General features: G+C 60.4%; 53 protein-coding genes and 2 pseudogenes (2 of these 55 running past the window's edge). 28 read left to right on the forward strand and 27 right to left on the reverse strand.

The genetic code is table 11. From position 1 onward, the window contains the following. Positions 1–1,076, reverse strand: partial view of a hypothetical protein gene (locus tag ACSQ9D_RS08145; protein ID WP_436281809.1) — the start only. The gene continues 2,317 nt to the left of window position 1, outside the view; 1,076 of the gene's 3,393 nt are visible here — the first part of the coding sequence; it begins with the start codon at positions 1,074–1,076; its stop codon lies off the left edge, out of view. Positions 1,077–1,195: 119 nt separating this feature from the next. Here ACSQ9D_RS08145 and ACSQ9D_RS08150 point away from each other — a divergent pair, with 119 nt between their 5' ends. The 5 genes from ACSQ9D_RS08150 (at position 1,196) to ACSQ9D_RS08170 (ending at position 5,963) form a co-directional block, all read left to right on the forward strand. Then, on the forward strand, positions 1,196–1,669 hold the full coding sequence (locus tag ACSQ9D_RS08150; RefSeq protein WP_436281810.1) for a peroxiredoxin: 474 nt from the start codon (positions 1,196–1,198) through the stop codon (positions 1,667–1,669). Continuing rightward, a complete protein-coding gene (locus ACSQ9D_RS08155) occupies positions 1,666–2,493 on the forward strand; it encodes a ferritin-like domain-containing protein (protein WP_436281811.1) in 828 nt (275 codons plus the stop codon). The genes ACSQ9D_RS08150 and ACSQ9D_RS08155 overlap by 4 nt, the downstream gene beginning before the upstream one ends. Positions 2,494–2,590: 97 nt before the next feature. Next, the gene (locus ACSQ9D_RS08160; RefSeq protein ID WP_436281812.1) at positions 2,591–3,889 is read left to right on the forward strand and encodes a peptidoglycan DD-metalloendopeptidase family protein; all 1,299 of its coding nucleotides are present in this window, start codon (positions 2,591–2,593) and stop codon (positions 3,887–3,889) included. A gap of 157 nt (positions 3,890–4,046) precedes the next feature. Then, on the forward strand, positions 4,047–5,534 hold the full coding sequence (locus ACSQ9D_RS08165) for a DEAD/DEAH box helicase (protein WP_436281813.1): 1,488 nt from the start codon (positions 4,047–4,049) through the stop codon (positions 5,532–5,534). A 6-nt stretch (positions 5,535–5,540) separates the two neighbouring features. Continuing rightward, positions 5,541–5,963, forward strand: coding sequence for an NUDIX domain-containing protein (locus tag ACSQ9D_RS08170; RefSeq protein WP_436281814.1), 423 nt, complete (start codon positions 5,541–5,543; stop codon positions 5,961–5,963). Between the two features lie 3 nt (positions 5,964–5,966). On the opposite strand, the gene ACSQ9D_RS08175 is transcribed toward ACSQ9D_RS08170, so the two are convergent. From ACSQ9D_RS08175 to ACSQ9D_RS08205, 7 genes are read right to left on the reverse strand one after another with little or no spacing between them, the layout of a single operon-like run. Next, positions 5,967–6,284: a TfoX/Sxy family protein gene (locus ACSQ9D_RS08175; protein ID WP_037119211.1), complete on the reverse strand. Its 318-nt coding sequence runs from the start codon at positions 6,282–6,284 to the stop codon at positions 5,967–5,969. Positions 6,285–6,289: 5 nt separating this feature from the next. Next, positions 6,290–7,924 (reverse strand): NTP transferase domain-containing protein, encoded by a 1,635-nt coding sequence (locus tag ACSQ9D_RS08180; protein WP_436281815.1) that lies wholly within the window; start codon positions 7,922–7,924, stop codon positions 6,290–6,292. Next, a complete protein-coding gene (locus ACSQ9D_RS08185) occupies positions 7,921–8,625 on the reverse strand; it encodes an XdhC family protein (protein WP_436281816.1) in 705 nt (234 codons plus the stop codon). Before ACSQ9D_RS08185 ends, ACSQ9D_RS08180 begins: the two co-directional genes overlap by 4 nt. Next, a complete protein-coding gene (locus tag ACSQ9D_RS08190) occupies positions 8,625–8,954 on the reverse strand; it encodes an XdhC family protein (RefSeq protein ID WP_072376128.1) in 330 nt (109 codons plus the stop codon). Before ACSQ9D_RS08190 ends, ACSQ9D_RS08185 begins: the two co-directional genes overlap by 1 nt. Beyond that, complete coding sequence (locus ACSQ9D_RS08195; RefSeq protein WP_436281817.1) at positions 8,951–10,213, reverse strand: vWA domain-containing protein; 1,263 nt, start codon at positions 10,211–10,213, stop codon at positions 8,951–8,953. Before ACSQ9D_RS08195 ends, ACSQ9D_RS08190 begins: the two co-directional genes overlap by 4 nt. 3 nt (positions 10,214–10,216) lie before the next feature. Further along, positions 10,217–11,146: an AAA family ATPase gene (locus ACSQ9D_RS08200; RefSeq protein WP_436281818.1), complete on the reverse strand. Its 930-nt coding sequence runs from the start codon at positions 11,144–11,146 to the stop codon at positions 10,217–10,219. 22 nt (positions 11,147–11,168) lie between these two features. After that, entirely contained in the window at positions 11,169–11,663 is a 495-nt protein-coding gene (locus ACSQ9D_RS08205; RefSeq protein WP_436281819.1) for a flavin reductase, read from the reverse strand. Positions 11,664–11,832: 169 nt separating this feature from the next. On the opposite strand from ACSQ9D_RS08205, the gene ACSQ9D_RS08210 reads away from it, so the two are divergent. The 4 genes from ACSQ9D_RS08210 (at position 11,833) to purB (ending at position 15,514) form a co-directional block, all read left to right on the forward strand. After that, entirely contained in the window at positions 11,833–12,915 is a 1,083-nt protein-coding gene (locus ACSQ9D_RS08210) for a branched-chain amino acid ABC transporter substrate-binding protein (protein WP_436281820.1), read from the forward strand. A gap of 39 nt (positions 12,916–12,954) precedes the next feature. Beyond that, positions 12,955–13,635 carry a ribulose-phosphate 3-epimerase gene (rpe, locus tag ACSQ9D_RS08215; protein WP_436281821.1) on the forward strand — a complete coding sequence of 227 codons (681 nt, stop codon included), beginning with the start codon at positions 12,955–12,957 and terminating at the stop codon, positions 13,633–13,635. Between the two features lie 16 nt (positions 13,636–13,651). Then, positions 13,652–14,143, forward strand: coding sequence for a hypothetical protein (locus ACSQ9D_RS08220; RefSeq protein ID WP_436281822.1), 492 nt, complete (start codon positions 13,652–13,654; stop codon positions 14,141–14,143). Between the two features lie 63 nt (positions 14,144–14,206). Further along, complete coding sequence (gene purB, locus ACSQ9D_RS08225; RefSeq protein WP_436281823.1) at positions 14,207–15,514, forward strand: adenylosuccinate lyase; 1,308 nt, start codon at positions 14,207–14,209, stop codon at positions 15,512–15,514. A 6-nt stretch (positions 15,515–15,520) separates the two neighbouring features. Here purB and ACSQ9D_RS08230 read toward each other — a convergent pair whose 3' ends face one another. Both ACSQ9D_RS08230 and ACSQ9D_RS08235 read right to left on the reverse strand, forming a co-directional pair. Further along, entirely contained in the window at positions 15,521–16,009 is a 489-nt protein-coding gene (locus ACSQ9D_RS08230; protein ID WP_436281824.1) for a low affinity iron permease family protein, read from the reverse strand. Between the two features lie 70 nt (positions 16,010–16,079). Next, positions 16,080–16,883 carry a DUF2189 domain-containing protein gene (locus ACSQ9D_RS08235; RefSeq protein ID WP_436281825.1) on the reverse strand — a complete coding sequence of 268 codons (804 nt, stop codon included), beginning with the start codon at positions 16,881–16,883 and terminating at the stop codon, positions 16,080–16,082. A 157-nt stretch (positions 16,884–17,040) separates the two neighbouring features. Here ACSQ9D_RS08235 and ACSQ9D_RS08240 point away from each other — a divergent pair, with 157 nt between their 5' ends. The 7 genes from ACSQ9D_RS08240 to ACSQ9D_RS08270 all read left to right on the forward strand — a co-directional run bounded on the left by ACSQ9D_RS08240 (position 17,041) and on the right by ACSQ9D_RS08270 (position 23,023). Beyond that, positions 17,041–17,595 carry an RBBP9/YdeN family alpha/beta hydrolase gene (locus ACSQ9D_RS08240; protein WP_436281826.1) on the forward strand — a complete coding sequence of 185 codons (555 nt, stop codon included), beginning with the start codon at positions 17,041–17,043 and terminating at the stop codon, positions 17,593–17,595. Between the two features lie 468 nt (positions 17,596–18,063). Next, the gene (locus ACSQ9D_RS08245; protein WP_436281827.1) at positions 18,064–20,358 is read left to right on the forward strand and encodes a putative bifunctional diguanylate cyclase/phosphodiesterase; all 2,295 of its coding nucleotides are present in this window, start codon (positions 18,064–18,066) and stop codon (positions 20,356–20,358) included. A 230-nt stretch (positions 20,359–20,588) separates the two neighbouring features. Continuing rightward, positions 20,589–21,353, forward strand: coding sequence for a phosphoribosylaminoimidazolesuccinocarboxamide synthase (purC, locus tag ACSQ9D_RS08250; RefSeq protein WP_007532892.1), 765 nt, complete (start codon positions 20,589–20,591; stop codon positions 21,351–21,353). A gap of 33 nt (positions 21,354–21,386) precedes the next feature. Continuing rightward, entirely contained in the window at positions 21,387–21,629 is a 243-nt protein-coding gene (purS, locus tag ACSQ9D_RS08255; RefSeq protein WP_007789552.1) for a phosphoribosylformylglycinamidine synthase subunit PurS, read from the forward strand. A gap of 21 nt (positions 21,630–21,650) precedes the next feature. Then, positions 21,651–21,896, forward strand: coding sequence for a hypothetical protein (locus tag ACSQ9D_RS08260; RefSeq protein ID WP_072376108.1), 246 nt, complete (start codon positions 21,651–21,653; stop codon positions 21,894–21,896). 8 nt (positions 21,897–21,904) lie between these two features. Next, positions 21,905–22,576 carry a phosphoribosylformylglycinamidine synthase subunit PurQ gene (purQ, locus tag ACSQ9D_RS08265; RefSeq protein WP_037119229.1) on the forward strand — a complete coding sequence of 224 codons (672 nt, stop codon included), beginning with the start codon at positions 21,905–21,907 and terminating at the stop codon, positions 22,574–22,576. Between the two features lie 48 nt (positions 22,577–22,624). Further along, positions 22,625–23,023 carry a hypothetical protein gene (locus ACSQ9D_RS08270; RefSeq protein WP_436281828.1) on the forward strand — a complete coding sequence of 133 codons (399 nt, stop codon included), beginning with the start codon at positions 22,625–22,627 and terminating at the stop codon, positions 23,021–23,023. On the opposite strand, the gene ACSQ9D_RS08275 is transcribed toward ACSQ9D_RS08270, so the two are convergent. Continuing rightward, on the reverse strand, positions 23,024–23,290 hold the full coding sequence (locus ACSQ9D_RS08275) for a DUF1127 domain-containing protein (RefSeq protein WP_436281829.1): 267 nt from the start codon (positions 23,288–23,290) through the stop codon (positions 23,024–23,026). An 80-nt stretch (positions 23,291–23,370) separates the two neighbouring features. On the opposite strand from ACSQ9D_RS08275, the gene ACSQ9D_RS08280 reads away from it, so the two are divergent. From ACSQ9D_RS08280 to ACSQ9D_RS08295, 4 genes and pseudogenes are all read left to right on the forward strand, one after another. Beyond that, the gene (locus ACSQ9D_RS08280; RefSeq protein ID WP_436281830.1) at positions 23,371–24,789 is read left to right on the forward strand and encodes a PLP-dependent aminotransferase family protein; all 1,419 of its coding nucleotides are present in this window, start codon (positions 23,371–23,373) and stop codon (positions 24,787–24,789) included. Between the two features lie 225 nt (positions 24,790–25,014). After that, positions 25,015–25,287 (forward strand): annotated as a pseudogene (locus ACSQ9D_RS08285) (acyloxyacyl hydrolase); the annotation flags it as partial. Positions 25,288–25,409: 122 nt separating this feature from the next. Next, entirely contained in the window at positions 25,410–27,644 is a 2,235-nt protein-coding gene (gene purL / locus ACSQ9D_RS08290; RefSeq protein WP_436281831.1) for a phosphoribosylformylglycinamidine synthase subunit PurL, read from the forward strand. Between the two features lie 19 nt (positions 27,645–27,663). Next, on the forward strand, positions 27,664–27,897 hold the full coding sequence (locus ACSQ9D_RS08295) for a BolA/IbaG family iron-sulfur metabolism protein (RefSeq protein WP_024312746.1): 234 nt from the start codon (positions 27,664–27,666) through the stop codon (positions 27,895–27,897). Between the two features lie 21 nt (positions 27,898–27,918). Here ACSQ9D_RS08295 and ACSQ9D_RS08300 read toward each other — a convergent pair whose 3' ends face one another. Beyond that, the gene (locus tag ACSQ9D_RS08300) at positions 27,919–29,070 is read right to left on the reverse strand and encodes a hypothetical protein (protein WP_436281832.1); all 1,152 of its coding nucleotides are present in this window, start codon (positions 29,068–29,070) and stop codon (positions 27,919–27,921) included. 283 nt (positions 29,071–29,353) lie between these two features. Between ACSQ9D_RS08300 and grxD the strand changes: the two genes are divergently transcribed. From grxD to ACSQ9D_RS08315, 3 genes are all read left to right on the forward strand, one after another. Further along, on the forward strand, positions 29,354–29,689 hold the full coding sequence (grxD, locus tag ACSQ9D_RS08305; protein WP_016554134.1) for a Grx4 family monothiol glutaredoxin: 336 nt from the start codon (positions 29,354–29,356) through the stop codon (positions 29,687–29,689). A gap of 143 nt (positions 29,690–29,832) precedes the next feature. After that, on the forward strand, positions 29,833–31,038 hold the full coding sequence (locus ACSQ9D_RS08310; RefSeq protein ID WP_436283792.1) for a multidrug effflux MFS transporter: 1,206 nt from the start codon (positions 29,833–29,835) through the stop codon (positions 31,036–31,038). A gap of 36 nt (positions 31,039–31,074) precedes the next feature. Beyond that, a complete protein-coding gene (locus ACSQ9D_RS08315; RefSeq protein WP_436281833.1) occupies positions 31,075–32,355 on the forward strand; it encodes a multidrug effflux MFS transporter in 1,281 nt (426 codons plus the stop codon). A gap of 90 nt (positions 32,356–32,445) precedes the next feature. Here ACSQ9D_RS08315 and ACSQ9D_RS08320 read toward each other — a convergent pair whose 3' ends face one another. The 11 genes from ACSQ9D_RS08320 to ACSQ9D_RS08370 form a co-directional block, all read right to left on the reverse strand. Continuing rightward, a complete protein-coding gene (locus ACSQ9D_RS08320) occupies positions 32,446–33,042 on the reverse strand; it encodes a LysE family translocator (protein ID WP_436281834.1) in 597 nt (198 codons plus the stop codon). A gap of 200 nt (positions 33,043–33,242) precedes the next feature. Beyond that, on the reverse strand, positions 33,243–34,067 hold the full coding sequence (locus tag ACSQ9D_RS08325; RefSeq protein WP_436281835.1) for an inositol monophosphatase family protein: 825 nt from the start codon (positions 34,065–34,067) through the stop codon (positions 33,243–33,245). Between the two features lie 28 nt (positions 34,068–34,095). Continuing rightward, positions 34,096–34,980: a tRNA 2-thiocytidine(32) synthetase TtcA gene (gene ttcA / locus ACSQ9D_RS08330; RefSeq protein ID WP_436281836.1), complete on the reverse strand. Its 885-nt coding sequence runs from the start codon at positions 34,978–34,980 to the stop codon at positions 34,096–34,098. Between the two features lie 58 nt (positions 34,981–35,038). Beyond that, positions 35,039–35,968, reverse strand: coding sequence for a glutaminase (locus tag ACSQ9D_RS08335; RefSeq protein WP_436281837.1), 930 nt, complete (start codon positions 35,966–35,968; stop codon positions 35,039–35,041). A 75-nt stretch (positions 35,969–36,043) separates the two neighbouring features. Next, positions 36,044–36,661: a 30S ribosomal protein S4 gene (rpsD, locus tag ACSQ9D_RS08340; protein ID WP_024312755.1), complete on the reverse strand. Its 618-nt coding sequence runs from the start codon at positions 36,659–36,661 to the stop codon at positions 36,044–36,046. Between the two features lie 273 nt (positions 36,662–36,934). Beyond that, on the reverse strand, positions 36,935–38,449 hold the full coding sequence (locus ACSQ9D_RS08345) for a helicase HerA domain-containing protein (protein ID WP_436281838.1): 1,515 nt from the start codon (positions 38,447–38,449) through the stop codon (positions 36,935–36,937). Between the two features lie 91 nt (positions 38,450–38,540). Beyond that, entirely contained in the window at positions 38,541–39,668 is a 1,128-nt protein-coding gene (locus ACSQ9D_RS08350; protein WP_436281839.1) for an MFS transporter, read from the reverse strand. A 114-nt stretch (positions 39,669–39,782) separates the two neighbouring features. Beyond that, positions 39,783–40,583: a glutamate racemase gene (murI, locus tag ACSQ9D_RS08355; RefSeq protein WP_436281840.1), complete on the reverse strand. Its 801-nt coding sequence runs from the start codon at positions 40,581–40,583 to the stop codon at positions 39,783–39,785. Continuing rightward, positions 40,564–41,394 carry an RNA methyltransferase gene (locus tag ACSQ9D_RS08360; RefSeq protein ID WP_436281841.1) on the reverse strand — a complete coding sequence of 277 codons (831 nt, stop codon included), beginning with the start codon at positions 41,392–41,394 and terminating at the stop codon, positions 40,564–40,566. The genes murI and ACSQ9D_RS08360 overlap by 20 nt, the downstream gene beginning before the upstream one ends. A 57-nt stretch (positions 41,395–41,451) precedes the next feature. Beyond that, positions 41,452–43,437, reverse strand: a complete 1,986-nt coding sequence (locus tag ACSQ9D_RS08365; protein ID WP_436281842.1) for an FUSC family protein — start codon at positions 43,435–43,437, stop codon at positions 41,452–41,454. A gap of 149 nt (positions 43,438–43,586) precedes the next feature. Continuing rightward, a complete protein-coding gene (locus ACSQ9D_RS08370; RefSeq protein WP_436281843.1) occupies positions 43,587–44,117 on the reverse strand; it encodes a hypothetical protein in 531 nt (176 codons plus the stop codon). Between the two features lie 185 nt (positions 44,118–44,302). Between ACSQ9D_RS08370 and ACSQ9D_RS08375 the strand changes: the two genes are divergently transcribed. The 3 genes from ACSQ9D_RS08375 to ACSQ9D_RS08385 all read left to right on the forward strand — a co-directional run bounded on the left by ACSQ9D_RS08375 (position 44,303) and on the right by ACSQ9D_RS08385 (position 46,770). Then, complete coding sequence (locus ACSQ9D_RS08375; RefSeq protein WP_436281844.1) at positions 44,303–45,514, forward strand: NADP-dependent isocitrate dehydrogenase; 1,212 nt, start codon at positions 44,303–44,305, stop codon at positions 45,512–45,514. 80 nt (positions 45,515–45,594) lie between these two features. Continuing rightward, on the forward strand, positions 45,595–46,041 hold the full coding sequence (locus ACSQ9D_RS08380; RefSeq protein WP_436281845.1) for an N-acetyltransferase family protein: 447 nt from the start codon (positions 45,595–45,597) through the stop codon (positions 46,039–46,041). A 108-nt stretch (positions 46,042–46,149) separates the two neighbouring features. Then, positions 46,150–46,770: a glutathione S-transferase family protein gene (locus ACSQ9D_RS08385; RefSeq protein WP_436281846.1), complete on the forward strand. Its 621-nt coding sequence runs from the start codon at positions 46,150–46,152 to the stop codon at positions 46,768–46,770. Between the two features lie 11 nt (positions 46,771–46,781). On the opposite strand, the pseudogene ACSQ9D_RS08390 reads toward ACSQ9D_RS08385, so the two are convergent. The 3 genes and pseudogenes from ACSQ9D_RS08390 to recA all read right to left on the reverse strand — a co-directional run bounded on the left by ACSQ9D_RS08390 (position 46,782) and on the right by recA (position 51,672). Then, positions 46,782–47,632: pseudogene (locus tag ACSQ9D_RS08390) on the reverse strand (AraC family transcriptional regulator). 140 nt (positions 47,633–47,772) lie between these two features. After that, positions 47,773–50,433: an alanine--tRNA ligase gene (alaS, locus tag ACSQ9D_RS08395; RefSeq protein ID WP_436281847.1), complete on the reverse strand. Its 2,661-nt coding sequence runs from the start codon at positions 50,431–50,433 to the stop codon at positions 47,773–47,775. A gap of 153 nt (positions 50,434–50,586) precedes the next feature. Next, on the reverse strand, positions 50,587–51,672 hold the full coding sequence (gene recA, locus ACSQ9D_RS08400) for a recombinase RecA (protein ID WP_024312766.1): 1,086 nt from the start codon (positions 51,670–51,672) through the stop codon (positions 50,587–50,589). A 241-nt stretch (positions 51,673–51,913) separates the two neighbouring features. Between recA and ACSQ9D_RS08405 the strand changes: the two genes are divergently transcribed. Both ACSQ9D_RS08405 and ACSQ9D_RS08410 read left to right on the forward strand, forming a co-directional pair. Then, positions 51,914–52,858, forward strand: coding sequence for a carbohydrate kinase family protein (locus ACSQ9D_RS08405; RefSeq protein WP_436281848.1), 945 nt, complete (start codon positions 51,914–51,916; stop codon positions 52,856–52,858). Between the two features lie 28 nt (positions 52,859–52,886). Then, positions 52,887–53,813, forward strand: a complete 927-nt coding sequence (locus ACSQ9D_RS08410) for a pseudouridine-5'-phosphate glycosidase (RefSeq protein ID WP_208250316.1) — start codon at positions 52,887–52,889, stop codon at positions 53,811–53,813. A gap of 28 nt (positions 53,814–53,841) precedes the next feature. Here the strand turns inward: ACSQ9D_RS08410 and cckA are convergent, their stop codons facing one another. After that, on the reverse strand, positions 53,842–56,403 hold the 3' portion of the coding sequence (gene cckA, locus ACSQ9D_RS08415) for a cell cycle histidine kinase CckA (RefSeq protein WP_436281849.1). 39 nt of this gene lie beyond the right edge of the window; 2,562 of the gene's 2,601 nt are visible here — the last part of the coding sequence; the start codon falls outside the window, past its right edge; its stop codon occupies positions 53,842–53,844.

The following is a 56,403-nucleotide window of genomic DNA, read 5'->3' on the forward strand; positions in this document are numbered from 1 at the left end:
ACGCGTGAATTGGCGATCTCGAGCGTTTGCTTGGAGAAATCATAGGCAAGGTTGATGCTGCCGCCACTCAACTCCTGCTGGTCGCCGTCCATATAGAAGTGCCCCGGCTTCAGCTCGATCGCGGCATCGAGCGCAGGCGAAGCTTGATCGCCGGTACGAACCGCAGAGATCGTCAAGTCTCCAGAGCCATCGATGCCTTGCCGGATTTGACCTTCGACGTTTCGCTTGAGCGTGAACGGGCCCAGATCGACGCCAGCCACCTGCCCTGTCAACTTCGAAGTACGCCCGCTGGCCATTTCTGTGACGACGCTGAGTGTTGCCGGTTTGCCGTTGATCGCGACCTCGCCATCCAACGCCAGCGCGCCCTGGCGTGTCCTCGAGAAGGCCAGGCTGTCGATTACGATCGAGAGCGGGCCGTTTGCCGTATCGGCAAGCTTGATGTCGATGCCCGAGAGCTTGACCGACCGCGTTCCGCTGCGCTCCACGAAGCTGTCGATCATGTCGAGTTGAGCAAATGCCGCTTCCATGGCGGCCGGGATTTCGTCGATCCTGACATCATCGAGCTTGAGCGGTTTTCCTGACGGCAGCAACGCTGTATCGAGTGCTATATCTTCCGCCTCGATCTGCGCAATCGCTATTCGACCGCGGAAAAGTTGCAGCGGGTCGAGTGCCATGCGCATGGCATGCGTCGTCGACAGGTGCTGGCCGCTTTTCTCATCGATCATGTTGACGTCGCGCGCCTCGAGCGCAAGGCGCAGGTTCGATGTAAAGCGGATGACCGTCGAGCCGACCTCGGCCCGATAACGCGGCCCGATAGCCGAGTTGAGGGCAGCCTGCGCCTGCCGCGAAAGCGGCGCGTCGAATATGCCGCTTTCCACCGTGAAGACAATCGCCGCGAGCACGAACAGAATGACGGCAATGCAGCCACCCGTGGCGCCAGCCGTTCTGCGCATGCGCGAACGCGTTGGCGGGCAGCTGACGATGATGGGATCTTCGGCCTGCGCCGAGGGAAGCTCATGCAGTGCGACGATATCTTTCTTGCGGAATGTAATTTTCTCACCGCGGATCGCCGACATGCGTCTCGCCTAACTCCTTAATTTGTGGTCTGGACCAGACTGGCTGGACGATTGTTCGTCCAATATATATCTGGCAAATCACCTGTTATCCACAAACTCGGCAAAAGAAAGGTTTCTCCATGGCGGATATCAGCATCGGCACCGCGGCGCCCGACTTTGATCTCCCGCGTGATGGCGGAGGCCGCGTCTCGCTTGGTCATTTCCGCGGCAAACCACTGGTACTTTTCTTCTATCCTAAGGATGACACGACGGGGTGTACGGCGGAATCGCTCGCCTTCACCGCGCTTGCTGGCGAATTTGAGAAAGCTGGCGCCGGCGTTATCGGAATGTCTCCCGACTCCGTGAAGTGCCATGACCGATTCATCAAGAAGCACGGCCTTGCGGTCGTCTTGGCGTCTGATGAAGAGAAGACGACGCTGGAAGCCTATGGTGTGTGGAAGCAGAAGACCATGTATGGACGCAATTTCATGGGTGTGGAGCGCACGACTTTCCTCATCCGCGAGGATGGGACGATCGGAACGATCTGGCAGAAGGTGAAGGTGCCCGGCCACGCCGAAATCGTGCTTGCCGCCGTGCAGAACCTGTCGCGATGACGTCTCGGTCCAGCATCGCATCCCTGCGCGGCGGTGCGATCGACGCCATCCGCGCAACCGATCTCGACGAGAAGACCACGCTCGCCCAGGAAACTGCTACACGTTGGTTCAGTCGCAAGCTGTCACTGCGTTCGCCGCTTGACGCGCCGCTGCCCGAGAGGCCGGGCCGTCCGGACAAGCCAGAGCTGATCCCGCCGACGCAGGTCGAAAAGCGTTCCTTGCATACGGTCAAGGGGCGCATCGCGCTGCTGCATGCCATCGCCCATATCGAACTCAACGCTGTCGACCTGGCGCTTGATATCGTTGCCCGGTTCGCCACCGAGCTGGTGCCGAACTCCTTCTTCGACGGGTGGATGCAGGTAGCCTTCGAGGAGGCGAAACATTTCCGCATGGTGCGCGCCCGCCTGAGAGACCTCGACGCAGACTATGGTGACCTGCCCGCGCACGACGGCCTGTGGCAGGCGGCGCACTCGACGAGAAACAACCTGACGGCGCGGCTTGCGGTCGTCCCGCTCATCCTTGAGGCCCGCGGTCTCGACGTCACGCCGTCGCTGCAGGCCAAAATGCGCGAAACCGGCGATCTGGAGAGCGCAGCCGTACTTGATGTCATTTATAACGACGAGAAAGGCCACGTTGCGATCGGCGCCAAATGGTTCCGCTTCCTCTGCTCCAGGGAAAAACGGGATCCCGCACGGACATTCCACGAATTGGTGCGTGCCAATTTCCGCGGTCCGTTGAAGCCTCCCTTCAACGACGTCGCGCGGGCCGAAGCGGGCCTGACGCCGTCCTTTTACCGGTCGCTGACATCGACGAGCAACGCCTGATCCGATAGCGACAGCCATGCTGACCTAAGTAAATATTAACCATAATGGTGCGTAATCGTGGCAATTGAGGCATCGGCCGTCAATTGGGAGATTCTCCGTGACGCATGCACAGCATAGCCGCGTATTCGGTCAGCGAAAACAACAGCATATACTGATCCTGGCGAGCGGCGACCGGGTCCGTCACCTGACCGTCACGCCGTGGATGGCAGCACTCGGTTTCTGCTTCGTCGGCGTCTTTGCGATCGGCTATCTGCTGGCCACGTCCTATCTCGTGCTGCGTGACGACCTGATCGGCGCGGCGATGGCCAGGCAGGCGCGCATGCAGCATGACTATGAAGACCGCATCGCAGCTTTGCGCGCCCAGGTGGACCGGGTTACGTCGCGTCAATTGCTCGATCAGCAAGTGGTCGAAGACAAGGTCGACAAGCTGATGGAGCAGCAACTGGCGCTTACCTCGCGCCACGGTAAGCTCGGTTCGCTTCTTGACCGCGCGGAGAATTCCGGACTGGGCGGCAAGGGGGCGACACCGCTGCAGTCCTACGCTCCCGAATCAAAAGACAAGCACGCCTCGCTTTCCGGTGCAGTTCAGGCAATCGAAAATCAGCTCGCGGGGGCTGACGAACCGGCCGACGTGTCCTCCGACAACACCACGCTCGCTGACGTGCCGGCACCTGAAACCGTTGGCGACCGCGCCGACCGTGTTTTCTCCAAGGTGACGCTGTCGTTGAAGGACATCGAGCAGAAGCAGCGCAATCGCATCGCGCAATTGACGAGCGACGCGGGCGGCACCGCCAATGCCATATCGAAGGTCCTGACACGTTTCCGCATTTCGGTGCCGGCCGAGCGCGTGAAACAGGATGACACCGCAGTCGGCGGACCGTATGTCGAGCCTGAAAGCGCGGATGATTTCGATACCTCGCTTTCGCAGCTTGACGATGCCCTCACCCGCCTGGAGTCGGTGCGGAGCACGGCGGAATCGTTACCGTTCCAGAACCCGGCCATTGGCAAGGAGATCACCAGCTCGTTCGGGAACCGGCGCGATCCGTTCCTCGGGCGCCTGGCACTGCACTCCGGCATCGATTTCCGTTTTGCGCCCGGCGAGAAGGTTCGCGCGACAGCGCCCGGCAAGGTGATCGCAGCAGGCTGGACCGGCGGCTACGGCAACATGGTCGAGGTGGATCATGGCAACGGTATTTCTACGCGCTACGGCCATATGTCGGAAATTCGCGTGAAAGTCGGCGACAAGGTAGACCGCACTGACGTCATTGGCCTTGCGGGCAGCACGGGCCGATCCACCGGCACGCATCTACACTACGAGGTCCGCCAGGATGGTCGTGCCGTTGACCCCATTTATTTCATGAACGCGGGCTTGAAGCTTGCCAGTTACATGAAGTAATTACGGGTACTAACCACCTCTTTACCTCTGCATTGGTCGCAAAGCCTGTATTCCTTGACTTAAGGACAGTTTCGGCTTATGTCGCGCTGCATTGCGGCATGCAATCACGCCGACTCAATCAGAGTACGGCCGAACCGGAACGGAAACAGTTTTCCCTTTGACGACATTTGCTGATCTTGGCTTGAGCCAAAAAGTGCTTTCCGCTGTCACCGACGCGGGCTACACGGTGCCAACCCCTATCCAGGCTGGCGCCATTCCCTTTGCGCTGGAACGCCGCGATATTTGTGGCATTGCGCAAACGGGAACGGGCAAGACGGCGTCCTTCGTCTTGCCGATGCTGTCGCTGCTGGAAAAGGGCCGTGCCCGCGCCCGCATGCCGCGCACGCTGATCCTCGAGCCGACCCGCGAGTTGGCTGCGCAGGTTGCGGAAAACTTCGAAAAGTACGGCAAAAATCACCGGTTGAATGTCGCGCTGCTAATCGGCGGCGTCTCCTTCGAAGATCAGGATCGCAAGCTTGAGCGCGGTGCCGATGTTCTGATCTGCACGCCCGGCCGCCTGCTCGACCACTTCGAGCGCGGCAAGCTCTTGATGAGCGGCGTTGAGATTCTCGTCATCGATGAAGCCGACCGCATGCTCGACATGGGTTTCATTCCCGATATCGAGCGTATCGCCAAGCTCATTCCTTTCACCCGCCAGACGCTGTTCTTCTCGGCAACCATGCCGACTGAGATTCAGAAGCTCGCCGATCGCTTCCTGCAGAATCCGGAACGCATCGAAGTCGCCAAGCCGGCATCGACGGCAAAGACGGTAACGCAGCGCTTCGTCGCCTCGCATGGCAAGGATTACGAGAAGCGCGCCGTTTTGCGCGACCTCGTCAAAGCGCAGACCGATCTCAAGAACGCGATCATCTTCTGCAACCGCAAGAAGGACGTTTCCGAGCTCTTCCGTTCTCTGGACCGTCACGGCTTTTCTGCCGGCGCTCTGCATGGTGACATGGATCAGCGCTCGCGCATGGCCATGCTGCAGAACTTCAAGGATGGTAACCTCCAGCTTCTCGTGGCTTCCGATGTCGCCGCTCGCGGTCTCGACATTCCTGACGTCAGCCACGTCTTCAACTTCGATGTTCCGATCCATTCCGAGGATTATGTGCATCGCATTGGCCGCACCGGCCGCGCAGGCCGTTCCGGCGCTGCATTCACCATCGTCACCCGCCACGACCAGAAACATGCCGACGCGATCGAAAAGCTGATCGGCGAGAAAGTTGAGTGGTTGAGCGGCGACCTATCCGCCTTGCCCCCTCCCGAACCCAGCCGCGACGACGATCGCTCGCGCCGCAAGGGTCGAGACAAGGACCGCGGTCGCGGCAAGGGCCGTGGAGGTCATAAAACTGATATCGCCGTCGCAGATAATGACGTCGAGACGATGGAAACAGCAGCACCAGCAAAGGTCGAAAGCGTGAAGCAAGAGCGCAAAGCAGAACAACACAAGCCGCAACACAACACGCGCGCCGCTCGTCCTTATCCGGCAAACGATGACAATCGCGATCGCCGCCGCTACCGGGACCACGACGACGGCCCGACGCCTGTCGGCTTTGGCGATGAGATTCCAGCCTTCATGCTGATCACGGCCAACGCCAAGATCTGACGAACCATGGGTACGCCGGGCATCGATTTTCCGGGCCTTGGCGTTGGCCTGGTGATTTTGCGTGACCGCAAGATCCTGCTCTACAAGCGCATGCGCGCCCCTGAGGCCGGCCACTGGAGCATTGTGGGCGGCAAGGTGGATCATATGGAGCCAGCCGAGCAGGCGGCGCGACGCGAAGCGGAAGAGGAAACCGGCCTATCGATCGGCCGCGTCAATCTTCTCGGCCCTGCCGAACTTATCAGCAAGGCGGACGAACAGCACTGGATCTCCCTGCTCTATATAGCGGCCGAGTTTGACGGTGAACCGAAGCTCACCGAGCCGGACAAACTCTCGGACTTCGGCTGGTTCAGCCGTTCCGAACTCCCGCGGCCGCTTTCCGCCTTTGCGGCGGCAGCGATGGAGCGGCTGAAGGCCGACGAACTACTCTAAGCATCATTCCGCCCGCAGCGCAGCCTCATAGGCAAGCCGCACCCATCGTGCCATGACATCAGGGTCATCATAGGCATCGTCCGGGATCGACCAGTACGGCATTTTCACCGGACTTCCCTTCTTGCCTTCATAGGCCCATTGCGTCGCCCCAGCCGCGGCGAATTCGGATGCACTCCGCTCGTCGGCCTTCAGCAACATCTCGCCGCGCACTTCGACCGCCACGATCCGGCCCATGTGGTAGATGCCCTTGCCACCAAACATGCGCTTGATGGTGACGGGACCAAGGCCTTGAAACATTTCTTCGATCGCCGCCGCATCCATTGCCCTTATCCCTTCAAAACGCCGCCTGCCGCGATGACGGCCTCCCGCGTATCCACGTCCAAATGTGCCGAATCGCCAATATCGATGTCTACCACAGGCACGCCCGATGTCTCGATGATATGCCGCGCGCCGACGTCGCCCTCCAGCCTCATAACCTCATCGAACAGCGATTTCGGCATGACCACGGGATTGCCGCGCTTGCCGCGCGACACCGCACGGATGATCGACTGGCCGTTCGATCGCCGGAACGCTGCGATCAGTCGATCGAGATCGCCGCTGGAAACGCCCGGCATATCGGCCAACACGACCAGAATACCATCCGCATCCCGCGCTTGCTCGACGGAAAATCCTGTCGAGAGCGACGAGGCCATGCCCGAGGCGTAGTCCGGATTGTAAACTGTCATTGCATTCAGCCCGGACAGCGCCGCTTCGATGTCGTTTTTGCGGTGCCCCGTCACGACGACGACCGACGACGATCGACTACCGATCGCCGTCATCACCGATCGCCGGACGAGCGGCACACCGTCAAACTCCGCAAGCAGCTTATGTGGACCGCCCTCACCCATCCGGCTGGCTTTGCCGGCGGCAAGAACGACGGTCACGACGTTATCCGCGGGGGCCAATCGCGCCTCCGGTTCGCGAAGGCTTGGCCGCGCTTGGATTTCCATGAGAAGACCTCCGACACCCATGCCGCTGATCTCGAGTGCACTTGGCTCTTCGCCCACCAGGATTCGATCGAGCACCCAGTCGAAGCCATTCTCCTTGGGGCTGCGCGCACATCCCGGTGCCCCAATCACCGGGATATTGCCGATGCGGCCGAGAACGAGCAAGTTACCGGGATCGACAGGCATACCGACCTGCACGACCTCGCCCCCAGCCTGCCGAATGGCCTCGGGAATCACGTCCTCCGCATCGATCACGGCAGACGCACCGAAAACGATAATCATTTTCGGTCCCTTGTCGGGCTGCCGAGATGCGTCTCTGAGCGCCTCTGCAACCGGGTCCGCATGGTGAGCAACCCTTGCCTCCCTGACGAGTTGGCTGCCGGATGCGATGAGCCGGCGAGAAAGCACGCGCGCCGTCTTGTCCATCACCGCAGGCTTCAGCGACGGCAGCTGCGTCGCAATCAATGACACTGACCGGCTGGCGAAAGGTTTGACCTCGAAAGCGGACGTCGCCCGCAGCACTTCGCATGCCCTGTCCAGTTTCTCGCCCGAAACCGCGAGCGGAATGATCTTGAATGTTGCGACCATGTCGCCGTTCCGGACAGGCACATGGTCGTTGAGGCAGGCGAGCGTTATGCCGGGATCGACCCTGTTCAGGCGATCGACGGCACTTCGGCTTGCGACGAACAGCCCGTGGACCGTCGAATACACATTCACGCGCCCCGTGGACGCCTCCGAGAAGCGCAGGTGGTCGGGAGCGACGGCCTGCGCAAGTCGTCCCGCCGCGTCATCCTCACCCACGTCCCCGGGCTCGATGCGCGCTGCAATGACATGCTCTATACCCTCGCCGCGCAGTCTGTCGATGTCACCGGCGTCGATCCTGTGCCCTTTGGGCAGGCTGCCGCCTGCAAGCTTCACCGCATGCGCGAGGACCACGCCTTCGGCGACGTCGATGGAAAACGACCCGAATTTCATTTCCTGTCACCTGTGGGTGATATCTCGCGGGTCCGCAAGGTCTGGACGATCTCCGCGAGAATGGCGACCGCGATCTCTGCCGGGCTCGCCGCACCGATATTGACCCCGATGGGTGCACTGATCCTGGCAAGCGCGGCTTCGTCCACACCGTCGGCGCGCAAGCGCTCCAGGCGCGTCGCGTGCGTCTTGCGGCTGCCGAGCGCACCGACGTAGAAACAACCGATCCGCAACGCTTCCGTGATCGGGAAATCGTCGATCTTCGGGTCATGCGTAACCGCGACGAGCGCAGTATAGGCATCCAGCGGACGATCATTGAACACGTCCACCGGCCACTCCGCCGTCAGATCGATGCCGAGGAATCGTTCGGGCGTGGCGAAAGCCGTGCGCGGATCGATGATGCGGACATCGAAGCCCACAAGAGATGCCATCTGCGCCAGGACTTGGCTGATGTGAACGGCACCGATGATCACGATATGGGCCGGCGGCAGATGCACATTCAGAAAGTACCGATGCCCATCGACCTCGATCGACGTCGATTTGCCCGAGCGAAAAGCAGCTTCAACGGCACGCACCAACCAAGGCTGCACGGAATCTCCCTCGAGGACGACGCTATCGCTGCCGTTCTCAAGATCGGTCAGCAATATGGTTCCCGTGCGAGCCCGGCGAGCATCATTGAGCCGCGCAAGATTTGCGGCATCCATCAATCGAGCCTTTCGACATAGACGCGAATTCGGCCACCACAGGAAAGGCCGACGCGCCATGCGGTTTCATCCGCAACGCCGAACTCGAGCATCTTCGCCTGGCCGTCGGCGATCACGTCCAGAGCCTCGGCTATAACAGCCCCTTCGACGCAGCCTCCCGAGACGGACCCTTCGAAATTGCCATCACGATCGATCACCAGATGGCTCCCTGCCGGTCGCGGCGCCGAGCCCCACGTCTCGATCACCGTAGCGATGGCAACGTCTCGCCCGCCTTTCCGCCAGGCTTCCGCCGTCATCAACGGATCAAGGTCAAAAAATGTCCCTGTCATGCGATGCCTTTCAATGTTCCGAGGTACCGGCGCGGGTCGTATGTGGTCGACCTGGTTGCGCCGAGTGCTTCTGCGAGATCGCTCAAGGATGATAGATTGTGAACCGGTCGGAATTCGTCAACATGGGGCAGCATTGTGCGCACACCACGTGCTCGCGGCTCGAAGCCATCGAAGCGCAGCAGCGGATTGAGCCAGATCAGTCGCCGGCAAGAGCGGTGCAGGCGGTCCATCTCGTCCGCGAGCAGCTCCGTTCCCTCGCGTTCCAGGCCGTCGGTGATAAGCAGCACCACCGCACCCTGGCCCAGCACGCGCCGGGCCCACAGGCGATTGAATTCCTTTAGCGTTTCACCGATCCGCGTTCCTCCCGACCAATCCTTTACGGCCGCGGCGCATTCATCCATCGCCTCGTCCGGGTCCTTGTGGCGCATCTGCCTGGTGACATTCGTGAGGCGCGTCCCGAATAGGAAGGTATGCACCCGCCGGCGCTTCTCCGTCAGCACATGCAGAAAATGCAGAAAGATGCGCGTGTACTGGCTCATCGAGCCGGAGATATCGGCGAGAACCACCAAGGGCGGCTGGACCTCGCGGATCTCCCGGTAACGCGGAAGAATGAGGCCCGCCCCGTTGCGCAATGCCGCCCGCATGGTGGCGCGCGGATCGACGTGCGAATGAACATGCGACGGCCGGAAGCGCCGAGTGCGCACCTTGTCCAGAGGCAACTGCAGTTTCGCGAGTGCCTTCTTGGCCATGGCGATCTCCATCGCTGACATTTGCGCAAAGTCCATCCGCCGGAAGACCTCGTTGCCCGACATGGTGAGGCGCGCATCGATCTCGATGTCGGGTTCATCCCGCGGCGGCTTGCTGTCCTTTTGTTCGCCAAGCAAAGCGTCCGCGGCGCGGCTCTCGCCTGGCTTCGCCTTCTGCCTTTCGCGCGTGTCCGGCGCCCGCGGTGACATTATCGCGATCATCTTTTCGACAAGGTCTCGCGAGCGCCAGAAAAGACGGAAGGCCTCGTCGAAGACCGGCTTGTCTTCATGTCGCTTGACGAAGACGGACGAGAGTGCGGCGTGAAATTCCTCGCGCGACCCCATTCCGATTGCCTCGACCGCCTCGATGGCATCAACGATCGCCGCCGGCCCGATCTTCATGCCGGCCTTCCGCAGTGCCCTGGCAAAGAAGACGATATTGTCTGCAAATCGACCGGCACCGACCGGAAGTGGCGGAACGACGATCCCATCTTGTCCGCTTGGCGGGTCCATGCGCTATCCTGCCGCTTGCAGCTCGCTCTTGACGTCTTCCAGCACCCTTGCACCGTCGCTGCCTTGAATGCGCGCAATATCGTCCTGGTATTTCAGCAGCGTTCCGATCGTATCGGAGATCGTTTCCGGATCGAGCGCCAGCCGGTCGAGTTCCGTCAGTGCTGTCGCCCAATCGATCGTCTCGGCAACGCCCGGGTTCTTGAAAAGGTCTAGTGTCCGAAGCCGCTGCACATAGGCCACGATCTGTGCCGACAGCGCGGCATTGCAGCCCGGTACCTTGCGGCGAATGATTTCGAGCTCTTGCATGGCATCGGGATAATCGACCCAATGGTAGAGGCAGCGTCGTTTCAGGGCGTCGTGGACTTCGCGCGTCCGGTTTGTGGTGATGATGACGATCGGTGGTTCGGCGGCCCGGATGGTGCCGAGCTCGGGGATCGTCACCTGAAAGTCGGAAAGAACCTCCAAAAGGAAGGCCTCGAATGCCTCGTCGGTACGGTCTAGCTCATCGATGAGGAAGACCGGCGCGCGACCATCTGCGCTGGATAAAGCCTGCAGAACGGGTCGGCGGATGAGGTAGCGCTCCGAGAAGATGTCCGACTCGATTCTGTCCCGGTCGGTAAGTCCGGACGCTTCCGCGAGGCGGATTTCCAGCATCTGCGCCGGATAGTTCCATTCGTAGACGGCCGAGGCGATATCCAGCCCTTCGTAGCATTGCAGGCGGATCAGCGGCCGCCCCAGAGCTTTTGATAGGACCTTGGCGATCTCCGTCTTCCCGACGCCGGCCTCCCCCTCCAGGAAGAGAGGACGCTTCATCTTCAGGGCAAGAAAAAGCACCGTGCCAAGCGCCCGCCCTGCCAGATAGTCCTGATTGCCCAACATCGAAATCGTCTCGTCGATCGACGACGGCAGCGGCGGATGCGCTTGATCCGGCATGTCTTCTCCCTTTTTCAGGAAGTTATAGCGTGTGATAGTCCCGGTTCATATAGAGAAGCGCGGGTTTGGCCTCGTTGTAGCGGACCGCCACGACATCACCGAAAATGATGTGGTGTGTCGACATTTCCTTGATCTCGCTCACGCGGCAATCGAAGGAGGCAAGCGCGTCGTGAAGAACGGGCGCCCCTGTCACCAGCTTGTCGAACCGGCCCGTCGCGAAACGTTCGTCGTTGCTGAGCTGGGTGCGGCCAGAAAACGCATCGGCAAGTGCCTGATGGTGCGCGCCCAGAGTATTCAAAGCAAAGATACCGCTCCGGAAGAAGATGTCGTTCTTCGGATTGCTGTTGTTCAGGCACACCAGAACGGTTGCAGGGTCATCAGATACGGAGCAAGCGGCGGTGATCGTCACGCCACGGCGCTCCTTGCCGATTGCCGTCGTCACGAGCTGCACATGGCCTCCAAAGCGGCTCATCGCATCTCGGTAGAGGCGCGGATCGATCGGTTGCTTGTTCAACAAAGGCATTCTCCGTCCGGCGTCACCGGCTTGCTGTTTCCTGTAATATGAAGGTGATCGGTTACCTTTTCTACAAAAGCCAGGCGAAAAGCTTCCCGATTGTGCGTTTTTCTTTGACGATCGATGCCGGACGGATAAAAGAGCAGGACAACGACAGGGACCTGCAGCTTTTATGAATACTTTGCGTGGCCTAGCACTTCTGCCGATGCTGCTTCTTGCGGCCGCAGAATGCCATGCCGCGGGTCTGATAATCGGTGTCGTAGCGCCACAGAGTGGCAATCTCGCGCCAATTGGTGCGCAGATCATCGCTGGTGCCACTGCCAAGGTCCAGCAGGATGGTAGCACGATCGTCACGGTCGGAGAGACTTGCGAGGAAAACAGTGGTGCGGCAATCGCTGACGCATTGATCAATGCTAAGGTCCAGGTGGCCGTCGGCTTTCTCTGCAGCGAGACGCTCGAAGGCGCGCTGCCGAAGCTCAAGGACGCAAATATCCCGGCGATCACCGTCTCTGTGCGTTCACGCATTCTCATGGAAGACGCGCTGAAAAATGGCTGGCCGCTCTACCGAATGGCGCCGGCCGATGGCGCCGAAGCGGAAAAGATCATCGAGGCGATCGTGGGCGAGTGGGCAGCCTCGCCGATTGCGCTGATCGAGGATGGCACCATCCATGGTCGGGAGCTTACGGAAGCGATCCGAAACGCACTCGAGGAAAAAGGCCTCAAGCCCGTCTTCACCGACACGTATCGACCGGGTCAGGAGCAGCAAGTCGCTCTCGTGCGACGGTTGAGGAAAGCCGGGGCAACAAAAGTCTTCGTCGGTGGAGACCGTAGCGACGTTGCCGTCATCGCACGCGATGCCGCAGCGGAAAAGATTCACCTCGATATTCTCGGTGGCGACGCCATGCGCGCCGCCGACCAGCCGCTCGGGCTTGCGGATGGCGTTCTCGCCGTCGCCCTGCCCGACTATGCCGCACGCCCTGAGGCAAAGCCTGTAGTCGACGCGTTCCGTGCGAGCGGCGTCGAGCCCGAGGGCTATGTGCTGCCCGCCTATGCGGCGGTGGAAATCGCGACGAAGGCAGCCCAGGATGCCGCTGCGGACGACCGGCCCATCGCACAGCACATCGGCGGGACCTCCTTTGAGACGGTCATCGGAAAAATCGCTTTCAACGTCGGCCACGAACTGGCCGATAACCCCTATCGCATGCTGCAGTGGCATGCCGGTTCGTTCGTACCGCCAAGCACACCGATCGAATAGGATCTGACGCCGCGGCATGAGTTTTACGGAGAGACTTCAATGACTACGCCCATTCGCATCGCGCCATCCGTCCTTGCTGCCGACTTCGCCAAACTCGGCCAGGAAGTGCGCGACGTAACGGCGGCCGGCGCCGATTGGATCCACCTCGACGTCATGGACGGTCACTTCGTTCCCAACATTTCCTTCGGCCCTGACGTGATCAAGTCGTTGCGTTCCTACACGGATGCGGTTTTCGATTGCCATCTGATGATTGCGCCGGTCGATCCGTATCTTGAGGCCTTCGCGAAGGCCGGCTGCGACCGCATTACCGTCCATGCTGAAGCCGGGCCGCATCTCCACCGTTCGCTTCAGACTGTGCGCGGGCTCGGCAAGAAGGTCGGCGTCACGATCAATCCTGCCACGTCGCTTTCTGCGATCGAGAACGTGCTCGACGACATCGACCTGATCCTCATCATGTCGGTGAACCCTGGCTTCGGCGGGCAGAAATTCATTCCAGCGATGGCGGACAAGATCGCCGCAGCGCGGTCACTTATCGGTAACAGGCCGATCGACCTTGAAGTTGACGGTGGAGTGACGATCGAAACCGCACCGATTATCGGCAAATCGGGCGGCAATGTTCTGGTTGCCGGTTCGGCAATTTTCAAGGGCGGCTCGCTCGAGACCTACAAGACGGCGATCAGCGCCCTGCGCAGCGCCGCCGAAGGCAAATCCAAGTCGTGACGAAAGCAGGTCGTCCTTGATCTCCGAGCGGCTCAAGGCGGCCCGCCCGCCCCTCTCCGAGCTTTTTGTGGGCGCCATCCTCTGGGGCATCCAGATGTTGGCTTCGGCAATGGCCGGTCTCTATCTCAGAAACGGGATGGAGACCGCACATGTCCGTGACCTCGCAATGCTCTATTTTGCGGGCGGTTTGCTGGCTTGGCCGTTCATGTTGCCTTTGGGTCGGTTCTTTGCGCATCGACGATCCCTGGAGACACGCTTTGCAGCATTCGTCGTTGCACTTGCCGCCGGGACCATCCTGATGACGGCCTTTCTCTTCGCCATGGACTACCGGGTCTTCTACTCCGCTTGGCACGCCTCTTTCGGATCCCTCACATGGGTGTTCCAATTCGTCTTTACCGGAGCCAGCGCAGTCTATCAGTTTGCCGTGCTCGGAATTCGCCTGTTTCTTCCACTCGGCATTCTCTGCCTTTTCGGTACGAGTATAGCGCTTGCCAAACGCATGCGTTGAGATTGCCGCCTGTCTTTGCTACAGGGGCGCCAGCATTCCTTTTATGAACGAAAGCAGGAAGCCATGATCCCGCGCTACTCCCGGCCAGAGATGGTCGCCATCTGGTCGCCCGAGACCAAATTCCGCATCTGGTTCGAGATCGAGGCTCACGCCTGCGATGCGCTCGCTGAACTGGGTGTCATCCCGAAATCCGCTGCAAAGACAATTTGGGAGCGAGGCGGCGCTGCGACGTTCGACGTTGCGCGCATCGATGAAATCGAGTCCGTCACCAAGCACGATGTCATCGCCTTCCTGACGCACCTTTCAGAAATCGTAGGCCCGGATGCCCGTTTCGTCCACCAGGGCATGACCTCTTCGGACGTTCTCGACACCACGCTGAACATCCAGCTGGTCCGTGCAGCCGACATTCTGCTTGCCGACATGGACCGACTGCTTGCGGCCCTGAAGGCACGTGCCTTCGAACACAAGGATACGATCCGCATCGGCCGCAGCCACGGCATTCACGCCGAGCCGACGACGATGGGACTGACGCTGGCGCGCTTCTACGCCGAGATGAGCCGCAACCGCGCGCGCCTCGTGGCTGCGCGTGTCGAGATCGCCACCGGTGCGGTTTCAGGCGCCGTCGGCACTTTTGCCAATATCGACCCTCGCGTCGAAGAACACGTCTGCGCCAAGCTCGGCCTGGTCCCGGAGCCTGTCTCGACGCAGGTCATTCCGCGTGACCGTCACGCGATGTTCTTCGCCACGCTCGGCGTTATCGGGTCTTCCATCGAAAACGTCGCGATCGAGATCCGCCATATGCAGCGCACGGAAGTGCTGGAAGCCGAGGAATACTTCTCGCCCGGCCAGAAGGGTTCTTCTGCGATGCCGCACAAGCGCAATCCGGTTCTGACCGAGAACCTGACAGGTCTTGCCCGCCTGGTTCGTATGTCGGTGGTCCCGGCTATGGAGAATGTTGCCCTGTGGCATGAGCGCGACATCAGCCATTCGAGTGTCGAGCGCGGCATCGGGCCCGACACAACGATCACGCTCGACTTCGCCCTCAACAGGCTGGCCGGCGTCATCGAGAAGCTCGTCGTCTATCCCGACAACATGATGAAAAATCTCGACAAGTTCCGTGGCCTCGTGCATTCGCAGCGCGTGCTTCTGGCGCTGACCCAGGCAGGCGTTTCGCGCGAGGATGCCTACCGGCTCGTCCAGCGCAACGCCATGAAGGTGTGGGAACAGGGCAAGGATTTCCTGGAGGAACTGCTTGCCGACGCGGAGGTGCGTGCCGCGCTATCCGAAGAAGAAATCCGCGAGAAGTTCGATCTCGGCTACCATACCAAACACGTGGATACCATTTTCCGGCGCGTCTTCGGCGCTACCTGAGTTTGACTACCGGGACGGCGCCTTCGAGGGCGCCGTTTTCCGTTTCGGCTTCCGGGGCTTTGCCGATGTCCTTTTTTCGTTCGCCTCATCATTGGAATTTGTCGCCTTCGGCGTTCCGTTTGTCCGCCCCTCGCGCACTCCCTTTGCCGCCTTGGCGACCAGGCGATCCAAATGCTTCAGGTCTTCGTCATCGAGGTGCTCGATCCCGATGAACTTGTTCTCGGCGTGGCTCGTCAGAATAATTTCGTCGAGCTTGGCCTGAACAGCGCGAGCATCCCTGGTCTGTGCGTTCTGCAACACGAACACCATCAGAAACGTGATGATGGTCGTTCCTGTGTTGATGACCAGCTGCCAAGTCTCCGAGAAGTCGAAGAGCGGCCCCGTCCCCGCCCAGACAGCGACAAGGACGACGGCAAGCACGAACGTCACGGGTCGCCCTGCCCATTCAGACGTCTTGCTGGCAAAGCGGGTAAACAGATGTTGCGGCGTAGCCATGTGTAACTCCCTCGGGTATTCGCCTCAGCGAAACTCCGAGGGAGGTGGTCCAGTTCCAGCCCTGTGGCCGTCAGACGACCGGTGGTGCCACGAGCTTCCTGTAGAGATGCCAGCTGGCGTGGCCGAGCACAGGCATGACCAGGGCAAGCCCGACAAACAGCGGGATCGTGCCAACGATGAGGCTCACAGCGATGATGAGACCCCAGCAGAAGACCGGCACCGGGTTGGCGACGGTCGCCCTGACCGACGTTTCCATCGCGCAAACGAGACCGACGTCCCGATCCAGCAGCAAGGGAAAGGTCACGACGGTCGTCGCAAGGACGATGATGGCAAAGCCCAGACCGAGCAGATGTCCCCATATGATCAGCTGGATTCCCACAGGCGTGCCGAAGATCTCCGAGAAGAATAGGGAGATCGAGCGCGGGAAAACGTCGCCGAAGACGTTCGAATAGAGCGTCTGCGCAGCGACGAGCCAGACGACGAAGAAGCCGAAGAGCAGCAATCCGCCGGCAATGATCGATGGGAACGCCGGCGATCTTGTCACCTCGAGGGCATGTCTCCATGAGGTGTCCAGGCCGGCTTCCCGCCTGCGGCTGATCTCATAGAGCCCGATCGCGGCGACGGGACCGATCAGCGCAAAGCCTGATATCAGCGGAAAAATCATTGGCAGGAGGTTGGCACTTGATGTTGCGAGCGCAAGAAAAATGCCGGCAATCGGATACATCAGGCACAGAAATACATAGTGGGATGGTTTTTCTCGAAAATCGTCGAGCCCGCGCCGTAGCGCATCGAAGACATCCGCAACGCTGATCTTGTTGACGACCGGGCGTGTGTAGACATCGCCTGCACCCGACATAACATGGAATGCCGTCATGGCTTTCTCCTCCTCAGCCAAGATAGCCGGCAGCGAAAGGATCGGCGATAACGCCGATACGAGACGCAACCGGCACTGCTGAAAACATAACAAATTTCGGCGGCCTTGTCCCACCCTCCCTTGACATCGCCGCCAAGCTTTCTCAAATCCGCGCATCATGAAAGCTTCAGACGCCGAAATTCTCATCATCCCCGGTTATACAAATTCCGGTCCCGACCACTGGCAAAGCCGCTGGGAGGCCAAGCTCAGCACGGCTCGTCGTGTCGAACAGGCTGAATGGTCGAAGCCGGTCCGCGACGATTGGGTGAACCGCATTGCCGAGGAAGTGAATGCCGCGACGCGACCGGTGGTATTGGTTGCGCATTCGCTTGGCATTCCTTCCGCCATCCACGCAATTCCGCATTTTCGCAACAAGGTGGCGGGGGCATTCTTCGTCGCACCGCCGGATGTTGCCAATCCGGCAATACGACCGAAGCACCTGATGACATTCGGGCCGTACCCGCGCGACCCACTTCCGTTTCCGACGATCACAATCGCCAGCCGCAATGATCCCTTCGGCAGCTACGAACACGCCGATGACATCGCGGCAAGTTGGGGATCCCTCCTCATCGATGCGGGGGAAGCCGGGCACATCAACAGCGAGTCGGGCCACGGGCCATGGCCGGAAGGAACCATGGTGTTTGCGCAGTTCCTGAGCCGCTTGAAGCCGTAACGCCCTCAATAGAGCTGCATCGATGCGATCGGCAAATTCGCGAAGCCTCAGCGCTTCAAGATCATTTCTCGGCCGCTCGCGAAACGAAGGAGCGAGATCACGACCCATAGCTGACTGTACCGACGCCACGCGTCGTGGACACGCACAGACGGTTTGTGGCTGATCTGGCGGCTAGTCGCCCTCTCCGCGAATGAAGAGAACGCCCGCCAGGCCCACGAGAACGATGCATTGCAGGATGAACATCGGCCATTCTGGAGACATGTCATTCCCTCCCGGATCGGTGCAATATAGGGTGCTGCCAGACAAGTGTATGCACATTGCGGAAAAGTTACCCCGCCTCCCGGCGCATGCACCCATTACAGCACGACTAAGCATTTGTTTTTGCATTATTATTATTTTGACGACATTAAGGGCTGTTTAATTCAATGAATGCAAAATATATACACGCTAAAAGAGCGAGTATGCAGATTGAAGCAAACAACTCCCGACAAACGGGTCAAATCGAAGACCAAGCTTGACACCGCGGCGTTTGACGGCGACACGGCCCCGCAAAACAGTGTTGAACCCTCGGAACGCGAGAGCCGCTGGAACTACGCTCTTGTTGGATCGGGCCTCGGCGTCTGGGACCACGATCTGCGTCTTGGCAAACGCTATTACTCCGACACGTGGAAAATCATGCGCGGCATGGCGCCCGATGAGGATGCCGACGGCGACTATGACACGTGGATCGAACTCATCCACCCGGACGACCGGGACTTCGTCGTCAAGGCCATCGAACGGCAGAACGCCGGCGATCCGGACTATCAGATTTTCGAGTATCGGGAGCGCCACAGAGACGGCCACTGGATCTGGATCGAGTGCCGAGGCGCTTGCGTGGAATGGGACGAAAACGGCGCCCCTGCCCGGCTCGTCGGCACCGACAACGATATCACCGCACGCAAGGAGGCCGAGGAGCGGCTTGCGCATCTGTCGCGTCGCCTGGATCTCGCGCTCGATATCTCTGATATCGGCGTCTTCGAGGCAGATATCGAAAACGGCACCGTCGATTGGGACGATCGCCTTCTGGCAATCTACGGCATTACCAACACGTCTGCTTCCAGCACCGGCAACGCCTGGGAGGCGTCGCTGCATCCCGACGACAGGGATCGCGTACTGGCGACCATCAATGAGAGCGTCGCCAACAACACCGATTTCCAACACGAATTCCGCATCATCAGGCAGGACGGGATCGAACGTGTCATCCGCGCAAAAGCAGCCTTCTTTCTTGACAGCGACGGGCGCCGCAAGCTGATTGGCGCGAATTGGGATGTGACCGCCGAAGTTAGGCTCAATACCGAGTTGCAGCGCGCCAAGGATCTCGCCGAAGCCCGCAACAGGCAACTCGAAAGCGCCAAGGAGAACATCGAGCACCTGGCGTTGCACGATTATCTCACCGCCTTGCCAAACCGGCGATACCTCGACCGTATGCTGGACGAGCGTTCCGCCGAATGTCGCCGCACCGGGCTGACGCTCGCGATCCTCCACATCGATCTCGACCGCTTCAAGCAGATCAACGATACGCTCGGCCACCGCGCCGGCGACGCAATGCTGAAGCATGCAGCACAGGTGCTGACGGGGAGCGTCCGTTCGACCGATTTCGTCGCCCGCATTGGTGGCGATGAATTCGTGGTCCTCTGCACACTCGATGTCACGCCGAAGAAGATCTCCAATCTGGCGGAGCGCATCATCCGCGAGCTCTGCAAGCCCATTCGCTACGAGGGCCACGATTGCCGTTTCGGCGCCAGCATCGGCATTGCGACTGAAAGCGGTCCGGCGCTCGATGCCAAGCAGCTTCTGCTCAATGCTGACATCGCGCTCTATCGCGCGAAAAGCGGCGGACGCAACCGACACGAATTCTTCTCGACCGACGAGCGGCACCGCATCATCGCCAGCAAGCGGCTGGCGGACGAAATCCTCCTCGGTCTCGAGCGGGGTGAATTTGTCCCGCTCTACCAGTTGCAGTTCCATGCCCGAACGCTCGATGTCGCCGGCGTCGAGACGCTGGCGCGCTGGCAGCACCGGGAACATGGTTTGCTGGCGCCTGATCGTTTCCTGACGATCGCTGAGGATCTGGATGTGGTCTCCACCATCGACGGGCTGATCCTCGAGCAGGCGCTCGCGGACCGGCACCGATGGGAGCACGAGGGTCTTCTCATCCCGAAGATTGCGGTCAACGTGTCGTCGCGTCGTCTCGGTGATCCAAACCTTGCGAAGAAGCTTCGCGGCTTGAAGATCGAACCTCGCACAATCTCGTTCGAGCTGCTTGAATCGATTTCACTCGACGATTGCGACGATGCCGTGATCGCCAATCTCCGGCACCTGCGCCGCCTCGGAATCGACATAGAGATCGATGACTTCGGCACCGGCCATGCATCCATTGTCAGTCTTTTGAAGCTGAGTCCGAAGACCTTGAAGATCGACCGCGAGTTGATCCGCATGCTGCCACATTCCGCCGAGCAGCGGAAACTGGTCCGCTCGATCATCGATATCGGCCGTTCGCTGAATATCCTCGTCACCGCGGAGGGCGTCGAAACGATGGACCACGTCCGCATTCTCTGTGATCTCGGTTGCGATATGCTGCAGGGCTACGCGCTCGCCCGCCCCATGCCCGCCCTGCAGATACCGCCTTTCGTGCGCGCCGCGTCCTGGCGCGGCGTCGAGGGCCTTGCGCGTGGTTTGCAGCACGATTTGCGTAAGTCGCTCAGCGGCTCGGGCGCGAGATAAAGGCTTGCATGACTGCCCTGACGCCGCTGCGTCACATTCCGTTGGCCGCGAAAAACCTGTAAACTGCCTTGCAGAAGGTCTTCGATTCTCTTAGCGGACTCCGGAAGCCCCGGAATCCGGGGAAGGAGTGACAGGCGGATTGTGAAACCCTCGCTTTTCCTTTAAGGGGACGCCACGAGATCGATCCACTCGCGCTATCCCAAGAGCGCCAACGATAGAGAACAATTGCAATGAACCGTCGCCGCCGTATCTACGAGGGCAAGGCAAAGATTCTGTATGAGGGCCCGGAACCGGGCACGCTGATCCAGTTCTTCAAAGACGATGCCACCGCCTTCAACAAGAAGAAGCACGAAGTCATCGATGGCAAGGGCGTTCTGAATAACCGTATTTCGGAATACATCTTCAGCCATCTGAACAAGATCGGCATTCCTACGCATTTCATCCGCCGCCTCAATATGCGCGAGCAGTTGATCCGCGAAGTGGAAATGATCCCGCTCGAGATCGTTGTGCGCAACGTTGCCGCCGGTTCACTGTCCAAGCGCCTGGGAATCGAGGAAGGCGTGGTGCTGCCGCGCTCGATCATCGAGTTCTACTACAAGTCTGACGCGCTCGACGATCCGATGGTCTCTGAAGAGCACATCACCGCTTTCGGCTGGGCAAACCCCGCCGAACTCGATGACATCATGGCGCTCGCCATTCGCGTCAACGACTTCATGACCGGCCTTTTCCTAGGTGTCGGCATCCAGCTTGTCGACTTCAAGATCGAATGCGGCCGCCTCTATGAAGGCGACATGATGCGCATCATCCTCGCCGATGAGATTTCGCCGGACTCCTGCCGTCTGTGGGATATCGATACCCGTGAGAAGATGGATAAGGACCGCTTCCGCCGCGACATGGGCGGCCTTCTCGAAGCCTATTCGGAAGTTGCGCGTCGTCTCGGCATCATCAACGAGAACGAGCCTGTGCGCGGCACCGGTCCGGTACTCGTGAAGTAAGACATTCAGGCCAAGCAAGACAGGGAAGATAAAGTGATCAAGGCTCGTGTAACCGTCACGCTGAAAAACGGCGTTCTCGATCCGCAGGGCAAGGCAATCGAGGGCGCCCTCGGCGCGCTTGGATTCGATGGTGTCGGGCATGTCCGTCAGGGCAAGGTTTTCGACGTCGAACTCGAAGGCGCTGACAAGGCGAAAGCGGAGAGCGACCTCAAGGCGATGTGCGAGAAACTCCTCGCAAATACGGTGATCGAGAACTATAATATTTCCGTCGACTAATCTGGTCGAGGAGCGCACTCGATGGCTGAATTGACGCAAGAGCTCATGCTTGAGTTGTTGACGAAAATGCACGAACACATCGATACGCTAGATGCGTCGCTTGAAGAGATCCGGAGCGAAATGCACTGCATGAGCGACACGATGACTTCGATGCAGCAGGAAATACACAGTATTTACGGTGTCCTCGGTCGGCACGAAGGCCGGCTGGAGCGTATTGAAAAGCGTCTCGTACTTAGAGAACTTGCAGAAGCACAAACAAGGTTTTAGCCGCAGTCATGAAATCAGCCGTCGTTCAACTTCCGGGCCTCAATCGCGATCGCGACATGATCGCTGCACTGACGAAAATCTCCGGTCATGCTCCGGTGACGATCTGGCAAACGGAGACGGACATTCCGGACGTCGACCTTATCGTCATCCCTGGCGGCTTTTCCTATGGCGACTACCTTCGTTGTGGCGCCATCGCAGCGCGCATGCCGGTTATGCAGGCAATCGTCGAAAAGGCGAACAAGGGCGTCAAGGTTCTCGGTGTGTGTAACGGCTTCCAGATCCTCCTCGAGGCAGGTCTGCTACCCGGTGCACTGATGCGCAATGCCTCGCTTAAGTTCGTCTGCCGTGAGATCAAGCTTGAAGTCGCCAACGCCGACACCGATTTCACCCGTGCCTATTCCCAGGGCCAGATCATTCGCTGCCCCGTTGCGCATCACGATGGCAACTATTTCGCCGACCCAGAGACGCTGGCGACGATCGAGGGCAACGGTCAGGTCGTTTTCCGCTATGCGGAAGGCACCAATCCGAACGGCTCGATGAACGATATTGCCGCCGTCATGAACGACAAGGGCAACATCCTCGGCATGATGCCGCACCCCGAAAACCTCATCGAAGCGGCGCATGGTGGTTCCGACGGCCGCGCTCTGTTCGCTTCGGCCCTCGAGGTAATCGCTGCTTAACCTTCGGCAGGTAAGAGGCCATTCATCCCGTCCATTGGAGCAAGATTGATGCGCCCTCGCCTCTCGACGACACGTGTTCTCGCGATTGCCGCAACAGCGGCACTGGTTGCGTCGTGCCAATCGAACACGCCGGCCAAGGGTCCGGATCGCAGCGCGCTTTCGACCATGGAGCGTGTTGCTCTCGGCGCCAACGCCTGCTGGTTCAAGTCCGGCGATGCCGCTTTCGCTGACTACAGGCTGGCGCCCGAACTGAATTCCTTCTCCGGTCGTCCGCGCATTCTCGTCGTGCATAAGGGAAGTCCCGAAAGCCGTCCGCTACTGGTCGTTCAGGCCGAAGGCAACCCTTCCAAGCTCGACGCCTTTGGTCCAATGATGCAAGGCTCCACAGGGCCGCGGATCGTCAAGGATGTCACCCGCTGGGCATCCGGCGGCAAGGCTTGCGGCTGATCAATCCCAGAAGAGCGATTTGCCGGCTTCCTCGCGTGCTTGCGCACGCGTGATGCCAATGTCCAACAGTCCGTCGTCCGTCAGATCGCGCAGGACCCTGCGGGTCTCGCGCTTCTGGTGCCACGACGATAGCCGATGCCATGCGGACTGCAGCAAGCCCCGAGCGCGCGATGCGTCGCCCGAGTCTTGCGGAATACTGTATTGCGTAGATTGTACCTTGAAAAACTGAGGTGCAATCCGGGGCTCGTTCTCTGGAACGGCAGACATATCATTCTCCAAGCAGAATTGTATCCGTCGTTCTACATAATGTTGACCACAGAAGGGTGACAATATATAGAATTGTCATCATGACAACTTGGCTCCCAGACGTTTCTCGTGGTTCCGGCCCGGTCTATCTCCGGATTGCCGACAGCATTGAATCAGCCATCGCTAGCGGCACATTGCCGGCCGGCAGCAAACTGCCGCCGCAGCGAAACCTGGCCTACGATATTGGCGTAACAATCGGGACAATCGGCCGTGCTTACGCGCTGGTGCACGAGCGCGGCCTCGTCGCGGGCGAAGTTGGCCGCGGAACCTATGTGCTGGATCGCGCCGAGACCACACCCGGCAATCAGCTGGACCCGCTGACCATTGCGCTCGGCGGCACACGCGCGATCGATGCGCCTGTCGGCAAGATACGCTTTGATACCACGGCGGCTCCGGATCTTGGCCAAGGCAAGATCATCGGTAAAGTGCTCGCTGAAATTGGCGAGGATCAGCTTTCCGAGATTTCGTCCTATTCCCGGGTCTTCCCGCGAAACTGGTACGAAGCAGGTCGGCGTTGGCTCGCCAGAAACGATTGGACGCCTGAGACAGAAAACATCGTCCCTACCCTTGGGGCCCATGCAGCGGCTGTCTCGGTCATCTCGGCCGTGTCATCGCCCGGCGACAAGATCGTATTTGAGGATCTGAGCTATACGCAGGTCAGCCGCAGCGCCCGCATTCTCGGTCGCCGCACGATTACCGTGGAGTCCGACGAGAATGGCGTGATACCCGATGACTTCGAACGCCTCTGCCTTCAGCAGCATCCCAAACTCGCGTTCCTGATGCCAACCGCGCACAATCCCACCCTGGCGACGATGCCACACGAACGCCGGACACGGGTCGCAGAAATTGCGCGCCGGCACGGGGTCTGGCTGATTGAAGACGATCTCTATGGTGGGATGACCGGAGACGAAAATCCCCTGCTTGCGTCGCTCGCACCCGATCGCACGTTTTTGATCAGTGGCCTTTCAAAGTCGGTGGCTGCCGGCGTGCGCGGCGGCTGGGTCGCTTGCCCGCCGCATTTTGCGCAACGGATCAAGGTGACGCACAAGATGATTACTGGCGGGCTGCCTTTCATTCTGGCTGAAGCCTGCGCTCGTCTTGTGGAAAGCGGCCAGGCGCACGAGATCCGCAAGGCAAGCGCGGCGGAACTGTCCATCCGCGAACGTCTTGCACGTGAACAGCTGCAAGGATACGACTTCGTATCGCATCCGCACGTGCCCTTCCTCTGGCTGAAACTGCCCGACCCCTGGCTCTCAGGAACGTTCAAGAACGCCGCTTATAGAGACGGCGTGCTGATCGATGACGAGGATGAGTTCAAGGCAGCTCGCGCCGAGAAAGTCTATCACCGCGTACGGATAGGCTTCTCCTCGCCGAGAAACCGTGAAGATTTGGTTGCAGGTCTCATGACATTGCGACGCCTGCTAGAAAGCGGCGGCGCCGGGTATGATGGCGAGATTTGAGACTGCGGCAGATGGGCCGCAGACCAGAGACAAAGCAGCGACGGCCGGCAAAAGCCGCTCTACTTAACCATGATCGATGTACGAAATTCGGATCAGCAATCTGGCGTGCGTCGGACGAGGTAATCTGAATGGCGACCGAATTCCGGAAGATTATGCCGCGTTCATCGATAGCGTTTCTGGCGGCGGCTCTTGCCAATATCTCTGTCATTCCGGCTCATGCAGGCGACGGGTCTGGCGTGGACCGCGAACTTCAATGAGAAGCTCTTTGCCGAAGCCGGCTTCGGCGGCCTCAGGCACAACGGCGAGCTCGAGGGCAATACGGATGGTCCGAGCCTCGGCTGTCGGTTCCTCTTCCACGAATATCTGGGCGCGGGCTACAGATTCTATCAGCACTGGAACGTGATTGCGCAGGTCGCTCATTCGTCCCACGCCAATCTCTGCGACGGGCCGAACAACGGCATGACGCGCGCCGGCGTCCAGGTCGGCTACAAGTTCTAAGCCATCGCGGTTGCCTTTCGGTGCCCGCTGTCTGTTAACAGCGGGCATTTTCCTGTCGCGCGTTTCATTCACTTAGGCTAAAGACACCGCAATCGCGCAACGGCAGGGACTTCCGAGAGCTCATGACCATTTCCAATACCCGCCCGATCACCCCCGAACTGATCGCCGCCCATGGCCTGAAGCCAGACGAATATCAGCGGATATTGGACCTTATCGGCCGCGAACCGACCTTTACGGAGCTCGGCATCTTCTCGGCCATGTGGAACGAGCACTGCTCGTACAAATCCTCGAAGAAGTGGTTGCGCACGCTGCCGACGAAAGGCCCGCGCGTCATCCAGGGACCGGGTGAAAATGCAGGTGTCGTCGATATCGATGATGGCGACTGCGTCGTCTTCAAGATGGAGAGCCACAATCACCCCTCCTACATCGAGCCGTATCAGGGCGCGGCGACGGGTGTCGGCGGCATTCTGCGCGATGTCTTCACCATGGGCGCCCGCCCGATCGCAGCGATGAATGCGCTGCGTTTCGGCGAGCCGGACCATCCGAAGACCCGTCACCTCGTCTCTGGCGTCGTTTCCGGCGTTGGCGGCTACGGCAACTCCTTCGGCGTGCCGACCGTCGGCGGCGAAGTGGAATTCGACGCCCGCTACAACGGCAACATTCTGGTCAACGCCTTTGCCGCTGGTTTGGCGAAGTCGAACGCGATCTTCCTCTCGGAAGCCAAGGGCCTCGGCCTCCCAGTCGTCTATCTCGGCGCGAAGACGGGCCGCGACGGCGTTGGCGGTGCGACCATGGCGTCGGCTGAATTCGACGAATCCATCGAAGAGAAGCGCCCGACCGTTCAGGTCGGCGACCCCTTTACCGAAAAGTGCCTGCTGGAAGCCTGCCTGGAGCTGATGCAGACGGGCGCCGTCATCGCCATCCAGGACATGGGTGCTGCCGGCCTCACCTGCTCGGCCGTGGAAATGGGCGCCAAAGGCGATCTAGGCATCCTGCTCGATCTCGATACCGTGCCGGTGCGCGAAGAGCAGATGACGGCCTACGAAATGATGCTGTCGGAGAGCCAGGAGCGCATGCTCATGGTGCTGGAGCCCGAGAAGGAAGCCGTCGCCAAGGCGATCTTCGTCAAGTGGGGCCTCGATTTCGCCATCGTCGGCAAGACCACCGACGACCTGCGCTTCCGGGTTGTTCATCAGGGCGAGGAAGTCGCCAACCTGCCGATCAAGGATCTCGGTGATCAGGCGCCGGAATATGACCGTCCGTGGCGCGAGTCCGACAAGCGCGCGGCGCTGCCTGCCAACCTCGTTGCTGCACCGGCCGATTACAGTCAGGCGCTGTTGCAGCTCGTTGGCTCTCCCAATCAATCAAGCCGCCGCTGGGTCTACGAACAATACGATACCCTGATCCAGGGCAACTCGCTTCAGCTTCCTGGCGGTGATGCCGGCGTCGTTCGCGTCGAAAACCATGCGAGCAAGGCTCTCGCTTTTTCCTCTGACGTCACGCCGCGCTATGTTGAGGCAGACCCGTTCGAAGGCGGCAAGCAGGCGGTCGCGGAATGCTGGCGCAACATCACGGCAACCGGCGCAGAACCGCTGGCGGCGACCGACAACCTGAACTTCGGCAATCCTGAGAAGCCCGAGATCATGGGCCAGTTCGTCCAAGCCGTGAAGGGCATTGGAGAAGCCTGCCGGGTTCTCGATTTCCCCATCGTGTCGGGCAATGTCTCGCTCTACAATGAAACCAATGGTGTTGCGATCCTGCCGACGCCGACGATCGCCGGTGTTGGCCTTCTGCCCGACTGGAAGAAGATGGCGCGTATCGGCAGCGCCTCGATTGGCGATAAGGTGATCATGATCGGTACCGACGGCAGCCATCTCGGTTCGTCGGTCTACCTGCGCGATGTTATCGGCAGCACCGAAGGCCCTGCTCCGGAGGTCGACCTCTTTGCAGAGCGCCGCAACGGCGACTTCGTGCGCTCGGTCATCCGCAACAGCCAGGCAACGGCCTGCCACGATATCTCTTCAGGTGGCCTCCTGCTCGCTCTCGCCGAAATGGCGATGGCGTCAGGCAAGGGCCTCAGCATCAATCTCCGTGAATGCAGGGGAGCGCCGCACGCGCTGCTGTTCGGCGAAGATCAGGCCCGCTACGTGCTGACGGTGCCGGCGGATGTCGCAAACTTCGTCTGCGCCAATGCCGAAGGTGCGGGCATACCCTTCCGCCGCCTCGGCACGGTCGAGGGTAATAGCCTTGTGGTCGACGATCTGCTGTCGCTGCCGATTCAGCAATTGCGCGACGCCCATGAATCATGGTTCCCTGATTACATGGAAGGCCATGGCACGCTCGCTGCCACGGAATAATGCGCAAGGAGTAACGATCATGCCTATGAAACCCGGTGATATCGAAGACATGATCAAGGCTGGAATCCCCGGCGCCAAGGTAACCATTCGCGATCTCGCCGGCGACGGCGACCACTATGCAGCGGAAGTCGTCGCGGAAGCCTTTCGCGGCAAGAGCCGCGTGCAGCAGCATCAAATGGTCTATGAAGCCCTCAAGGGAAACATGGGCGGCTTACTGCATGCCCTGGCGCTGCAGACATCGGCACCTGATTGATAGCGAATGCAAAATGCCCGGTCACAAGCCGGGCATTTTGTTGTAGCCGGTCTCGGCAAAGACCGAGCCGGACCGTGGGCCGGCCGTCAGCAGCGTGAAGTCGAAGGGAGCCCGCAAGTCCGGACCCAGGACGTACTGCCGATGCACGCGCAGAAAGTCCTTCTTGATCTTCCTGTAGTGTCCAACGGTCAGCATCTGCTTGACGCGGATGAACGCCATCTTGGCTGGGCGTAGATCAGCGTGCCCGCAAACGGCCACCACCGGCACTTTGTAGAAATGGATTGCATCGGTCAGGCACTGGACATCGAGCCATTTGACGGTGTCGCATCTCGCTATCAGGCCCACGCGCGACCGCAGCAACTGCGCGGGACGCAACAATGCACATTGCAGGATTGCTGACCCGAGCGTCGCAAAGATCACGCTCTTGCCGGCGAGAATATCCGGATGCTGCTCGAGAAGTATGCCGATGACATGCGCCGCCACGCTGGAGCCCATGCTGTGAGATGAGATTACATATTCGTCCGCCGGCTCCGACAAGGCCGCCCGGGCAGTGGTGGCACAGCGATCGAGCCACTCGTTGAATTCTGGATGGCTCATCCGAGCAAGAGCCACCGCCATGCGCCAGTCCGCGAAAAGATGCAACGTGTAGAAACGTTCGGCAAAAGGTAGAAACGCGAAGACGAAGAAACACGACGCCAGCGCCGCGCTCCACAGAAGATGAAAGCCGGGCAACTCCATTCCGATCGGTATGACAGCGATCGTGGCACTGAGCGAGAAGCCGAGGATCATCATCAGAAACGGGAAGATGAAGAACAGTCCGAACCGCCAGGCATGCCTGAAATAGCCGGCCATCCCGCCATAGGCGATGACCTGCAACGCGCTCCAAAAACCTGCGCTGATCTGCGCCGCCCGGCCGTCCGTCCTAAGCCTTTCGACGAGGGCATTGTGGTCGAAGACATGGATGTGGTTGCTGGTCTCCCAGCCATCGGCGCTCGCTTGCACCTTGAAGCTCGTTGAATCCGGTCCGCATTCCGGTTCGCTTGTCACCGCTGAGAAATTCCAGACGGCCGCGCTTTGCTTTGCTGATCGTGCGTAGCGCGACCAGTGGGCACGCCCATCAAGCGGCTCGAACCCCGGAAAGTGGAGAACGACCCTTTTTGAAATCAATGTCATTATTCTCTTTCGTGGCCGCGCAGCGGCAATAATTGCTGCGCCGCAATCTGCGACAATTGTGGCGAAATCCGGGTGGATTCCCATGACGAGCGGGCGCGGCTAGCACCATATCGCGTCACTTCCGGAGGCGGCGTAACGCAAGGGCAACAATCCGCGCTCAGCAAACCGTTAGGGTGCTCTTTTTTTGCCCCGGCCTGCTGGAATTCCGCCGATCACATGCTATCTAAGCTTAACGATTGAAACGGCGGGCCTTTAACTCGCCTGTGGAAAGGATTAAGTCCCTATGAGCGGCATCAACGAATTCATCGACAACGAAATCAAGAGCAACGACGTCGTCCTCTTCATGAAGGGCACGCCGCAGTTTCCGCAGTGTGGATTCTCCGGCCAGGTCGTGCAGATTCTCGATTACATCGGCGTCGACTACAAGGGCATCAACGTGCTCGCTGACTCCGAAATCCGCCAGGGCATCAAGGATTATTCCAACTGGCCGACGATCCCGCAGCTCTACGTGAAGGGCGAGTTCGTCGGCGGATGCGACATCGTCCGGGAAATGTTCCAGGCCGGTGAGTTGCAGCAGCACCTGCAGGAACACGGCGTCACCGTTCGCGGCGCCGCCTGACCTGTCCGGTCACCGGGCGTCCGCCCGGTTTCCAAATCTTGTATTTTGAGTCCGAGGCGCTGTGCTGAACAGCGCCTTGGCCTGTTTATGGGAATTTCATTGTGACAGATTCATCACAAGCGGTGCACGCGGGCCAATTGCCCATGGGCAAAGGGGAATTCATAGCGCTCGCCGCCTTCCTGATGGCGGTCAATTCGCTTGCGATCGACATCATGCTTCCGGCGTTGCAGCAGATCGGCGCGAGCCTCGGCGTCGAGAGCGAAAATCACCGCCAGTTCGTCGTCTCCTCCTATCTGCTCGGGTTCGGCCTGGCGCAGCTCTTCTACGGTCCCCTCTCCGACCGCTTCGGCCGTCGCCTTCCGCTGCTGATTGGCCTCGTCATCTATATCTGTTCCGCACTCGGGATCGCGCTCGTGCCGTCCTTTGCCGGCCTCCTCGTGCTTCGCTTCGTTCAGGGCATTGGTTCGGCGGCCACGCGCGTCATCACGATCTCCATCGTCCGTGATATCTACGGCGGTCGGCAAATGGCGGAAGTGATGTCGCTGATCATGATGGTCTTCATGATCGTTCCCGTCATCGCGCCAGGCAGCGGCCAGATCATCATGTTCTTCGGTAGCTGGCATCTGATCTTTGTGTTCATCGCCATCATGGCGGCTTTGATTTCAATCTGGGCCTATCTCCGCCTTCCCGAAACCCTGCGTCCCGCGAATGTTCGCCCCTTCACCGCCCGCTCGGTAATCGGCGGCTTCAAGCTGGTTCTCACGAACCGCATTGCGCTCTGCTACACGATCGCCAGTACCTTCATCTTCGGTTCGCTGTTCGGCTTCATCAACTCCGCGCAGCAGATCTATGTCGGAATCTACGATCTCGGCGTGTACTTCCCCTTTGCTTTTGCCGGTGTTGCCGTCTTCATGTCGCTGTCGTCCTTCCTAAACTCGCGGCTCGTCGGCAAGTTCGGGATGCGGCGGCTGTCGCATGGCGCGTTGGTCGGCTTCATCACCATCAACACGATCTGGCTTGCAGCCCTCATCCTCGGACCGCATCCGATGCCCTTCCCCCTCTTCATCGGCTTCTTCGGTCTGGCGATGTTCCAGTTCGGGTGGATCGGCTCCAACTTCAACTCGCTTGCAATGGAGCCGCTCGGCCATGTCGCGGGAACGGCCTCGTCCGTGCTCGGCTTCATGAGCACGGTCGGCGGTGCGTTGATCGGCGCCGGTATCGGCCAGGCATTCAACGGCACCGCGCTGCCGATGGTCGCGGGCTATTTCACCGTCTCGATCATCGGTCTGATCTTCGTTTTGATCGCAGAAAAGGGGCGCCTTTTCCAACCGCACAATCCCGCGGTCTGATCGGCTCGCCCCACTTCATATTTCAGGATTTCCATTATGACGCCTGCCCATAAACCACATGTTGAAAATCAGGGCTCCCGCCGAATAGGCATGGGCTTCGTCGAATTCGTCGTCACCATCGCCATCATGACGGCCAGCATCGCCATGGCGATCGACAGCATGTTGCCTTCCCTGCCAGCGATCGGCCACTCGCTTGGCGTCACCAACGCCAACGATACGCAGCTGGTGATCGGCGTCTTCTTCCTCGGCTTCGGCGTGTCGCAGATCATCTTTGGCAGCCTGTCGGACACCTTCGGTCGTCGCAACATCCTGCTCGGCGGTCTGGCGGTCTATGTGCTCGCCATGTTCGCCGCGGCTGCCACCGGCAGCTTTGAAATGCTGCTGGTCATGCGCTTCATTCAGGGCCTCGGAGGCGCTGCCGTTCGCATTACCACCATGGCGATCGTTCGTGACTGCTTCGGCGGCCGCGAGATGGCGCGTGTCATGTCCTACGTGATGATCGTCTTCATGATCGTGCCGATCGTGGCACCTTCGGTGGGTCAGTTGATCATCACCTATGCCAACTGGCACTGGATCTTCATCCTGCTCGGCCTGGTTGGCGCAATCCTGTTCATCTGGGCGCTGCTGCGTCTCAAGGAGTCTCTGCCGAAGGAGGAGCGCATCCCACTTTCGGTCGGCTCCGTCGTCGACGGCTTCAAGACCGTTCTGACCAACAAGATCACCTGCGGCTACATGATCGGTCTCACCATGTTCACGGGCGTCATCAGCGCCTACGTCATTTCGGTCCAGCAGGTTTTCGGCGAGGTCTACGGGCTTGGCGACTGGCTGCCGATCGCGTTTGCGGCAACGGCAGGCGGTATCGCGGTGGCAAACTTCGCCAACGGCTTCTTCGTGCGCAAGTTCGGCATGCGCCGCATTTCGCACGTCGCCATGATCCTGTTCACGATCGTCTCGGCAATCGGCTACGTCAAGGCGCTTGGCGGCCGCCCCGATTTCGCCTTCGCCTATGCGCTCTTCACCATCCTGCTGATGATGTTTGCCGTCATCGCGACCAATTTCACTGCGATCAGCCTGGAGCCGATGGGCAATCTGGCCGGCACGGCGACCGCCATCACCGGCTTCGTGTCGACGACCTTCGGCGCGATCCTCGGCGGCACGGTTGGCCAGCTGTTCAATGGCACAGTCCAGCCGCTGTTCGGCGGCTTCGCGGTCTTCGGCGCGATCAGCATCGCCGCAACGCTCTGGGCGGAAGGCGGCAAGCTCTTTACGCATCCGGGCGACAGCCCTCAGCTCGATCCGAGTGCCGGACACTTCTAATGGCTGGTTCGGCTTCCTTCAATAGGAATGCGCTACACTTCCGTGGTGGTCGCTCGCGGCACTCGTTGCGGGCGGCACTCCCTCTCAGGTTTATCGCCAGACCAGAACAACCGACGCAGCCAGCGCCAATGCCATGACGATATTGAAGAGCCTGGCCGAACGCTCACCCCGGAGAAGGCTGGCCATAAGCGCGCCCGTCGCAAGCCACAGCATGCCCGCAGGAAATGCCGCAGCAACAAAAAGTGTCCCCATCCACAAGGCGGCGCTGATTGGATTGTACTGCACAGGTACGAGATAGGTACTTCCCGCACTCAGGGCGACAAGCCAGCCTTTTGGATTCAGCCACTGGAAGAGGAAAGCTTGAAGAAATCCCGTCGCACGCCCCTGACCGTCCGCCTCGAAGGTGCCTGCATTGACGATCTGCCAAGCTAACAACAGCAAGAACAGAGATCCCGCCACCTTCATCGCAATCACAACCGTTGGCGCAGCCGCGACAATCTCTCCAACGCCGAAGGCGCTCAGAACAATCATCACCCCCATTCCCACCGACGCACCGATCGGACAGGTGATACCTCTCAAAGCGCCGACGGCCGCACCGGCGGACAGGATCATCGCGTTACTGGGCCCCGGCGTGACCGCCGCGATAAATGCAAACAACAGGAAGGCCAGCGCCTGAGCAGTATCCATGTTCGCTCTCCAGGTCGTTTCAACATAGGAGGAGCATCCTAAGCTCGGCGTTTCCTTCTGGTATTGTATGTCTGTGCAAACGCGGCCGATCCATTGACGCTGATGATTTGCCTTGAAGCGGAAACGGAGGCGCGCGAGGTGAGCGGCCTGCGCCAAACGTATTCCACATTTAGGAGCCCGACAGTTCGGTGGGCTTTTTGTCAGACTGTGAAGACCTCACGCCGCAGGAGTTCCCAGCTCGCCCTGTCCGGCGTAATCAGCAAGCCGCCGGTGATGTGATGCGGCAGATACGGCGACCCGTCAAAGCGGGCCGCATAGGCCCCGGCCTCGATGCTGAGAAGCGTGCCGGCAAGATGATCCCAGGGCATCAGCTTGTTATACATGAGATAGTGCACGTGGCCGCCCGCAAAGGCCCGATATTCGTGGGCTGCGCAGCGGTAGTTGGCGAGGAACCGGACCTTGGCCAGATTGGCAAGGATTTCGCCACGTTTGGGCTTCGGCAGGAAGCCGGTCGACGCCATGCCGACCATCTGGTCCAGCGCGACGGGCGCAGCGACGGAGAGCCGTTCTGTTTCGCCGCCGGGACGCCGAAGCCAGGCGCCGCCGCCCTTCTCTGCGATCGCCCAATCGTCACCCATCGGGTCGTAGATGATGCCGGCGACCGTTTCGCCCCTGGCCACGACCGATGCCATGACGCCAAAGGCCGGTATCCCGGACGCGAAGTTGAACGTCCCATCGACGGGGTCCACGACGACAGCAAGGTCGGCGCCTTCGAGCTTGCCGAGTAGCGCGGGATCGGCAGCAACTGACTCCTCGCCGACGAACACAGCGTCCGGCCAAAGCGTGGCCGCCTCCGCCTTGATCATCCGCTCCGCCTGCAGATCGGCCTCCGTGACCAGATCGGTTGCCTCGCTCTTGGCGCGGACGTCATTGCTCCCAAGTCGGCGGAAACGCGGCAAGATCTCCGCCTTCGCCGCCCGCCGGAGGAGATCGGCAAGCGTCGTGGTATCTATCGTCGAACTCATGGAATTTCCTTCTTGGCGTGCGCGCCGATTACGCACTCTTCGGCGCGGTCTCCCCGGCCATCAGGCCGGCGAAATCGAAAAGTTTGGGATCGAGGAGATGCGATGGGTTCACATGCGCAAGTGCTCGGAGCATGGTATCCTTGCGGCCCGGCATCCGGCGCTCGATATCGGCCAGCATATCCTTCATCGCATTGCGCTGTAGCCCGTCTTGCGAGCCGCAGAGGTCGCAAGGAATGATCGGAAACTGCATTGCCGCGGCAAACTTCGCCATGTCGTCTTCCGCGCAGTAGGCGAGCGGGCGCAGAACCATCAGGTTGCCCTCGTCGTTGAGCAGTTTGGCCGGCATCGAGGCCAGCCGCCCACCATGAAAGAAATTCATGAAGAAGGTTTCGAGGATATCCTCGCGGTGGTGGCCGAGCACCAATGCGTCGCAGCCCTCCTCCTTGGCGATCCGGTAGAGATTGCCGCGGCGCAGGCGCGAACAGAGCGAGCAATAGGTCGCCCCTTCCGGAACCTTCTCCTTCACGATCGAATAGGTGTCGCGATACTCGATACGGTGCTTGACGCCGATCCTCGTGAGATAGTCGGGCAGGATATGCTTTGGAAAGTTCGGCTGTCCCTGATCGAGATTGCAGGCGATCAACTCGACCGGCAACAGACCGCGCCATTGCAGGTCGAGCAGCAGCGCCAGCAGCCCATAGGAATCCTTGCCGCCGGAGAGGCCGATCAGCCAGCGCTGCTGGCCTCTGAGCATGCCGAAGTCGTCGAACGCCTGCCTGATCTGACGCAGCAGACGCTTCCGCAGCTTGTTGAACGAGACGGAGCTCGGCGCATCGGCGAACAGCGCATGCGCGATGCCGCCGTCAGCTGCCGCTGTCTCCACCTCGTCGGCAATATTGGCTGCGATGTTCATATCTTCGTCCAATCAGAGTCTGATCTGCTCTAGCAGAAAGCCACGACGCAACACAGCATCAATCGCCGAAAACCGACCATCCGGTGCGAGCCGCCAGCATCTCAAGCGCAACAGCGCCGAGCTGCGAGTTCCCAACCTTGTTCAGCCCCGGAGACCAGACCGCCATCGATGCAATCCCGGGAGCAACGGCGAAGATGCCGCCGCCAACGCCGCTCTTGCCGGGCAGACCAACGTGATAGGCGAAGTCGCCCGATCCGTCGTAATGACCGCAGGTGAGCATCAGGGCGTTAATACGCCGCGCGCGCTTCGGCGACACCACCGACAGACCCGCCACAGGGTTGCTGCCGCGTGCCGCCAGAAACAGGCCGGCCTTGGCAAGCTGCTCGCATGACATCGACAGCGCGCATTGGTGAAAATAGACACCGAGCACGTGTTCGACCGGGTGCTCGAGATTGCCGTAGGCTTTCATGAAATTGGCGAGCGCGAAGTTCCGGAAGCCCGTATGCGTTTCCGATTTCGCAACCCGACCGTCGATGGTGACCCCGTCGTCGTCTGAGAGGTAGCGCACAAAGCGCAGCAGCTCGCCGATCGCCTCGCGTGGCGCATGCCCTGATATGACGACATCGGTCACCGCGATCGCGCCGGCGTTGATGAAGGGATTGCGCGGAATGCCCGATTCCTGCTCGAGCTGTACGATCGAGTTGAACGCCGAACCGGAAGGCTCGCGGCCGACGCGCTTCCACAGCTGCTCGCCAACTTTTCCCAGCGCCAGCGTCAGCATGAAAACCTTGGAGATGCTCTGGATCGAAAACGGAACGGCGCTATCGCCGACGCTGTAGATCCTGCCGTCGACCGTCGTCACGGTCAGCCCGAACTGGTTCGGATCAACCTTGGCCAGATCGGGAATGTAATCTGCCACCCTGCCCTCGCCGATCCTCGGCTTGAGTTCGGTATAGATCCCGTCGAGGATCGCCTGCAAATCCGTCATGATCATCTCGCTCCAGATAACAAAAAAGCCGCCCCGAGAGGCGGCTTTTCCGTATGCGAAAACGCCTCTCGCTGATTAGCGAGAATAGAATTCGACCACCAGATGCGGTTCCATGACGACCGGATACGGTACGTCGCCGAGAGCCGGAACACGAGCGAAGGTAGCAACCATCTTGTTGTGGTCGGCTTCGATGTAGTCCGGAACGTCGCGCTCAGCCAGACCAACCGATTCCAGAACGGAAACGAGTTGCTTCGACTTCTGACGAACTTCAATGACGTCGCCAGCCTTGCAACGGTAAGAACCGATGTTGACGCGGACGCCGTTCACGGTCACGTGGCCGTGGTTCACGAACTGGCGGGCAGCGAAAACGGTCGGAACGAACTTGGCGCGATAGACGATCGCGTCCAGACGGGACTCCAGAAGACCGATCAGGTTTTCAGAGGTGTCACCCTTGCGGCGGGCGGCTTCAGCGAAGATTGCACGGAACTGCTTTTCGCGCAGGTCACCGTAGTAGCCCTTGAGCTTCTGCTTGGCGCGCAGCTGCACACCGAAGTCAGACAGCTTGCCCTTGCGGCGCTGACCATGCTGGCCCGGGCCGTATTCGCGGCGGTTCACCGGGGACTTCGGACGGCCCCAGATGTTTTCGCCCATACGGCGGTCAATCTTGTACTTAGACGATTCGCGCTTGCTCATCGTATTTCCTTTCAGAAAGTTAGAACGGTCTGTTGCCAAACCGCGTGAAGGAAACACGCCCTCCTTTGATCTTCTTTCGAGGATCCGACAGGATCATCCCATTACGCGAACAGGACAAATCCACGGGACATGTCAAATGAAACACCGGACATCTCTGCCCGGTGCTGGCGCGGTCTTTAGGGGGAAGTCGCTGGAATGTCAATCACAATCCACATCTGTCCCGTCCCTAGCGTTCGCTTTTCGCCGGAGAACAACTCGGCCTCGATCGCTGCGTTATTCTGCAGCAGAGGGAACGTCGGCCATATCAGCCGCATTTGCATCGCCTGGCGCCGTCTGGCGGTTCATGTCGGGAAACGCGACGATACGCTTGCCCGAAAAGTCGGTATGCACGACGACGGTGCCCTGCTCTTCAAAATATCCGAGTAGGCGTCTGGCCCGCCGTGCCGAATGGGTGCCGTAGGCGCGTGCAATCCGGGCGTCCGAGGGGCACGGTTCGCCGCAGACGGCGGCCTTCGCCAGCATCAGGAAGACGCCCTGCAGATCATCGGTAACACCGGTAGAGAGCGACAGCGCCGTCGCCCACGCCTCCGTCTCCGCCGTTGCCGCGTCCACGCCGGAGCGCGAAATCGCGACCCGACGCCTGAACTCCGGCAAAGACATCGGCGGACCGGGAACCCGGCGCATACGAACTCGCACGAGGAACTCCTGGTAAAGCACAGAATCCGTTCGGAATCCGGAGTCCGGATCGTCCAGAATTTCGTGAAGCACGGCTGTCAGGCGCTCCTCTCGCTCCTCCGCCGATAGCTCAGACTGTGGCACCCGCGTCTCCGAGGGGGGAGCCGAGGCAGCAGGCGCCGAACGCGCCAATTCGGCGAGAATATCAGTTGTCGGCCGCGGCGCAGGCGGGGCGCGACGGATGATCGGACGCTGGAATTCTTCCGGATCCGGCGTGAAGATCAGGTCTTCGACGTCTTGCGGCGCATCCGGCAGCGGCATGAGCTTGGGACTTGACGAACGCGCGGACGTTTCAACATTACCGATCTGGATCGGTAGCGGACGGCGCGACAGCGCCGGGCCCAGCGCGACGAAGTTTCCGCGCTTCAGGTCGCGGAACATTTCCGCCTGCCGGCGGTCCATGCCGAGCAGGTCGGCCGCTCGTGCCATGTCGATATCGAGGAAGGTGCGGCCCATCAGGAAGTTCGAGGCTTCTGCGGCCACGTTCTTGGCGAGCTTGGCGAGGCGCTGCGTCGCAATCACTCCGGCAAGACCGCGTTTGCGGCCACGGCACATCAGGTTCGTCATCGCACCGAGCGACATCTTGCGGGCGTCTTCCGAGACGTCGCCACCGACCGAAGGCGCAAACATCTGTGCCTCGTCGACCACGACGAGAACCGGATACCAGTATTCGCGGTCGGCATCGAACATGCCGTTGAGGAAAGCGGCGGCGGCACGCATCTGCTGCTCGATATCAAGCCCTTCGAGTGTCAGGACGCAGGAGACGCGATGCTGGCGGATACGGTTGGCAATGCCGGCCAATTCTGCTTCGGTCCGCTCGCCGTCGACGACGACATGGCCGAATTTATCCGACAGCGTGACGAAATCACCTTCGGGATCGATGATGACCTGCTGCACCCACTGCGCGGATTGCTCCAGCAGGCGGCGGAGCAGGTGCGACTTGCCGGAGCCGGAATTGCCCTGCACCAGAAGACGGGTAGCCAGAAGCTCCTCGATATCGAGCGTGGCCGGATTCCCCCCCGACGCCGATCCCATATCGATACCAACCTGCAATGTCACATTCCTCTTTCAATCGAACACGGCGTGCTAGCAGGTTTGACCGTGTCTTTGGCGACACGGATGCACAAACCCACAGGAGAAAACGTCAGAACCGGATTTTGAGCATGCGCGTGAAGGCAAGGCTGATGGCGAGCGGAACAATCAACACCGCTAGCCCCACGCGCAGACCCGACACCTCGGCGATGAAACCGATGAGCGGCGGCCCGATCAGAAAGCCTGTAAGAGCCATAAAGGACAGGATGGCGACATTGGCTGCCGCGGGTCGGTCCTTGAGGCTTGCCGCCGCCGTGACGGCCAGGGGAAAGCCGACCGACACACCAATGCCGACCAGCCCAAAGCCAGCCAACGTCACCAGGCTATGCCAGGCAAAGACGATGATCAGCATGCCCACAAGAGCAGCCGCCCCGCAGCCCCTGGCCAGTAAAATCGCGCCGAAACGCTGCTTCAGATGGTCGCCGCTGAAGCGCCCGGCGGCCACCATCGAGGCAAAGATCGTATATCCGATGCCGGTCATCATACCGTCGGTCCTGAAAACGTCTTTGAGATAGACAGCCGACCAGTCGGCAATCGCCCCTTCGGTCATGGTAATCCCGAAGACGAAGGCGCAGATGCCGAAGAGCGCGCTGCTCGGCAATTTGAATGGCGCATGCGGCGGTGCCGACCCAGCCTCGCGATCGGGCGGCAAGCGGAGGCTTGCCAGGACAGCAAACGGCAAAACGATGGAGGCCGCCACCACGATCGCCCATTCGGCCGGCGTTGCAATGGCCACCATCGCCGAACCCAGCAAGCTGCCGGCCATGATACCAAGGCTCCAGAACCCATGGCAGCGGTTCATGATAATCGAGCCGGTATCCTTTTCGGCGCGATCCGCCTCGACATTCAGCCCCAACTCCAGCGTCGACATCGCGATGCCAAGCAGCGTCAGCGCAATGAAGAGCTCTACCGGCGTATGGGAGAAGGCCGGTAGGCAGACAATCACCGAGAAGACGAAGAAGCCAGCTATGACAGTGGCCTTGCCGCCGATATGAGACACCACTCGACCGGCGACGGGCAGCGTCGAGAGAATACCGACCGGCATTCCGAGCAAGGCCAGCGCAAGATCGGCAGGCCCGAGTTCCAAACGGGCCTGGATTTCAGGAATGCGCGGCAACCAGCTGCCGAACGCAATCGGCTGCAGGAAAAAGATAGCCATGACACTTTTTTGGAAGGACATGCGGAGCCTGGCGGGATCGATGCGAATCACAACCCCCAGTCTGCGCAGTCGCTTAGCTTTGCGATAGCCCTTATTGCATCAAGACCAGATTGGTGTTGGCGCTAGCGCCGAACGTCAAGCCAAGAGCCCAAATCCCTGCATCAGCCGCCGCGTCGCAAAATCGGGATTGCCCGAGGTGAATACCGCAAAGTCGAAATTATCGGAGTGCACAGCATCGGCGACCTGCGGTACCAGACTGCGGGCGCGCCGCGCAATCGCCTCCGCCGGGTCCAGCCAATCGACCGGCCAGGGTGCGAGCCGCCGGAAGACGTTGGCCATGAAGGGATAGTGCGTGCAGGCAAGCACCACGATGTCGGTCTTGCGACCGTCCTTCTCCACGAAACACTGGTCGATCTCGGACAGCACGACCTCGTCGGATACGGAATCCCCGCGGATATAGGCCTCCGCCATTCGCGCCAGGTTTTCGGAGCCAACGAGGCGTACATTGCATTGCTGCGCGAATGACTGAATCAGATCGCGTGTATAGGCGCGCTTGACCGTCCCTGGCGTCGCCAGCACCGAGACGAGCCCTGAGCGCGTCCGCTCCGCCGCCGGCTTGATCGCCGGTACCGTACCGACGAAGGTCATCTGAGGAAAGGCCGCGCGCAGATCGGCGCCAACCAGCGTGAACGCCGTGTTGCAGGCGATGATGCAGACCTCTGGGTCATGCTCCGCAAGCAGCCTGGCGAAAAGGCTGATGATCCGTTCCTTCAGCGCTTGCTCTTCCCAGCCGCCATAGGGAAAGCCGGCATCGTCAGCGATGTAGATAAAACCGCGCTCGGGCATCAGAACGCGCGCCTCACGCAGCACTGTCAGCCCCCCGATGCCGGAATCGAAGACCAGAACCGGTTTCAGCTCATTCGCCGCTGGGGTCATCGTTCGGCTGTTCCTTGGCATCTGCAGGTGGTCGGCTGCCGCGCGGATACTTCCGCGAGAAGCGGTCGAGGGAGGAGATCACGCCGCGCAACACGCTGATTTCTTGCTCCGTGAAGGCGCGGCGGGACAGGACTGCGCGCAGATTGTCGACCATTTTGGGCTTTTTCCCGGCAGGGTGGAAATAATTGCGGGCCTCCAGTGCCTCTTCCAGCTGGTCGTAGAGGCCGAACAATTGTTCCTTGGTCGATTGCGTCTGTGACATCGCCTGGAAGGGAACGGTTCCGATATCTTCCATGCCCGACTTCATCCACTCATAGGACATCAGCAACACGGCTTGCGCGATATTCAGCGACGCGAAAGCGGGATTGACCGGGAAGGTGACGATCTCATCGGCAAGCGCGACTTCCTCGTTGGTCAAACCCCACCGCTCGCGGCCGAACAGGATTCCGGTGCCCTCGCCCGCGCGGAATTTCGCCCGCAGCGTCTCTGCCGCCACGACAGGCGAACGCACTGGTTTGAAACCGTCCCGCTCGCGCGCCGTCGTCGCATAGACGAAGTTCAAGTCGGCGACCGCCTGTTCCAGCGTCTCGAAGACCTTCGTGCCATCGATCACATGATCTGCCTTCGAGGCGGCAGCCTGAGCTTTGTCGTTCGGCCAGCCGTCGCGCGGGTTGACGAGCCTGAGTTCCGCTAGGCCGAAGTTCGCCATGGCGCGCGCAACCATTCCGATGTTCTCTCCCATCTGGGGTTCGACGAGAATGATAACCGGACCTTCGGTGAGAAGTTGCCGCTCGCTGTTCGTGCCTGCCATGACGCTGGATCCTTTTGCTACGGGCGGAATAGACAAGCCAGGCCAAAACGGCAAGGGTCAAGCGTTCGGGTAGAGCCTGTCCAACGTCGAAGTAATCATCTCCACGCCCAGGCGCGCGCCGGCACGTGACAGCGCCAGGTGCCGTGCGGGCGCACTGCTAGTCTTTCGGTCGACGAAAAAACACTCCGACTGACGCCCTGCCAGAAGCGTCACGCGTTGGAGCTCTGCGTTCATCAGCTTAATGCTCTCGGCATCGCACGCAGGGCCCCCGTCGTCTTTGGCCATGATCCGCGCCCAATAGGTCGCCGCGAGAAAGATTGCCAGCGTCTGCCGGGTGTGTCCCGGTCTGGTGACAACTGACCAGGTCGAACCGAGAGGACGTGCTGCAGCTGTTAGATCGCGGTAGGCAGCGTCCAGCTTTTGCGAAAGAGCGATCAGCAAATCTGTCGCTTCCCTCGCAGCCGCGGCCGAAAGCAGCTCCTCCAGCGCCGCAAACCATTTGCCTAGCGCGACATCGAGCGCCCCCCGTGTTCGCGCCGGAAAGACGACGAATGCGACGAACGTGCCCGCCGCGGCCCCAAGCATCGTTTCTTCGATACGCAGCATGAGCAGGTCGACCGTCAGCGTCCCGATCATCCCGTAGACCAGGCAGAGCGCGATTGAGACGAAGAAGGTCATCGTCGCGTAGGACGTCTGCAGGAAATAGAACGCGAGGAAAATGGCAACCGTCGTGACCGCCAGCGCAGCTACCACATGCGTCGTGAGAAACGTCGCCAAGACCAGCCCCATCGCAATCCCAAAGAGCGTCCCAAGGGAACGCTGCAGGGCCTTCATCGCGGTGTCGCCACGGGAGTTCGTGTTGGTGAACACCAGGAAGGAAGCGAGCACGGCCCAAAACCAGCGCTCGCGCGATAGCATCAAGCCGAACGTCATCGCGATCGCGGATGCTAGCGTTACCTGCAGCGCCGAACGGATCAGGGGATTGGCCAGCGAAAAGTCGATCTTGGCCGGGGCGCCATCCGTTTCTGTCACGGCAGCGACCTCGGCAAATCCGGTCGAGTAGCCCTTTTCGATCGTCCGCGCGAGCAGCGCGCGCGCCTCACCGAGGCGGATCAATGCCTGGCTCGTCTCAGCTTGCAATTCATCGGGCGTCACCGGCGTCCTGGGGATGGGATCTCCCTCGATGATGGCGTGAACGAGAGCAAACGGCGGCACGCTTTGCGAACTCAATACGATCGCGCTCTCGGCGGCAAGGTGAGCGTCGAACAGGCGGATAGCCAACTCGCCGGCGGGCTCCGTGCCGGCATCGAACACACCCGTCGGTGGCCGGGGAATGAAGCCCTCCGCCATGAGCACGACTTCCTTCAGGCGCTCCTCCAGCTGGCGCAGTTCCTGCGCATCTTTGTCCGTCATTCGCCCCACGGACGCGATTACCGCGATCTTGAATAGAATCTGGTTGATGCGGCCGCGTACGCTTTCCAGCGAACGCAAGAGATCCCGACGCCAATCATCGGGAAGCACGACAGAACGCACAACATGCCCGATCAGCGCCGGAGCGACCGGTCCGATTGCAATCAGCGGCAGCTCTGCAATGGACGGGCGGAAGTAAGCACCCATGAAATAGGATGTGAAGGCGAACATGCCGATCGCATGCCCCCGCGGGCCGAACACCCGTCCGGCCGCGGCAAGAAAGATGATGAGCAGGAAGGCTGCGTCTGAGACAGGGCGATTTGCTTCCAGCGCCGCAGCAAGGCCAACAACGCAGACACTCGCCACGCAACCAAATAAACGCGTCACAAGCTGCGGCGCGCTGCCCTTGTCTTTTACCGCGACGCCGCCTTCGATCGACAAGACAATGCCGAGACCGTAGGCGGCGGTTGGCAGCGGAAACAGCTGATGGTGGATTGCGAGCAGCGCCGCAAATGAAAGCGCTATCGTCAGCGTCACACGCGACGCCATTCGCAGACACGACAGCGCCGGGTCGTGGGCGAGCAACCAGTCACGAAAGTCAAAACCGGAAAGCAAGCTGCTCTGGCCCCTCATTCGCGCCCCTCAGACAGCCAATGATAGAGGCAGTTTTCGACAAGTACCAACGGACGGCTTCGCCGTCCCTCCACGTAACCGTTACCCGACGGTGAGAACCTAGCGCACCGACCATCTCGGAAAAGTGCGGCCCTAAGTTATCGGAGCCATCACTGGCCCTTGGCGATCTGCACCATGGTGTTCTTGAGCGAATTTGGTGGCTGCCCAGGATCACCCTCGGTGACGATGTCATCGATCACAGGTTTGCCGGCCTCGTCGCGCATCTCGAACCGCACGGTGGTCACGGCCTGCTTGTCCGATCCGTCATCCATGCATGTCGCCTTCTTGAAAGTGACAATCACTTCCGTCGCCCCGTCAGCGCCAGGCTTCGGCGTATACGTCAAATCCTCGAGAGGACATGCATCCTCGCCATTAACGATGACGTCGTAGTCGAAAGGCGAAACCCCGTCTTCGTCGGCAGCCGGATTCTGGATCGCGGCCTGGTATTTGGTCACGAAGTCCTTGCTATACAGCGTCGAAAGCTTGCTTGCATCGAAGATGTCGATCCAGTCGCTGTCCGCACCCGACCAGTTCTTGATCGTTGCATCCATGATCTCCTTGACCGGTGCCGTAACGTCGGCGGCAAGGATCAGTGCGGTCGAGCCGAGAAGGACGGCCAGGGCAAGAGAAATCTTCTTCATGACGAATATCCGGGCAATGGTTTCGCGGCGGAGACTAGCCATTTTCGTCGGCTTGGCAATGGCCGCAAAAACGCCGCCCCGCCCGCTTCCGGCTTTGCACTCCCGGCGCACAATGCTATAGCGCTCGGGATTTGATATCACCCACCCGGGACGCCCGTCCCTTCTAAGCTTAACGAGGCAGATACATGAAGAAGATCAAGGTCGCCAATCCCGTCGCCGATCTCGACGGCGATGAAATGACTCGCATCATTTGGCAGCTCATCAAGGATAAGCTGATCCATCCGTATCTTGACCTCGACATCGACTACTTCGACCTCTCCGTCGAAAACCGCGACGCCACCAACGACCAGGTCACGATCGACGCCGCCAACGCCATCAAGAAGCACGGCGTCGGCATCAAGTGCGCGACGATCACGCCCGACGAAGACCGCGTCAAGGAATTCAACCTCAAGCAGATGTGGAAGAGCCCGAACGGCACGATCCGCAACATCCTCGGCGGCGTCATCTTTCGCGAGCCGATCATCTGCCAGAACGTTCCGCGCCTCGTTCCCGGCTGGACCAAGCCGATCGTCGTTGGCCGTCACGCTTTCGGCGACCAGTACCGAGCCACCGACTTCAAATTCCCCGGCAAAGGCAAGCTGACCATCAAGTTCGTCGGTGAAGACGGCCAGGTCATCGAAAAGGAAGTCTTCGACGCCCCGGGCGCCGGCGTGGCCATGGCTATGTACAACCTCGACGAGTCGATCCGCGAGTTCGCCCGCGCCTCGATGATGTACGGCCTGATGCGCAAGTGGCCGGTCTATCTGTCGACCAAGAACACCATCCTCAAGGCCTACGACGGTCGCTTCAAGGACATCTTCGAAGAAGTCTACCAGACCGAATTCAAGGATCAGTTCAAGGAAGTCGGCATCACCTACGAACACCGGCTGATCGACGACATGGTCGCATCCGCTCTGAAGTGGTCTGGCGGCTACGTCTGGGCGTGCAAGAACTATGACGGCGACGTCCAGTCCGACACGGTCGCACAGGGCTTCGGCTCGCTCGGCCTGATGACCTCGGTTCTGCTCACCCCGGATGGCAAGACCGTCGAAGCCGAAGCCGCACACGGCACGGTTACCCGCCACTACCGCCAGCACCAGAAGGGCCAGGAAACCTCGACGAACTCGATCGCCTCGATCTTCGCCTGGACCCGTGGCCTCGCTCACCGCGCCAAGCTCGACGACAATGCCGAACTCGCAAAGTTCGCGGCCACGCTCGAAAAGGTCTGCGTCGACACAGTCGAAGCCGGCTTCATGACCAAGGATCTGGCGCTGCTTATCGGCCCCGATCAACCTTGGCTGTCGACCACCGCCTTCCTCGATAAGATCGACGCGAACCTGCAGAAGGCCATGGCTTAAGCCATCAGCGATATGCGAACGGTGCGGCGGGGATTTCCCCGCCGTTTTCGTTTCAGCGACGTCAAAGGGGAACGCGAACAATGACCACAACGATCCGTCCGCTACAACCATCCGACCGCGCCGCCTGGGAGCCGCTTTGGGCCGGCTATCAGCGCTTCTACGAGGTCGTCATTCCGCCGGAGACGACGGATCTGACCTGGGGTCGCTTTCAGGACCCCGCCGAGGACATGCACGCGCTCGGCGCCTTCGACGATAGCGGCCGCCTCGTCGGCATAGTCCACGCCATCTTCCATCGCTCGACCTGGCTGCCAAAGTGGACCTGCTATCTGCAGGATCTCTATGTCGACGACACGCAGCGCGGTCTCGGCACCGGCGCGTCTCTCATCGACGCCGTCGCCGATCTCGCCCGTGAACATGGTGCCGGTCGACTCTACTGGATGACGCACGAAACAAACGCAACGGCGCGAAAACTCTACGACAGGATCGCCGAGCGATCTGGCTTCATCCAATATCGCAAGGCGCTCTAAATAGTTGCGGACTTTGCGCTGGGCCTCTCTGTCCTATCTCCCTGGTGGCCGGGCTTGATACGCTATGTTCGGATCCAAGGAGCGTAAATAGAAAATGAGGAGGAGTGCATGGCAGACGAACTGGTATTCTATACGAACCCCATGTCGCGTGGTCGCATCGCCCGCTGGATGCTGGAGGAGACCGGCGTACCTTACAAAACAGAAATCATGACCTTTGGCGGAACCATGAAGTCGCCGGAGTACCTTGCCATCAACCCGATGGGCAAGGTTCCCGCGGTCCGGCATGGCAAGACGGTCGTCACCGAGTGCGCCGCAATCTGCGCCTACCTCGCTGACGCCTTCCCCGAGGCAAACCTTGCTCCAAAGCCGGATGAACGCGGCAGCTACTATCGCTGGATGTTCTTTACCGCCGGACCGCTCGAAGCCGCAGCCACCAACAAGGCATTGGGCTTTGAAACGCCTCCCGACAAAGCCCGGATGGCGGGATATGGCAGCTTCGCCGATGTGATGAACACGCTGGAGACCGCCGTCAGTACCACGCCCTACGTTGCCGGAGATCGCTTCACGGCAGCCGACGTCTACGTCGGCTCGCATATTGGCTGGGGCCTGGGCTTCGGCACCATCGAGAAGCGGCAGGCCTTTGTCGATTATCTCGGGCGAGTCACCGATCGCCCGGCCCATAAGCGCGCCGTCGCAATCGATGACGAGGCCATGAAGATCGCCCAGTAGCGACCAGAGGCTCAGGTAAGCGGCATGTGGATGTCAGTCAAAAGCTCGGTCGGCGGCACATCGCGTGGGTTATTGAGATACTCCTCGAACATCACACCGTCGCGAAGCTGCCGGCCTGAAGCGGGCAACCATTCCGCATAGAGCCACTGGTAAGCCTTGTGCATGTCAGCATAGGGGCCTTTGTGGCGCAGCACCGCATACTCCCCGCCGTCCAGCACGCGGCGTTCGAACGGCGCCGTGACGGTAATCTCGCCGTCGGTGGTCACACATGCGACCGACCGCAGCTTTTCGGCCGGCACAATGTCGGGATCGTCGAGATAGACACCGATCATGCGCATCGTAGGCTTGGCAAGCCCACGCGCATTAAGCGTGCCGAACAAGGTCTCGAACGCCTGGCTGATCTGCATGTACGAGCCGACATGCGGCACGCCAAGCAATTGAATTGGTTCAATCTTCCGTAAGGTAACGTCAAACATGGCTGCAGTCTTTCCGTTGGGTGAGGGCTCAAAGGCTTTGTGGCTTCCCTCTTTCCGGTATTGCGCCGGCGGCATGCCGTAGACCGATTTGAAGATACGGTTGAAGGACTGGAGGTTGGGATAGCCCGATCGCTTTGCGATTTCCCCGACAGAAAGACCTGTGCGCACGATGTCGCCGGCGGCGCGATGCAGCCGCACCGCTTGACGGTCGCCGCAAGCGTTTCGCCGTGAACCGCCCGATAGATCCTGTGCCAGTGGTAGCTCGACATGCAGGCGATTTCGGCAAGTCTGTCCATGTCGAGCTCTTCGTCGAGATGATCATGGATATAGGCCGATACCCGTCGCAGACGGTGCTCGCAGAGTGCCCATGCCGTTTCGCCATTCATGTCTGAACCTCGTGCAACTCGATCGGCTGCAGAACACCATACTGCGATTTGACAAATCCCGCGGACTTTGACGAATCCGCCAATGAAAAGGCGGGGACCAGCCCCGCCTTCCATAGAGTTTCGTGAGAACGTCAGTTCGCTCAGCTTGCCAGCGCGACCGCCACAGCCTCGATCGCCTCGTCAGCCTTTGCGCCATCCGGACCGCCGGCCTGCGCCATATCGGGGCGACCGCCGCCGCCCTTCCCGCCAAGAGCAGCCGACGCGACGCGAACGAGATCGACGGCGCTGAACCGGCCCGTCAAGTCCGGGGTCACTGCAACGACTGCGCTCGCTTTGCCGTCTTCGGCAACGCCGATCAAAGCGACGACGCCGGAACCGAGGCTCGCCTTGCCGTCATCAGCGAGACCCTTGAGATCTTTGGGATCCACGCCCGAGATCGCCTTGCCGAGGAATTTCACACCGGCGACATCACGGACCGCATCGGCAGAACCGCCCTGCCCGCCGCCCATCGCAAGCTTGCGCTTGGCGTCGGCCAGTTCGCGCTCCAGCTTGCGGCGTTCATCCATCAGCGCCTCGACACGAGCAAGAACATCGGCAGGCTGCACCTTGAGCGACGTCGCAAGCGATTTGACGCGCTCGTCCTGTTCGGCCAGGTATTCGCGCGCGGACTCGCCGGTGACCGCCTCGATACGGCGCACGCCAGCGCCAACCGCGCTTTCGCCCAGAACGCGGATCAGCCCGATCTGACCGGTCGCGCCGACATGCGTGCCGCCACAAAGCTCGATCGAATAAGGCTTGCCCGCCTTGGCGCCGCGCACGCCCTGGCCCATAGCGACGACGCGAACTTCGTCGCCATATTTTTCGCCGAACAGCGCCATGGCGCCCTCGGCAATCGCGTCATCGACACTCATCAGGCGGGTCGTGACCGGCGAATTCTGCAACACGATCTCGTTCGCCATGTCTTCGACGACCTTCAGTTCGTCCGCAGTCATCGGCTTCGGATGCGAAACGTCGAAGCGCAGGCGCTCGGGCGCGACCAAGGAGCCTTTCTGGGCGACATGTGTACCGAGCACTTCGCGCAGCGCCTCGTGCAGCAAGTGCGTGGCGGAGTGGTTGGCGCGCAGGCGCGAGCGGCGCCAATGGTCGACCGTCAACGCCACCGCATCGCCTGCGTTCACGGTACCTTCGACGACGCTGCCGATGTGGACAAAGAGGCCCTCGCCCTTCTTCTGTGTATCCGTGATCTCGATCTTGGCCGTATCAGAGGTAATGACGCCAGTATCGCCCATCTGGCCGCCGGACTCGCCGTAGAATGGCGTTTGGTTGACGACGATCTGAACCTTGTCCCCGGCCGACGCAGATGCGACCGACGCACCGTCCTTCACAAGGGCCTGAACAACGCCTTCTGCGGTCTCGGTATCGTAGCCGAGGAACTCCGACGCGCCGTGTTTTTCCTTGAGTTCGAACCAGATCGTCTCGGTAGCCTTGTCGCCGGAGCCAGCCCAATGCGAGCGTGCTTCGGCTTTCTGGCGTTCCATCGCGTCGGTGAAGCCTGATATGTCGACGCCGATTTCGCGGGCGCGAAGCGCATCCTGCGTCAGGTCAAGCGGGAAGCCATAGGTGTCGTAGAGCTTGAACGCCGTCTCGCCATCGAGCATGTCACCCTTGCCGAGCGTCGTCGTGGCATCGGACAGCAGGGAAAGGCCACGCTCCAGCGTCTTGCGGAAGCGGGTTTCCTCAAGCTTGAGCGTCTCGGAGATCAGCGATTCCGCACGGACCAGCTCCGGATATGCACGCCCCATCTCCTGAACGAGCGTCGGGAGCAGCTTCCAGATCAACGGTTCCCGGGCGCCGAGCAGCTCGGCATGCCGCATCGCGCGGCGCATGATGCGACGAAGCACATAGCCGCGGCCTTCGTTCGAGGGCAATACGCCGTCGGCAATCAGGAACGCCGACGAACGCAGGTGGTCGGCAATGACGCGGTGGCTTGCACGACGCTCGCCCTCTGCCCGTACGCCTGTCACTTCTTCCGAAGCCTCAATCAGAGCGCGGAACAAGTCGATGTCGTAGTTGTCATGCTTGCCCTGCAGAACAGCGGCAACGCGCTCCAGCCCCATTCCCGTGTCGATCGACGGACGCGGAAGGTCGATGCGCTCATCCTTCGTGACCTGCTCGTACTGCATGAAGACGAGGTTCCAAATCTCGATGAAGCGGTCGCCGTCTTCTTCCGGCGAGCCGGGAGGGCCACCCCAGATATGATCGCCGTGGTCATAGAAGATTTCCGAGCAAGGGCCGCACGGGCCGGTATCGCCCATCGCCCAGAAATTGTCGCTGGTCGGGATACGGATGATCTTCTCGTCCGACAGACCCGCAATCTTCTTCCAGAGGTTGAAGGCCTCGTCGTCCGTATGGTAGACGGTGACCAACAACCGCTTGGCGTCGATAGCAAATTCCTTGGTGATCAGGTTCCAGGCGAGCTCGATCGCCCGCTCCTTGAAGTAGTCACCAAAGGAGAAATTACCGAGCATCTCGAAGAAGGTGTGATGGCGCGCGGTATAGCCGACATTATCGAGGTCGTTATGCTTGCCGCCGGCACGGACGCACTTTTGGGCCGTCGAGGCGGTCTTGTACGGGCGCTGCTCCAGGCCGGTGAAAACGTTCTTGAACTGCACCATGCCGGCATTGGTGAACATCAGCGTCGGATCGTTGCGTGGCACCAATGGGCTCGACGGAACGATTTCGTGGCCGTTCTTCTTGAAGTAGTCGAGGAAGGTCGACCGGATATCATTCACACCGCTCATGCTATGCCCTTCAATGCTGCCAATCGGCAGGTCAAATCTTAAATCCAGTGGCTTTTATCGCTCGCATTAACCACTGTCCAGCCGACAAACAAAACCGGCCGCATTCTGATCGAGAATGCGGCCGGTTTCGAACTATTCGGTACCTGTTGGGAACTATCCTTCGACGTCGTCCCCATCATTTGCATCAGGCCCGCCATTCTGCAGGAAGCGGTCAGCGATCAGTCCAGCATTCTGGCGAAGCGATGCTTCGATCTCGCGTAGAACCTCCGGATTGTCGCGCAGGAAAATCTTCGCGTTCTCACGACCCTGACCGAGGCGCTGACTGTTATAGGAGAACCAGGCACCCGATTTCTCGACGATACCCGCCTTCACACCGAGGTCGACCAACTCGCCGGTCTTGGACACGCCTTCGCCATACATGATGTCGAATTCGACCTGCTTGAAGGGAGGCGCCATCTTGTTCTTGACGACCTTGACGCGCGTCTGGTTGCCGATCACCTCTTCGCGTTCCTTGACCGCGCCGATACGGCGGATGTCGAGACGAACGGAAGCATAAAACTTCAGCGCGTTACCGCCGGTCGTCGTTTCCGGCGAGCCGAACATAACGCCGATCTTCATGCGGATCTGGTTGATGAAGATGACCATGGTCTTCGACTTCGAAATCGAAGCCGTCAGCTTGCGCAGCGCCTGGCTCATCAGCCGTGCCTGAAGCCCCGGCAGGCTATCGCCCATTTCACCTTCGATTTCAGCGCGCGGCGTCAGCGCAGCCACGGAGTCGACAACGAGCACGTCGATGGCGCCGGAGCGCACCAGCGTATCGGTAATCTCGAGCGCCTGCTCGCCGGTATCCGGCTGGGAGATCAGAAGGTTCTGCAGATCGACGCCAAGCTTGCGGGCATAGACCGGATCGAGCGCGTGTTCGGCGTCGACGAAGGCGCAGATTCCGCCTTTTTTCTGGCTTTCCGCAATAGTCTGCAGTGCCAGCGTCGTCTTGCCCGAGCTTTCCGGCCCGTAAATCTCGATGATGCGTCCCTTCGGCAGTCCGCCGATACCGAGCGCAATATCGAGCCCGAGAGAGCCCGTCGAGACCGTCTCGATCTCGACCACGCTCTCGTTCGAGCCCAGCTTCATGATAGAGCCCTTGCCGAACGACCGCTCGATCTGTGAGAGTGCCGCTTCAAGTGCCTTGCTTTTGTCCACCGATTTGTCCTCTACAAGCCGCAATGTATTCTGTGACATTCGATCCACCTTTAGGTTATTGAAGCCGCTCAAGCAATGTCGCCGCCGATCTCGATTTTGTACCGTATTTGTTCTCACTGCGCAAGCTGGGTTCAAATAATTGAAAGAAAAAGGTAAAATGGCCTGTGTTCTACATTTGTTTTAGTAATGGAAAGCAACGGCTTAGAGATAGGGCACTCGTCGCCAACGTGGCGGCGGCGGCGGGACGATTCGTATCTTTCCGGTGATGCAGGACGATGAAATGAAGCAGAAGATTCTTGTCCTCGGCGGCGCACACATCGACAGGCGCGGACGCATATCCGGCGGCACGGTGGCCGGCGCCAGCAATCCGGGCTCATGGTTCGAGGAGCCAGGCGGCGGCGGCTTCAATGCGGCGCGCAACCTTGCCCGGCTGGGCTTCGACGTGACGATGATCTCGCCCCGTGGCGGCGATCCAGTCGGCGAGATGGTCAGCGAGGCAGCCGATTTCGCAGGTGTTCACGATCGCCCCTTCGTTTTCCTGGATCGGAAGACGCCGAGTTATACCGCCATCATCGAGAACGACGGAAACCTGGTGATTGCCCTTGCCGACATGGATCTCTACCGCATGTTCCTGCCGCGCCGGCTCTCGATCCGCGCCGTCCGCGATGCCTTTGCCGCCACTGATTTCATCCTCTTCGATGCCAACCTGCCGGCAGAGACCCTGGCGTCGATCGTCGAGCGCGCTAAAGCGCTCGGCAAGCCGGTGGGCGCGATCGCAATCTCGCCGGCGAAGGCAATCAAGCTGAAGCCGTGCATTCAAGGGATAGACTATCTTTTCCTGAACGAGGCCGAGGCTGCCGCGCTGACGGGCGAACGCCCTAACGATCCGGCGCACTGGCCATCACTGCTGGGTGACATCGGGTTGCGCGGCGGCGTCGTCACGCGCGGCCAGCGCGAGCTGATCGCCTTTGCGGATCGCCGCGTCGTTGCCCTGCAGCCGGTAAACCTCGAGGGCGTTGCAGATGTCACTGGCGCCGGCGACTCGCTCGCGGCCGGCGTTATTTCCGGATTGATGCGCGGTATTCCCTTGGCCGATGCCGTTCGGGAGGGCGCCGCTGCCGCAGCTCTTACGGTACAGTCTCCGTACGCCGTCAATGAAAACCTCTCCCCGGATTTGGTCAGGGAGACACTTTCGCTTGTTCCACCGGCGAGAATTTTGCATTGAAGCCAATACCGACGAAATGGAAGAGACAATGACGAAACCGATCTCCCCCCTCCTGCCGATCGCCTATTCCAAAGAGGTCGCGAGCGCCAAGCAGCGCGGCGCGCCGATTGTGGCGCTCGAATCGACCATCATCACGCATGGCATGCCCTACCCCGGCAACATCGAGATGGCCCGCAGCGTCGAGGCGCTCATTCGTGAGGAGGGTGCCGTCCCGGCCACCATCGCGGTCATTCACGGTACGCTGCACATCGGCCTCGAAGCCGATCAGCTGGAGCAGCTGGCGCAGGCCAAGGATGTCCTGAAGGTCTCGCGGGCCGACCTCGCCTTTGCGATCGCCGAGCGCCGTCACGGCGCGACGACCGTGGCAGCGACGATGATCGCCGCCGAACGTGCCGGCATCAAGGTCTTCGCCACCGGTGGCATCGGTGGTGTCCACCGCGGTGCCGAGGAAAGCTTCGATGTCTCCGCTGACCTCGAGGAACTTGGCCGCACCGGCGTCATCGTCGTTTGCGCCGGCGCCAAGGCAATCCTCGACATTCCGAAGACCCTGGAAGTGCTCGAAACCGCGGGCGTGCCGGTTGTCACCTATGAAAGCGAGGAATTCCCCGCCTTCTGGTCGCGCGCCTCCGGATTGCGCAGTCCGCTCACGCTCAACAGCCCGGCCGCAATCGCCAACTTCCAGACGGTGCGCGAGCAGCTCGGCATCGACGGAGGCATGCTGATTGCCAACCCCGTGCCGGAGGCAGACGAGATCCCGCGGGAAGAAATGGAGATTTACATCGAGCGGGCGCTCGACAGCGCCGAACGCGACGAAATCAGCGGCAAGGAGGTCACTCCTTACCTGCTCAGCACCATCTTTGACCTGACCGACGGCCAGAGCCTTAAGACCAACATCGCGCTGGTGGAAAACAATGCCCGACTGGCGGCTGAAATTGCCGTCGCGCTCGCAGGTTGATCATTGAATAGGGGCGCCGCGGCGCCCCTTAGCTGTCGAGCGTCTCCTTGACGACGACAGCAAGCTGCTTCAGGGAGAACGGCTTCGGCAGGAAGCCGAATTTGGAATCCGGCGGCAGGTTGCGCGCGAATGCATCTTCGGCATAGCCCGAAACGAAGATGAACTTCAGGTCCGGATAGTTCTTGCGCAGTTCGCGCAGCAGTGATGGACCATCCATCTCCGGCATGACCACATCCGAGACGACGATGTCGACCTTGCCCTCAAGCTCGTCCATGATATCGAGCGCCTCGACACCAGAGCCGGCCTCGTAAACCGTATAGCCGCGGGTCTCGAGCATGCGCTTGCCACCTCGGCGTACTGCTTCCTCATCCTCGACGAGCAGAATGACGGCAGATCCCGTCAGATCCTCGGGTTGCTCCGCCGGTGTCGGCGCCTGTTCAGCGCGCGCGCCCATGGCGGGCGTGACGGCGTCAGCTTCCGCGGCAACGGCCAGCTCGACAATGTGGCGCGGCAGGAAGACGCGGAAAGTCGTACCCTTGCCGACTTCCGACTCCGGCTGAATGTAGCCGCCCGACTGCTTGACGATGCCGTAGACCATCGCGAGACCAAGGCCCGTTCCCTTGCCCACCTCCTTCGTCGTGAAGAAGGGCTCGAAGATCTTGTCCATGATCTCGGGCGCGATGCCGGTCCCGTTGTCTGAGACCTCGATGAGAACCATGTCCTCGTGCGGCATGTAGGAGTAATTGAATGCTGCCACCTCCTCCGCCGTTGCGTTCTTCGTGCGAAGTGTCAGCTTGCCGCCCTGCGGCATGGCATCGCGCGCGTTGACGCAGAGGTTGATAAGCACCTGCTCGAACTGCGACAGATCGGTCTTAACAGGCCAGAGATCGCGGCCGTACTCGACGTCAAGCTTCACATTCGTACCGGAAAGCAGACGGTCGACCAGCATCCTGAGGTCGCCGACCACATCGGTCAGATTGAGCACCGTTGGCCGCATCGTCTGCTTGCGCGAGAACGCCAGCAGTTGCCGAACGAGCACGGCGGCACGATTGGCGTTGCGCTTGATTTCCATGAGGTCGGCAAAGCCAGGGTCGGCCGGTCGCGCCTGCAGCAGCAAATGATCGGAAGACAGCAAAATGGCCGTCAGAACGTTGTTGAAGTCGTGCGCGATGCCGCCGGCCAGGGTGCCGACCGCGTTCATCTTCTGCGTCTGCGCCATCTGCGCCTCGAGCGCCTTCTGCTCCGTCACCTCGACGGCATAGACGATCGCGGCCTCTTCCGGCGCCTCATCGCTCTGGTCGATCACCGCATTGACGTAGAAACGGAAATGGCGGGCTTCATCCGTTGGCGTGCGGGAGTCTATCGGAGGGATATCGCCCTGCCGGTCCTTCGCCGCCGCAAGCGCCTGCTGCAGCTTCGACTTGTCACTGTCCTGAACAATGACTTCGAGCAAAGCGCCGTTCTCCACATCATTCCGGGAGACTATCCCGGAAAACAGCTTCAGGAACGGCGCATTGGTGCGCAGGATGCGGCCTTCGCCGTCCACCGAGGCAATCGCCATCGGCGTGTTGTTGAAGAAACGGGTGAACCGCATCACAGCCGCCGACGCGGACTGATCGCTCTCACCGCTCTTCTGGCGCGTGAGCACAATCGACCGGCTTTCTCCAGGCGCACCATCGCGCATCGACGTCACGCTGTGGACGATCTGCGCCGGCAAGCTCTGACCGTTCATCTTCTTCAGGTCGAGATCGAGCGTCACGGTCTTCTTCAGGCCCGGATCGGCCTGCACCGACTGAATGAGTGCAAGTCCCTCGCCCGCAACGAAGTCGCCGATCGTTACCGAACCGGGAACGAATTTGGTGAGATCGATGCCAAGCCATTCCGCCAGTGTTGCGTTGAGATAGAAGATCTCCCCTTTGCGGCCGGCTGAAAAGAACCCGGCCGGCGCGTGGTCGAGATAGTCGATCGCATTCTGCAACTCCTTGAAGAACCGCTCCTGGTCGTCGCGCTCGGAGGTGATGTCGCTGATCTGCCAGATATGCAGCGGCTTGCGTCCGATCTCCTCGCTGTGCAGGCTCCGCGCTTTCAGGCGGTACCAATGCGCTCCTGCGCCGTTCGTCGAAGGGCCAAGCGACCGCAACAGGCGGAATTCCTCGCTGCCCTCTCGGCCTTCGCGCAGCCCGTTGGAGAGACGATAGAGCGCTTCGTTCGACTCCCGATGCCGCGACAGCAGCGCTTCAAGCGTCTGAACCTCCGTCGCCTTGCGGGCACCGGTCAGTTCGCCGTAGGCCGCATTCGCATAAACGACGCGACCCTTCTCATCAGTTATCAGAGACCCATCGGGGTGGCTGTTCAAGAATGCTCGCGCCAGGCTGTCGGACTGCCGTTGTGGCATGACTTCGATAAAGCCGATCACCGACGACACGAGGAAGAAAATCCCGACCATGGCAAGCACGCCGAGAACGCCGAGTACCATTTCATTGTCCAGAGAACTCTTGAAAACGACAAACGCGGCGGCTGCGCCGATGAGCACAAGCGCAAGCAGGATGATGCGCAAAGCCGTTCCCGTGCGCCCCCCGCGGTCCAAGAG

Source organism: Rhizobium sp. LjRoot258 (assembly GCF_964254185.1).
Classification (GTDB): domain Bacteria; phylum Pseudomonadota; class Alphaproteobacteria; order Rhizobiales; family Rhizobiaceae; genus Rhizobium.

What these genes read in the sequence shown, in the direction of transcription:
- ACSQ9D_RS08195 (WP_436281817.1), bottom strand. Translation starts at nt 10,213, where the DNA reads ATGGACCCGCCAAGCGGACAAGATGGGATCGTCGTTCCGCCACTTCCG.
- ACSQ9D_RS08300 (WP_436281832.1), bottom strand. Translation starts at nt 29,070, where the DNA reads ATGACATTGATTTCAAAAAGGGTCGTTCTCCACTTTCCGGGGTTCGAG.
- ACSQ9D_RS08315 (WP_436281833.1), top strand. Translation starts at nt 31,075, where the DNA reads ATGACGCCTGCCCATAAACCACATGTTGAAAATCAGGGCTCCCGCCGA.
- ACSQ9D_RS08410 (WP_208250316.1), top strand. Translation starts at nt 52,887, where the DNA reads ATGACGAAACCGATCTCCCCCCTCCTGCCGATCGCCTATTCCAAAGAG.
- ACSQ9D_RS08150 (WP_436281810.1), top strand. Translation starts at nt 1,196, where the DNA reads ATGGCGGATATCAGCATCGGCACCGCGGCGCCCGACTTTGATCTCCCG.
- purL (WP_436281831.1), top strand. Translation starts at nt 25,410, where the DNA reads ATGACCATTTCCAATACCCGCCCGATCACCCCCGAACTGATCGCCGCC.
- ACSQ9D_RS08370 (WP_436281843.1), bottom strand. Translation starts at nt 44,117, where the DNA reads ATGAAGAAGATTTCTCTTGCCCTGGCCGTCCTTCTCGGCTCGACCGCA.
- ACSQ9D_RS08385 (WP_436281846.1), top strand. Translation starts at nt 46,150, where the DNA reads ATGGCAGACGAACTGGTATTCTATACGAACCCCATGTCGCGTGGTCGC.
- ACSQ9D_RS08275 (WP_436281829.1), bottom strand. Translation starts at nt 23,290, where the DNA reads ATGTCTGCCGTTCCAGAGAACGAGCCCCGGATTGCACCTCAGTTTTTC.
- grxD (WP_016554134.1), top strand. Translation starts at nt 29,354, where the DNA reads ATGAGCGGCATCAACGAATTCATCGACAACGAAATCAAGAGCAACGAC.
- ACSQ9D_RS08190 (WP_072376128.1), bottom strand. Translation starts at nt 8,954, where the DNA reads ATGACAGGGACATTTTTTGACCTTGATCCGTTGATGACGGCGGAAGCC.
- ACSQ9D_RS08235 (WP_436281825.1), bottom strand. Translation starts at nt 16,883, where the DNA reads ATGACGGCATTCCATGTTATGTCGGGTGCAGGCGATGTCTACACACGC.
- ACSQ9D_RS08335 (WP_436281837.1), bottom strand. Translation starts at nt 35,968, where the DNA reads ATGACGGATTTGCAGGCGATCCTCGACGGGATCTATACCGAACTCAAG.
- ACSQ9D_RS08295 (WP_024312746.1), top strand. Translation starts at nt 27,664, where the DNA reads ATGCCTATGAAACCCGGTGATATCGAAGACATGATCAAGGCTGGAATC.
- rpsD (WP_024312755.1), bottom strand. Translation starts at nt 36,661, where the DNA reads ATGAGCAAGCGCGAATCGTCTAAGTACAAGATTGACCGCCGTATGGGC.
- ACSQ9D_RS08310 (WP_436283792.1), top strand. Translation starts at nt 29,833, where the DNA reads ATGGGCAAAGGGGAATTCATAGCGCTCGCCGCCTTCCTGATGGCGGTC.
- ACSQ9D_RS08320 (WP_436281834.1), bottom strand. Translation starts at nt 33,042, where the DNA reads ATGGATACTGCTCAGGCGCTGGCCTTCCTGTTGTTTGCATTTATCGCG.
- ACSQ9D_RS08260 (WP_072376108.1), top strand. Translation starts at nt 21,651, where the DNA reads ATGGCTGAATTGACGCAAGAGCTCATGCTTGAGTTGTTGACGAAAATG.
- recA (WP_024312766.1), bottom strand. Translation starts at nt 51,672, where the DNA reads ATGTCACAGAATACATTGCGGCTTGTAGAGGACAAATCGGTGGACAAA.
- ACSQ9D_RS08270 (WP_436281828.1), top strand. Translation starts at nt 22,625, where the DNA reads ATGCGCCCTCGCCTCTCGACGACACGTGTTCTCGCGATTGCCGCAACA.
- ACSQ9D_RS08185 (WP_436281816.1), bottom strand. Translation starts at nt 8,625, where the DNA reads ATGGATGCCGCAAATCTTGCGCGGCTCAATGATGCTCGCCGGGCTCGC.
- ACSQ9D_RS08380 (WP_436281845.1), top strand. Translation starts at nt 45,595, where the DNA reads ATGACCACAACGATCCGTCCGCTACAACCATCCGACCGCGCCGCCTGG.
- ACSQ9D_RS08350 (WP_436281839.1), bottom strand. Translation starts at nt 39,668, where the DNA reads ATGTCCTTCCAAAAAAGTGTCATGGCTATCTTTTTCCTGCAGCCGATT.
- purB (WP_436281823.1), top strand. Translation starts at nt 14,207, where the DNA reads ATGATCCCGCGCTACTCCCGGCCAGAGATGGTCGCCATCTGGTCGCCC.
- ACSQ9D_RS08375 (WP_436281844.1), top strand. Translation starts at nt 44,303, where the DNA reads ATGAAGAAGATCAAGGTCGCCAATCCCGTCGCCGATCTCGACGGCGAT.
- alaS (WP_436281847.1), bottom strand. Translation starts at nt 50,433, where the DNA reads ATGAGCGGTGTGAATGATATCCGGTCGACCTTCCTCGACTACTTCAAG.
- purQ (WP_037119229.1), top strand. Translation starts at nt 21,905, where the DNA reads ATGAAATCAGCCGTCGTTCAACTTCCGGGCCTCAATCGCGATCGCGAC.
- ACSQ9D_RS08155 (WP_436281811.1), top strand. Translation starts at nt 1,666, where the DNA reads ATGACGTCTCGGTCCAGCATCGCATCCCTGCGCGGCGGTGCGATCGAC.
- ACSQ9D_RS08175 (WP_037119211.1), bottom strand. Translation starts at nt 6,284, where the DNA reads ATGGATGCGGCGGCGATCGAAGAAATGTTTCAAGGCCTTGGTCCCGTC.
- ACSQ9D_RS08280 (WP_436281830.1), top strand. Translation starts at nt 23,371, where the DNA reads ATGACAACTTGGCTCCCAGACGTTTCTCGTGGTTCCGGCCCGGTCTAT.
- rpe (WP_436281821.1), top strand. Translation starts at nt 12,955, where the DNA reads ATGACTACGCCCATTCGCATCGCGCCATCCGTCCTTGCTGCCGACTTC.
- murI (WP_436281840.1), bottom strand. Translation starts at nt 40,583, where the DNA reads ATGACCCCAGCGGCGAATGAGCTGAAACCGGTTCTGGTCTTCGATTCC.
- ACSQ9D_RS08170 (WP_436281814.1), top strand. Translation starts at nt 5,541, where the DNA reads ATGGGTACGCCGGGCATCGATTTTCCGGGCCTTGGCGTTGGCCTGGTG.
- ACSQ9D_RS08210 (WP_436281820.1), top strand. Translation starts at nt 11,833, where the DNA reads ATGAATACTTTGCGTGGCCTAGCACTTCTGCCGATGCTGCTTCTTGCG.
- ACSQ9D_RS08180 (WP_436281815.1), bottom strand. Translation starts at nt 7,924, where the DNA reads ATGAAATTCGGGTCGTTTTCCATCGACGTCGCCGAAGGCGTGGTCCTC.
- ACSQ9D_RS08230 (WP_436281824.1), bottom strand. Translation starts at nt 16,009, where the DNA reads ATGGCTACGCCGCAACATCTGTTTACCCGCTTTGCCAGCAAGACGTCT.
- purC (WP_007532892.1), top strand. Translation starts at nt 20,589, where the DNA reads ATGAACCGTCGCCGCCGTATCTACGAGGGCAAGGCAAAGATTCTGTAT.
- ACSQ9D_RS08360 (WP_436281841.1), bottom strand. Translation starts at nt 41,394, where the DNA reads ATGGCAGGCACGAACAGCGAGCGGCAACTTCTCACCGAAGGTCCGGTT.
- ACSQ9D_RS08240 (WP_436281826.1), top strand. Translation starts at nt 17,041, where the DNA reads ATGAAAGCTTCAGACGCCGAAATTCTCATCATCCCCGGTTATACAAAT.
- ttcA (WP_436281836.1), bottom strand. Translation starts at nt 34,980, where the DNA reads ATGAACATCGCAGCCAATATTGCCGACGAGGTGGAGACAGCGGCAGCT.
- ACSQ9D_RS08365 (WP_436281842.1), bottom strand. Translation starts at nt 43,437, where the DNA reads ATGAGGGGCCAGAGCAGCTTGCTTTCCGGTTTTGACTTTCGTGACTGG.
- ACSQ9D_RS08325 (WP_436281835.1), bottom strand. Translation starts at nt 34,067, where the DNA reads ATGAGTTCGACGATAGATACCACGACGCTTGCCGATCTCCTCCGGCGG.
- ACSQ9D_RS08405 (WP_436281848.1), top strand. Translation starts at nt 51,914, where the DNA reads ATGAAGCAGAAGATTCTTGTCCTCGGCGGCGCACACATCGACAGGCGC.
- ACSQ9D_RS08200 (WP_436281818.1), bottom strand. Translation starts at nt 11,146, where the DNA reads ATGCCGGATCAAGCGCATCCGCCGCTGCCGTCGTCGATCGACGAGACG.